The organism is Gordonia sp. NPDC003950, from assembly GCF_053605205.1.
In genome coordinates this window covers 1-57671 of the sequence record NZ_JBSGIT010000015.1, presented here as the reverse complement: position 1 = coordinate 57671, position 57671 = coordinate 1, and the positions used below count along the sequence as shown (strand labels likewise).

At 66.6% G+C, this 57671-nt stretch carries 48 protein-coding genes, 1 tRNA gene and 2 pseudogenes (1 of these 51 running past the window's edge); 22 read left to right on the top strand and 29 right to left on the bottom strand.

Translation table 11 applies throughout. The features are described 5' to 3' along the window. Positions 1–620: the 5' portion of a lytic transglycosylase domain-containing protein gene (locus ACWETB_RS14705; protein ID WP_449743509.1), read on the bottom strand. It extends 142 nt beyond the left edge of the window; 620 of the gene's 762 nt are visible here — the first part of the coding sequence; the start codon lies at positions 618–620; its stop codon lies beyond the left edge, outside the window. Between the two features lie 359 nt (positions 621–979). Between ACWETB_RS14705 and efeU the strand changes: the two genes are divergently transcribed. Genes efeU through efeB form a run of 3 tightly spaced genes read left to right on the top strand, consistent with a single transcriptional unit; the run spans position 980 to position 5123 of the window. After that, a complete protein-coding gene (gene efeU, locus ACWETB_RS14700) occupies positions 980–2623 on the top strand; it encodes an iron uptake transporter permease EfeU (RefSeq protein ID WP_452211882.1) in 1644 nt (547 codons plus the stop codon). After that, the gene (gene efeO, locus ACWETB_RS14695) at positions 2620–3807 is read left to right on the top strand and encodes an iron uptake system protein EfeO (RefSeq protein WP_452211880.1); all 1188 of its coding nucleotides are present in this window, start codon (positions 2620–2622) and stop codon (positions 3805–3807) included. The genes efeU and efeO overlap by 4 nt, the downstream gene beginning before the upstream one ends. After that, a complete protein-coding gene (gene efeB, locus ACWETB_RS14690; RefSeq protein WP_449743506.1) occupies positions 3807–5123 on the top strand; it encodes an iron uptake transporter deferrochelatase/peroxidase subunit in 1317 nt (438 codons plus the stop codon). The genes efeO and efeB overlap by 1 nt, the downstream gene beginning before the upstream one ends. A 118-nt stretch (positions 5124–5241) precedes the next feature. On the opposite strand, the gene ACWETB_RS14685 is transcribed toward efeB, so the two are convergent. The 8 genes from ACWETB_RS14685 to ACWETB_RS14650 all read right to left on the bottom strand — a co-directional run bounded on the left by ACWETB_RS14685 (position 5242) and on the right by ACWETB_RS14650 (position 16863). After that, the gene (locus ACWETB_RS14685) at positions 5242–6099 is read right to left on the bottom strand and encodes a formylglycine-generating enzyme family protein (protein ID WP_449743683.1); all 858 of its coding nucleotides are present in this window, start codon (positions 6097–6099) and stop codon (positions 5242–5244) included. A gap of 53 nt (positions 6100–6152) precedes the next feature. Continuing rightward, positions 6153–8057 (bottom strand): adenylyl-sulfate kinase, encoded by a 1905-nt coding sequence (cysC, locus tag ACWETB_RS14680; protein WP_452211878.1) that lies wholly within the window; start codon positions 8055–8057, stop codon positions 6153–6155. After that, complete coding sequence (gene cysD, locus ACWETB_RS14675; RefSeq protein ID WP_449743504.1) at positions 8057–9022, bottom strand: sulfate adenylyltransferase subunit CysD; 966 nt, start codon at positions 9020–9022, stop codon at positions 8057–8059. Before cysD ends, cysC begins: the two co-directional genes overlap by 1 nt. Then, on the bottom strand, positions 9019–9816 hold the full coding sequence (stf0, locus tag ACWETB_RS14670; RefSeq protein ID WP_452211875.1) for a trehalose 2-sulfotransferase: 798 nt from the start codon (positions 9814–9816) through the stop codon (positions 9019–9021). Before stf0 ends, cysD begins: the two co-directional genes overlap by 4 nt. A gap of 120 nt (positions 9817–9936) precedes the next feature. After that, complete coding sequence (locus ACWETB_RS14665; RefSeq protein ID WP_452211873.1) at positions 9937–11409, bottom strand: sulfatase family protein; 1473 nt, start codon at positions 11407–11409, stop codon at positions 9937–9939. A 202-nt stretch (positions 11410–11611) separates the two neighbouring features. Beyond that, on the bottom strand, positions 11612–12589 hold the full coding sequence (locus tag ACWETB_RS14660) for a MazG family protein (protein ID WP_452211871.1): 978 nt from the start codon (positions 12587–12589) through the stop codon (positions 11612–11614). Positions 12590–12688: 99 nt separating this feature from the next. After that, entirely contained in the window at positions 12689–16264 is a 3576-nt protein-coding gene (gene mfd, locus ACWETB_RS14655; protein WP_449743500.1) for a transcription-repair coupling factor, read from the bottom strand. A gap of 44 nt (positions 16265–16308) precedes the next feature. Beyond that, entirely contained in the window at positions 16309–16863 is a 555-nt protein-coding gene (locus tag ACWETB_RS14650) for a CGNR zinc finger domain-containing protein (protein WP_449743499.1), read from the bottom strand. Between the two features lie 39 nt (positions 16864–16902). Between ACWETB_RS14650 and ACWETB_RS14645 the strand changes: the two genes are divergently transcribed. Next, on the top strand, positions 16903–17943 hold the full coding sequence (locus ACWETB_RS14645; RefSeq protein ID WP_449743498.1) for an EamA family transporter: 1041 nt from the start codon (positions 16903–16905) through the stop codon (positions 17941–17943). Here ACWETB_RS14645 and ACWETB_RS14640 read toward each other — a convergent pair. Next, entirely contained in the window at positions 17865–18590 is a 726-nt protein-coding gene (locus ACWETB_RS14640; protein ID WP_449743497.1) for a TetR family transcriptional regulator, read from the bottom strand. The two genes, ACWETB_RS14645 and ACWETB_RS14640, sit on opposite strands and share 79 nt — an antisense overlap. A gap of 234 nt (positions 18591–18824) precedes the next feature. On the opposite strand from ACWETB_RS14640, the gene ACWETB_RS14635 reads away from it, so the two are divergent. From ACWETB_RS14635 to ACWETB_RS14620, 4 genes are read left to right on the top strand one after another with little or no spacing between them, the layout of a single operon-like run. Next, entirely contained in the window at positions 18825–19469 is a 645-nt protein-coding gene (locus ACWETB_RS14635) for an ABC transporter permease (RefSeq protein WP_452211868.1), read from the top strand. Beyond that, positions 19466–20749 (top strand): ATP-binding cassette domain-containing protein, encoded by a 1284-nt coding sequence (locus ACWETB_RS14630; protein WP_452211866.1) that lies wholly within the window; start codon positions 19466–19468, stop codon positions 20747–20749. Before ACWETB_RS14635 ends, ACWETB_RS14630 begins: the two co-directional genes overlap by 4 nt. After that, the gene (locus ACWETB_RS14625) at positions 20746–21492 is read left to right on the top strand and encodes an ABC transporter permease (RefSeq protein ID WP_452211864.1); all 747 of its coding nucleotides are present in this window, start codon (positions 20746–20748) and stop codon (positions 21490–21492) included. The genes ACWETB_RS14630 and ACWETB_RS14625 overlap by 4 nt, the downstream gene beginning before the upstream one ends. After that, positions 21492–22478 carry a glycine betaine ABC transporter substrate-binding protein gene (locus ACWETB_RS14620; RefSeq protein ID WP_452211861.1) on the top strand — a complete coding sequence of 329 codons (987 nt, stop codon included), beginning with the start codon at positions 21492–21494 and terminating at the stop codon, positions 22476–22478. The genes ACWETB_RS14625 and ACWETB_RS14620 overlap by 1 nt, the downstream gene beginning before the upstream one ends. Before the next feature lie 210 nt (positions 22479–22688). Here the strand turns inward: ACWETB_RS14620 and ACWETB_RS14615 are convergent, their stop codons facing one another. Next, positions 22689–23372, bottom strand: coding sequence for a TetR/AcrR family transcriptional regulator (locus ACWETB_RS14615; protein ID WP_452211859.1), 684 nt, complete (start codon positions 23370–23372; stop codon positions 22689–22691). A gap of 98 nt (positions 23373–23470) precedes the next feature. On the opposite strand from ACWETB_RS14615, the gene ACWETB_RS14610 reads away from it, so the two are divergent. Further along, a complete protein-coding gene (locus ACWETB_RS14610) occupies positions 23471–24985 on the top strand; it encodes a DHA2 family efflux MFS transporter permease subunit (protein WP_452211857.1) in 1515 nt (504 codons plus the stop codon). Between the two features lie 341 nt (positions 24986–25326). Next, positions 25327–26409, top strand: coding sequence for a serine/threonine-protein kinase (locus ACWETB_RS14605; protein ID WP_449743491.1), 1083 nt, complete (start codon positions 25327–25329; stop codon positions 26407–26409). Positions 26410–26539: 130 nt separating this feature from the next. Here ACWETB_RS14605 and ACWETB_RS14600 read toward each other — a convergent pair whose 3' ends face one another. The 6 genes from ACWETB_RS14600 to ACWETB_RS14575 form a co-directional block, all read right to left on the bottom strand. Continuing rightward, positions 26540–29167, bottom strand: coding sequence for a dipeptide ABC transporter ATP-binding protein (locus ACWETB_RS14600; RefSeq protein WP_452211855.1), 2628 nt, complete (start codon positions 29165–29167; stop codon positions 26540–26542). Further along, a complete protein-coding gene (locus tag ACWETB_RS14595) occupies positions 29164–30129 on the bottom strand; it encodes an ABC transporter permease (RefSeq protein WP_449743489.1) in 966 nt (321 codons plus the stop codon). The genes ACWETB_RS14600 and ACWETB_RS14595 overlap by 4 nt, the downstream gene beginning before the upstream one ends. Continuing rightward, positions 30126–31682, bottom strand: a complete 1557-nt coding sequence (locus ACWETB_RS14590; RefSeq protein WP_452211852.1) for an ABC transporter substrate-binding protein — start codon at positions 31680–31682, stop codon at positions 30126–30128. Before ACWETB_RS14590 ends, ACWETB_RS14595 begins: the two co-directional genes overlap by 4 nt. Positions 31683–31838: 156 nt before the next feature. Beyond that, positions 31839–32216: a LysR substrate-binding domain-containing protein gene (locus ACWETB_RS14585; RefSeq protein WP_449743487.1), complete on the bottom strand. Its 378-nt coding sequence runs from the start codon at positions 32214–32216 to the stop codon at positions 31839–31841. Next, on the bottom strand, positions 32162–32398 hold the full coding sequence (locus ACWETB_RS14580) for a hypothetical protein (RefSeq protein WP_449743695.1): 237 nt from the start codon (positions 32396–32398) through the stop codon (positions 32162–32164). Before ACWETB_RS14580 ends, ACWETB_RS14585 begins: the two co-directional genes overlap by 55 nt. Continuing rightward, positions 32395–32475: a hypothetical protein gene (locus ACWETB_RS14575; RefSeq protein WP_449743681.1), complete on the bottom strand. Its 81-nt coding sequence runs from the start codon at positions 32473–32475 to the stop codon at positions 32395–32397. The genes ACWETB_RS14580 and ACWETB_RS14575 overlap by 4 nt, the downstream gene beginning before the upstream one ends. Positions 32476–32539: 64 nt before the next feature. Between ACWETB_RS14575 and ACWETB_RS14570 the strand changes: the two are divergent. Further along, positions 32540–32710 (top strand): annotated as a pseudogene (locus ACWETB_RS14570) (malate:quinone oxidoreductase); the annotation flags it as partial. 242 nt (positions 32711–32952) lie between these two features. On the opposite strand, the gene msrA reads toward ACWETB_RS14570, so the two are convergent. The 4 genes from msrA to ACWETB_RS14550 form a co-directional block, all read right to left on the bottom strand. Continuing rightward, positions 32953–33513 (bottom strand): peptide-methionine (S)-S-oxide reductase MsrA, encoded by a 561-nt coding sequence (gene msrA, locus ACWETB_RS14565; RefSeq protein ID WP_449743486.1) that lies wholly within the window; start codon positions 33511–33513, stop codon positions 32953–32955. Next, complete coding sequence (gene msrB, locus ACWETB_RS14560) at positions 33510–33998, bottom strand: peptide-methionine (R)-S-oxide reductase MsrB (protein WP_449743485.1); 489 nt, start codon at positions 33996–33998, stop codon at positions 33510–33512. The genes msrA and msrB overlap by 4 nt, the downstream gene beginning before the upstream one ends. 766 nt (positions 33999–34764) lie before the next feature. Continuing rightward, positions 34765–34836, bottom strand: a tRNA-Gln gene (locus tag ACWETB_RS14555). A 127-nt stretch (positions 34837–34963) separates the two neighbouring features. After that, positions 34964–35719, bottom strand: coding sequence for an SDR family oxidoreductase (locus tag ACWETB_RS14550; RefSeq protein ID WP_348802903.1), 756 nt, complete (start codon positions 35717–35719; stop codon positions 34964–34966). Positions 35720–35917: 198 nt separating this feature from the next. Between ACWETB_RS14550 and glmU the strand changes: the two genes are divergently transcribed. The 5 genes and pseudogenes from glmU (at position 35918) to asnB (ending at position 42024) form a co-directional block, all read left to right on the top strand. Continuing rightward, complete coding sequence (gene glmU, locus ACWETB_RS14545; RefSeq protein ID WP_449743484.1) at positions 35918–37387, top strand: bifunctional UDP-N-acetylglucosamine diphosphorylase/glucosamine-1-phosphate N-acetyltransferase GlmU; 1470 nt, start codon at positions 35918–35920, stop codon at positions 37385–37387. Positions 37388–37430: 43 nt separating this feature from the next. Further along, on the top strand, positions 37431–38408 hold the full coding sequence (locus ACWETB_RS14540) for a ribose-phosphate diphosphokinase (RefSeq protein ID WP_449743483.1): 978 nt from the start codon (positions 37431–37433) through the stop codon (positions 38406–38408). 73 nt (positions 38409–38481) lie between these two features. Beyond that, positions 38482–39708 carry an MFS transporter gene (locus ACWETB_RS14535; protein WP_452211848.1) on the top strand — a complete coding sequence of 409 codons (1227 nt, stop codon included), beginning with the start codon at positions 38482–38484 and terminating at the stop codon, positions 39706–39708. A gap of 3 nt (positions 39709–39711) precedes the next feature. Beyond that, positions 39712–40053: an arsenate reductase (glutaredoxin) gene (arsC, locus tag ACWETB_RS14530; protein ID WP_452211846.1), complete on the top strand. Its 342-nt coding sequence runs from the start codon at positions 39712–39714 to the stop codon at positions 40051–40053. Positions 40054–40183: 130 nt separating this feature from the next. Then, positions 40184–42024, top strand: a pseudogene (gene asnB, locus ACWETB_RS14525) (asparagine synthase (glutamine-hydrolyzing)). 18 nt (positions 42025–42042) lie between these two features. Here the strand turns inward: asnB and ACWETB_RS14520 are convergent. Genes ACWETB_RS14520 through ACWETB_RS14510 form a run of 3 tightly spaced genes read right to left on the bottom strand, consistent with a single transcriptional unit; the run spans position 42043 to position 43367 of the window. Further along, the gene (locus tag ACWETB_RS14520) at positions 42043–42453 is read right to left on the bottom strand and encodes a DUF2752 domain-containing protein (protein ID WP_452211844.1); all 411 of its coding nucleotides are present in this window, start codon (positions 42451–42453) and stop codon (positions 42043–42045) included. A gap of 13 nt (positions 42454–42466) precedes the next feature. Continuing rightward, positions 42467–42883: a TM2 domain-containing protein gene (locus ACWETB_RS14515; RefSeq protein WP_449744322.1), complete on the bottom strand. Its 417-nt coding sequence runs from the start codon at positions 42881–42883 to the stop codon at positions 42467–42469. A 10-nt stretch (positions 42884–42893) separates the two neighbouring features. Further along, positions 42894–43367, bottom strand: a complete 474-nt coding sequence (locus ACWETB_RS14510) for a limonene-1,2-epoxide hydrolase family protein (protein WP_449744321.1) — start codon at positions 43365–43367, stop codon at positions 42894–42896. Positions 43368–43614: 247 nt separating this feature from the next. Here ACWETB_RS14510 and ACWETB_RS14505 point away from each other — a divergent pair, with 247 nt between their 5' ends. The 4 genes from ACWETB_RS14505 to ACWETB_RS14490 all read left to right on the top strand — a co-directional run bounded on the left by ACWETB_RS14505 (position 43615) and on the right by ACWETB_RS14490 (position 47905). Then, positions 43615–44238 carry a 50S ribosomal protein L25/general stress protein Ctc gene (locus tag ACWETB_RS14505; RefSeq protein WP_452211841.1) on the top strand — a complete coding sequence of 208 codons (624 nt, stop codon included), beginning with the start codon at positions 43615–43617 and terminating at the stop codon, positions 44236–44238. A gap of 33 nt (positions 44239–44271) precedes the next feature. Beyond that, complete coding sequence (gene pth, locus ACWETB_RS14500; protein ID WP_348809534.1) at positions 44272–44838, top strand: aminoacyl-tRNA hydrolase; 567 nt, start codon at positions 44272–44274, stop codon at positions 44836–44838. A 37-nt stretch (positions 44839–44875) separates the two neighbouring features. Then, a complete protein-coding gene (locus tag ACWETB_RS14495; protein ID WP_452211839.1) occupies positions 44876–46699 on the top strand; it encodes an SLC13 family permease in 1824 nt (607 codons plus the stop codon). 177 nt (positions 46700–46876) lie between these two features. Beyond that, complete coding sequence (locus tag ACWETB_RS14490; protein WP_452211985.1) at positions 46877–47905, top strand: beta-ketoacyl-ACP synthase 3; 1029 nt, start codon at positions 46877–46879, stop codon at positions 47903–47905. Between the two features lie 149 nt (positions 47906–48054). Here ACWETB_RS14490 and ACWETB_RS14485 read toward each other — a convergent pair whose 3' ends face one another. The 4 genes from ACWETB_RS14485 to ACWETB_RS14470 all read right to left on the bottom strand — a co-directional run bounded on the left by ACWETB_RS14485 (position 48055) and on the right by ACWETB_RS14470 (position 53098). Continuing rightward, positions 48055–48999, bottom strand: coding sequence for a hypothetical protein (locus tag ACWETB_RS14485; protein WP_449744318.1), 945 nt, complete (start codon positions 48997–48999; stop codon positions 48055–48057). Positions 49000–49142: 143 nt separating this feature from the next. Next, positions 49143–51158 carry a heavy metal translocating P-type ATPase gene (locus ACWETB_RS14480; RefSeq protein ID WP_452211983.1) on the bottom strand — a complete coding sequence of 672 codons (2016 nt, stop codon included), beginning with the start codon at positions 51156–51158 and terminating at the stop codon, positions 49143–49145. Between the two features lie 168 nt (positions 51159–51326). Continuing rightward, complete coding sequence (locus ACWETB_RS14475; protein WP_452211837.1) at positions 51327–52088, bottom strand: ABC transporter permease; 762 nt, start codon at positions 52086–52088, stop codon at positions 51327–51329. Further along, positions 52085–53098, bottom strand: a complete 1014-nt coding sequence (locus ACWETB_RS14470; RefSeq protein ID WP_452211835.1) for an ATP-binding cassette domain-containing protein — start codon at positions 53096–53098, stop codon at positions 52085–52087. The genes ACWETB_RS14475 and ACWETB_RS14470 overlap by 4 nt, the downstream gene beginning before the upstream one ends. A 182-nt stretch (positions 53099–53280) precedes the next feature. On the opposite strand from ACWETB_RS14470, the gene ACWETB_RS14465 reads away from it, so the two are divergent. Further along, positions 53281–54297 (top strand): beta-ketoacyl-ACP synthase III, encoded by a 1017-nt coding sequence (locus ACWETB_RS14465; protein WP_348809530.1) that lies wholly within the window; start codon positions 53281–53283, stop codon positions 54295–54297. 66 nt (positions 54298–54363) lie between these two features. Then, positions 54364–55974 (top strand): peptide chain release factor 3, encoded by a 1611-nt coding sequence (locus tag ACWETB_RS14460; protein WP_449744315.1) that lies wholly within the window; start codon positions 54364–54366, stop codon positions 55972–55974. A 191-nt stretch (positions 55975–56165) separates the two neighbouring features. Here ACWETB_RS14460 and ACWETB_RS14455 read toward each other — a convergent pair. Further along, the coding region (locus ACWETB_RS14455; RefSeq protein WP_452211832.1) for a DUF222 domain-containing protein at positions 56166–57671 on the bottom strand (1506 nt) is incomplete at its 5' end.

The following is a 57671-nucleotide window of genomic DNA, read 5'->3' as shown; positions in this document are numbered from 1 at the left end:
CGTGCCGCCGACAACGCCGCGTCGTCGATGTTGTCGGGGTCGACCTTCCCGTCGCCGTTGGCGTCGACGCCGTAACGGGTCCAGGTCTCGGGGATGAACTGGAACGGACCCATCGCCCGGTCATGCGTCGAGTCGCCGTCGAGTCGCCCCTGATCGGTGTCGGGGATCTCCAGGTTGCCGCGCGTACCGTCCAGCGGCACCCCACGGATGGGTGGTGAGGTGTCGCCATTGGCCGCGATGCGCGCGCCCCGGTAGGTGCCGTGTTTGCTCTCCACCCCACCGATGCCGGCCAGCGTCGTCCACCCGATGCCGCACTCGGGATGTTGCTGCCGTTGGATCTCGGCCGCGTTGCCGTAGGCCTCCAGCGACACCAGTGGGATACCGGTCGCCTCGGAGATCGGCGTCGCCCACTGCACCATCTCCGCCGCGGTGCGTCCGGGGGCGTCGATATCGATGTAGGGCTGCGGGGTGCCCATCGCCGGCGGGATGCCGTCGGGGATGTCGGGTCGGTTCAGCGACGGCAGATCCAGGCAACTGGTCAACGTCAGCGAACCGATGACCGCGAGCACCGCCGATGCCGCCACCTCGGTACGTCTGCGCACTCCCCTACCCCCGTACATCACTGCAACCTCACCGCTACTCACACCTGTGGACTTCACAGCCTGGACAAACAAACGAATCAGGGTGACACATCGGGCACCGGATCGCCACATCGCGGCGTCGCCGTGGGGCCGATGGTCCCGACTTAACTCTCAACTCCGACCACACCGTTCCGGTTCCCCATCCGAGGCGCTACTGTCATCGGTTAGCCTCACCAAACGACGGACCTCCGTCGCGGCCGAGCGATAACCGAAAGTCAGAACATGGAGCCGACGTCGGGCGCCACGCCCACATTGGTCACGGCCGTCACCCGTGATCCGGTATCCCGGCCAGGCTCCGGAAAATCCGGCATTTCCGGCCCGACCCGGATGGGGTGGCCGTGCTCGCAACACTGATCATCGGACTCCGCGAGGGCCTGGAGGCCGCCCTCATCGTCGGCATCATCGCGGCGTTCCTGCGCCGGCAGAACCGCACCGACGCCCTGCGCTGGATGTGGGTGGGCGTCGGCGTGGCCGTCACCATCTGCGTCGCCGTGGCCATCGGCCTCGAAGTCCTCTCCCGCGATCTCCCCCAACGCCAGCAGGAGGCACTGGAGACCGTCATCGGGGTGATCGCCGTCGCGATGGTCACCTACATGATCGTGTGGATGCGTGAGCATTCACGAGACCTCAAGGGAGACTTGGAGTCTGCCGCCTCCGACGCGATGGCCGATGGTTCGGCGACGGCGTTCGTGCTGATGGCGTTTCTCGCGGTGTTGCGGGAAGGGCTGGAAACCGCCGTCTTTTTGGTCGCCGCTTTCAACGCCAGCGGGAACGCGGTGCCCTCGGCGGCGGGCGCCATCATCGGCATCGGGATCGCCATCGCGCTCGGCTACGGCATCTACCGCGGTGGCGTCCGGATCAACCTGGCACGCTTCTTCAAGGTCACCGGCCTACTGCTCGTCCTGGTCGCGGCCGGCCTGGTGATGACGGCCCTGCACACCGCGCACGAGGCCGGCTGGCTCGACGCCGGCCAGCAGCAGGTCCTCGATCTGAGTTGGCTGGTACGGCCGGGTTCGGTGCAGTCGTCGCTGCTGACCGGTGTGCTCGGGTTGCAACCCAAGCCGGTGCTGATCGAGGTCGTCGGCTGGGTGCTCTACGTGGCGATCGTCGGTGCGATCGTGTTGTGGCCGGCCGGAAAACCGTTCCCTCATCGTCGGGTCGGCCTGGTATCGGCCGCTTTCGCTGCGCTTGCCGCCGTCGCGGCGCTGGTCGTGTTCCTGACCGCGCCCGCCACGCCGTCGTTGCCGTCGGCCACATTGGCCATGTCCGTCACCCAGGCGCCCACCACCAGCGGAATCCTCGCCGGCACCACGATGCGGACACCCGATGGTGTCTCGGTCGGCGTCGACGACGTCACCGCCGAGTCGGCCACCGGTTCCCTGCAGTCCGATGATGTGACCACGCCGATGCCCCGACTCACTGCGATCGCCCCGACGACATTCGGCACCGTGACCGCACCGGGCTACACCCAGGTGATCAGCCCCGACATCCCGATCGACACCCTGGTGACCGGTGCGCCCCCCACCGTGACCCTTGCCCAGGTCATCGCCGCCAACAACGGCCGCATCCCGGTCGGCCTCGACACGCAGAAATTCGGTACGTCCGCTCCGGTCGTGTACGCGGTGACCGCGAGCGTGACCGTCTCGGTGGACCCGTACTTCCATCGACCGCTGGCCGCCCAGGTGACCTATGCGATCACCGCCACGGCCACCCCGGAGCACGGCGCCGCAACGGTTTTGGGCAAGGTCGGGACCGTCACCGTGAGTCATGAGCCCACCGCCGTCGAACTCACCGCCCTCGGCAGCGCTCACGCGCAGCGCCTCGATCACCAATCGCAAGGCGTGCGAATCCCGTTGACACTCACCGTCATCGCCGCCGTCCTCGCGCTGGTGGCAGCCGCCCTACTGTTCGTCGGCAGACGAAGAACCCAAGACCCGGCCGCTACCGTGGCGCCGTTGGAGGAAAAGGAGCACACCCGATGAAGGCAATGCGACTCGTCGCCACAGGAGCGTCTGTGGTGGCCCTCGCCGGCGTCGCCGCCTGCAGCAGCAGCGACGACGATTCGTCGAGCGAGGCCAAGACCGTCACGGTCGAGATGACCAACGACGGCTGCACGGTGACTCCGGACAAGGTCGAGGCCGGCCCGATCACCTTCGAGATCAAGAACACCAACGCCGCCGCCGTCAGCGAGGTCGAACTCCTCCAGGACGGCAGGATCCTCGCCGAACGCGAGAACATCGCACCCGGAATGGCCGCAACGTCGTTCTCCCACAAGCTCGATGGCGGCACCTACGAGATCTACTGCCCCGGTGCGACCACGGAGAAGACCACCTTCACGGTGACCGGTCAGGCGGCGCAGGCATCCGGTACCGTCGCCGATCAGCTCAACGCTGCCGCCGCCGAATACAAGCAGTACGTCATCACCCAGGTGAACAGTCTGGTCACCGCCACCGAGGCACTCAACACCGCGGTGCAGGCCGGAGATGTCAACGCCGCCAAGGATGCCTACATCAAGGCGCGACCGTACTACGAACGCATCGAGCCGATCGCCGGCACCTTCTGCGCCAACGGTGCCGCCGACTGCTCCACCGACAACGCCGTCAACCTCGACGTGGCCATCGACGCACGTCCGGACGCCGTCGGTCCCGGAGACACGTGGGAGGGCTTCCACGTCATCGAGAAGCAGCTGTGGGAGGCCGGCAACCTCGACGGCATGGCGCCGGTGTCCCAGACGCTGCTGACCAACGTCAAGGATCTGCAGCGACTGGTCAACGAGCCGAGCTTCGAGGTCAAGCCCGCCGACATCATCAACGGTGCCGGCGATCTGCTCGACGAGGTGTCGACCACCAAGCTGACCGGCGAGGAAGAGGCGTACAGCCACATCGACTTCGTCGACATGCAGGCCAACATCGAGGGCAGTCAGCAGGCCTTCGCCATCGTCAAACCGGCTCTCAACCAGATCGATCCGCAGTTGACGACGACCATCCAGCAGGCCTTCGACAAGGTCGACGACCTCGTCGACTCCTTCCGTGACCCCAACGCGCCCGGCGGATTCAAGCCGTTCGACCAGGTGACCGAGGAGCAGAAGCGGGAAATGGCCGCGGCCATCATCGCCGTCAAGGATCCGCTGGCGCAGGCCGGTGGCAAGATCGCCGCTGCCAGCTGATGAGTACCGCCGACACGCCAGAGCCCACGCCCGCCGAACCACGCACCGGGGAGAGCCGTCGCGGTGTGAACCGTCGCGGCTTCCTCACCGGCGCGGGGATCGCGGGTGCGGGCCTGGCGGTCGGCGGGGCCGCCGGCGCCGGGATCACCTATGCGCTGACCGCCGACGATTCGGTGGACACCGCCGACCAGTCGGTACCGTTCTACGGTCCGCATCAGGCCGGAATCATCACCCGTCAACAGAATTCGTTGGTGTTCGCGGCTTTCGACCTGAAGGACACCGTCACCGTCGACACCCTCGAGGTGATGCTGGCGCGGTGGGCGGCGGCGGCCAGTCTGCTCGTCGAGGGCAAACCGGTCGGGCCGGTTGAATCCCGACCCCAGTCGCCGCCCGCCGACACCGGCGAGGCCTTCGACCTCGGACCGAACCTGCTGACGGTGACCGTCGGCTTCGGGCCGACCCTGTTCGATGACCGACTCGGCCTGCAATCGAAAATGCCGGCCGCCCTGAAACCGTTGGGGCAGTTGGCCGTCGACACCACCATCGACCCCACGATCAGCGGTGGTGACATCTGCATCCAGGCGTGCTCGGAGGATCCGCAGGTCGCCTTCCACGCCGTGCGCAATCTCGCGCGGATCGGCCGCAACGTGGTCACGCTGCGTTGGCTGCAGGAGGGTTTCGGCCGCGCGTCGGCCACCACCACATCCCAGGTCACACCCCGAAACCTGTTGGGATTCAAGGACGGTACCGCCAACATCAAGGCCGAGGAACCGGCCGTCGCCGACCAGTGGGTGTGGGTGGGCGACGAGACCGATCAGGCCTGGATGACCGGCGGCAGCTACCTCGTCACCCGCAAGATCCGGATGCACATCGAGGCGTGGGACTCCGATGACATCTCCGACCAGGAGCGGATCTTCGGTCGTATCAAGGATTCCGGTGCGCCACTGTCGGGCGGTGAGGAGTTCACCGACCTCAACTTCGCGGTCAAGGACAGTTCGGGCCAGACGAAGATCGACCGCTTCTCCCACGTTCGTCTCGCCCACCCGGACAGCAACGGCGGAGCCCAGATCCTGCGTCGCGGTTACAACTACACCGACGGCATCGACACGCGCACCGGAACACTCGCCGCGGGGTTGTTCTTCATGGCCTACCAGAAGAACGCACACGATCAGTTCGCGCGAATCCAGAACAACCTCGCCCAGGATGCGCTGAACGAGTACATCTCCCCGATCTCGAGTTCACTGTGGGCGGTGCCGCCTGGTCTGAAGGAGATCGGCGATTGGTATGGCAAGACGATGCTGGGGTACCGGGGCTGAGCGAATCGGATTCCCATTGCGGCACAGTCGAATACCGCGGCGCCCACTCGAGGGGAAAGTGCGCACACTCGACGTGGATGGGCGCACACTCGACGCGAAACGGCGCCCACTCGACGGGCTAGGTGAGGCCGACGGTACGGAAACCGATGTTGCCCGTGGATGTTTCGGGAGTGTTGTGTGAGCGTGCCGCCACCCGATAGCGGTAGCAGTAGGAGTCGTGGCAGAGGTGACTGCCGCCGCGCAGGACGCGGGACCGTCCGCGTTCGGAGCCGATCGGATCGTCGGCCGGCGCCGTTCGATAGGCCCGCGCACTGAACCGATCGGCGCACCATTCCCAGACGTTACCGGCCATCTGGTACAGGCCGAATCCGTTGGGCGCGAACGACGTGACGGGCATCGTCCCGACCGGGCCGACGGGATCGTCGGGGAACTCTCCCGGAAAGATGTTGCACTGCGGATCATCTGGCGTCGGGTGCTCGTCTCCCCACGGAAACCGGGCGCCATCGATCCCACCCCGCGCGGCGTACTCCCACTGCGACTCCGTGGGCAGTGCACGTCCGGCCCACGCGCAGTACGCGAGCGCATCCCGATGGGAGACATGCACCACCGGGTGATCGGCACGACCGGCGAGGTCGCTGCCGGGTCCGAACGGGTGATCCCAGGTGGCGCCGGGGACGTCGATCCACCAGGGGGTGCCGGCGATCCGGACACCGGCCTCCCCCGACACGTGCCCGGCGAACACCGCCGACGAGCCGAATCGTTGCGCGTCGGTGATGTGCCCGGTGTCGGCGACGAAGACGCCGAACGCCTCGTTGGTGACGGTGATGATGTCGATCTCGAACGCGCTCAGCGTCACTCGGTGAACCGGGGTCTCGCCGTCGGTGCGGTACCCCTCGTCGAACGCGTCACCCATGGCGAATTCGCCCGCCGCAATGGCCACGGACTCGATCGCATGTTTGCCGCCGGACGCGGGCACACCTACCGCGGAGTCCCCCTCGCGTCGGGCGTCACGTTCCGGCTGGCAACAATTCACTCCTCGATGATGCCCCGTTGCGCCAGCAGCGCCAGCACCCGACCGGCGAGTTCGTCGATGTCGGCTCCGGTGGTGTCGAATCGCAGGTCCGGATTCAGCGGCTTCTCGTACGGTGCGTCGATACCGGTGAGACCCTTGAGCTCACCACGCCGGGCTCGCGCGTACAACCCCTTCGGGTCGCGACGTTCACATTCGCCGACCGGTGTGGACACGTGCACCTCGATGAAGTCCAGGTCGGCGGCGTGGTGCAGTTCCCGCGCGATCTCCCGATCGGAATGCAAGGGCGAGACCATCGACGCGATCGCGATGACCCCGGCGTCGGCGAACAGGCGGGCGAGATGACCTACCCGGCGGATGTTCTCGGCCCGGTCCCCCGGCGAAAAGCCAAGGTCATCGGAAATACCGTGCCGGATGTTGTCACCGTCGACCAGATAGGCCACCCGCGCCCGGTTGACCAGTTCTCTTTCCAGCGCAACGGCCACCGTCGACTTCCCCGAGGCCGGCAGTCCGGTCAGCCACACCGTGGCGCCCCGCAGTCCGGTCTTGGCCCACCGTTCCGAGCGGTTGAGTGAACTGGGGTGCCACTTGATGTCGTTGCGGGTGGCCTTGCCGGGGATGACCTCTCGCGGTTCGAGAATGGTGCCGGCACCGACGGTGTCGTTGGAGGATTCATCGATCAGGATGAAGGCGCCGGTGTCCCGGTTCTCGATGTAGCGGTCGGCCACCACGATCGACGAGGTACGCAGCGTGACGGTGCCGATGTCGTTGAGGCCCAGCTCCGTTGGTCCGACGACCTCGAGGAGCGACTCCGGGTCGAGGCGGCGTTCGAGCGACCCTACGGTGGCGCGGATCGTGTGTGCGCCCTGCTTGAGCGCAACCCGATCGCCAGCATGCAGCGGCGCCTCCGACAGCCAGCACAGCGTGGCGGACAACTCGCGCGCCGGCACCGGCCGATGCGCATCCTCGGCGCCGCTGATGAGGACATCACCGCGGCCGATGTCGATCTCGTCGGCGAGTTGCACCGACACCGACAGCCCCGCCACCGCGACGTCGCGCAGCGGATCGAGGGTGTCCAGTGCGGTGACGACGCTGTGCGAACCGGACGGCAACACCGTCACCGGATCGCCGACGGCGAGGGTGCCGGCGGCCACGCGCCCGGTGTAGTTACGTTTACCGTCGGGACCGGGTCGCGACACCCACTGCACCGGCAGGCGGAGTTCACGCGGTTGCGGCGACGGTGCCTGCAGCTCCACCGATTCCAGGTACTCCAGCAGGGTCGGACCGGCGTACCACGGGGTGTGGGACGAGCGGTGCACGACGTTGTCGCCGATCTTGGCGGCCACCGGGATCGCGAGAATCTCACCGATCCCGAGCTGGACGGCGAGTTCGGTGAGGTCTGCCTGCAACTCGTCGAATCGTTCCTGGGAGAAGTCGACCAGGTCGATCTTGTTGACAGCGGCGATCACGTGCGGGACGCCGACGAGGGTGGCGATCCGCGCGTGGCGACGGGTCTGACGCTGCAATCCTTTTCGGGCGTCGACGAGCAGGACCGCGACGTGCGCATTGGAGGCACCGGTGAAGGTGTTGCGGGTGTAGCGCTCGTGACCGGGTGTGTCGGCGAGGACGTAACTGCGTGTGTCGCTGGAGAAGAAGCGGTAGGCGACATCGATGGTGATGCCCTGCTCCCGCTCGGCGCGCAGTCCGTCTGACAGTGCCGCCAGGTCGACGTCACCGTCGTCGGAGGTCACGCCGGCGAGGTGATCGGTGGGCAGGCTTCCGGTGTCGTGGAGTAGTCGGCCGATCAGTGTCGACTTGCCGTCGTCGACGCTGCCGGCCGTTGCCAGGCGCAGGATCTGCCGGTTGGTGGTCGGCCGATGGGGCGGTGCGACTGCGGTGCTCATCAGAAGTAGCCCTCTCGTTTACGGTCTTCCATGGCGGCCGATGATGTTCGGTCGTCGGCGCGGGTCTCGCCGCGTTCGGAGACGGTCGCCTCGCTGATCTCGGCGATGATGTCGGGAATACTGGTGGCGCGTGACCGCACCGCCCCGGTGATCGTCAGATCACCGACGGTGCGGTAACGCACCCATTCGGTGCTCACCTCGTCGGTCGCGCCCGGCTGCGAGAACTCGGACACCGCAAGGAGAATGCCGTCCCGGTCGAATACCTCACGCTCGGCGGCGTAATAGATGGACGGCAGGTCGAGTTGCTCGAGTTCGATGTAACGCCAGATATCGGTCTCGGTCCAGTTCGACAGCGGGAAGACGCGGACCGACTCCCCTTTCCGGATGCGGCCGTTGTACAGCGACCACGGTTCCGGGCGTTGCGCCCGCGGATCCCACTGACCGAATTCGTCACGGAAGCTGAACACCCGTTCCTTGGCGCGGGCGCGGTCCTCGTCACGACGCGCACCGCCGAAGGCGGCGTCGAATCCTCCTTCCTCCAACGCATCGAGCAGCACCCGGGTCTGCAGCCGGTTGCGTGATCCGGACGGATCGGTCGATTCGGCGATCCGGCCGGCGGCGATCGCATCGGGAACCGATGCCACGATCAGTTTGATGCCGGCGGGATTCTCCTCGGTCGGCGCCACCCGTCGGTCCCGGAACTCGATCACCTCGTCGAAGTTGTGGCCGGTGTCCACATGCAGAATCGGGAACGGCAGCGGGCTCGGCCGAAATGCCTTCTCCGCCAATCGCAACAGGACGATGGAGTCCTTGCCGCCGGAGAACAGCAACACCGGACGCTCGAGTTCGGCGGCCACCTCACGGATGATGTGAACGGATTCCGACTCCAGGATGCGCAGTGCGGCAACATGATCGAATTCCGACGCGGCTAGCGGTGTCGGCTGGTCGGTGAGTTCGGCGGTCATAGTGGATATCCGTTCTGTTCCGCGTCGGCACGATAGCGCGTAACCCATTCCCTGGATCGCGCATTGGACTGGGGTTTGAGAGGTGGTGGTGGCGCGAGTCCGGGATCGAGGTGCAGGGCTTCGAGTACCGTGGCCGTGGTGCCCTGAGGATCCTTGACCAACTCCCCGAACTCGATGTCGATGGCCTTGATTTGTTCCTCGGCGAACCAGCGTCGCCACTGCCGCTCCTGATCGGACAGGATGGCCGCCAGGTGCGCTATGCCCTCGGCGTCGTATTGCGCCCTCTCGTCACGGCCGGCCTCGAAATGCGGGCCGTGGCCGTCACGCCACACCCGGGTCTGTACCGCACGCCACATCGAAACTGCCTGCGGCACAATATCGTCACGGTACACATGGACGAAAAGCGGATCGTCGCCGAGCAGTTCACGGATGGCTGTGCGCAGGGACCCGGATGCGACGCGGGTCCGCGCGATCAGAAGTGGCGTCTGATTCCACATCAGTTTGCCGCCCCAGACGCCGTTCGGAGTTCGGCCGGCCTCGAGCACATCGGTGCGCCACCGATCGAAGTCGCGGGTGTCGACCTCACCCGGGTCCACCTCGTCGAGCAGATCCAGGATCGTCGAATCCGTCACTCCGGCAAACCATTCGCGTGGCTGCGGGGACAGTGAGGACGACGAGAGGTACTGGAAGAACTCCTCGGGGGTCCCGGCCACACCGGTGGCGGCGAGAGACTCGACGAGCAGCGTGCTCCCACTGCGCTGACTGGCGCAGACGAGGTAGTTCTGGCTGGACACCGGCTCAGTGTAGCCACCACGAAACCGCCCGCAACCTGGGATTTTACGGCCAACGCGCGGCAAAGTATTGACAGGACGGGCCAGTCGTGCGGGCCCGACCGCACGCCGCCGGTCCGTCGGTCAGTGCGTGGCGCCCGCCGATCGTGATGTGCGAACCACGTCGCCCTCACCGGAGGTGAGATCGCCACTGAGCTCGCGGCGTTCGCCGAGCGGCCGCCGCGACGGAAGTGCCTCCTCGGCAGGGTCTCCGGCCTCGGTCTTCGCGTTGAAGACCGCCATGAACGCTTCGGCGACCGCGGTTCCCTCCGCCTCCGGGGGCAGTGCGTCGCCGGTGGTACTGCGCCACCGGGCAAGACGCGCCTCGAGGTCGGCGCGGATCTCGGCGTACTCGGGGTCGTCGGCGACGTTCTTTTGCTCATACGGATCGGAAACCAGATCGTAGAGTTCGATATGCGCGCGGTCCCGGACAGTGATAGCCGGCTCGAGGGATCGTGCGGAGAGACTGTCGGCGATGTCGAGTGGCAGCAACAACTCGGGACGGTGCGCGTAATTCTCTATGTAGCTGTGCGTCTTGGTCCGCACGGCCCGGATCGGGTCGTAGGCGTCGTGATAGGTCTTCTCGGTGAAGACCTCCTCACGCACCGCACCGTCGGAAGCGTCCGTCAACTCCGCGGCGTGGGAGTCACCGTCGACCGTGTCGGGCAGGTCCATCCCGAGCAGGTCGAGAATGGTCGGCGTGAGATCGACCCCGGAGAACAGGTCGTCATAGATCCGCGGGGCGATACCGCGGGCCCGCGGCGGCCGGACGATCAGGGCGACGCCGGTCCCCTCGGCGTAGAGCGTGGACTTGGCACGCGGAAACGCCAGACCGTGGTCGGTCACGAAGACGATCCAGGTATTCTCGGCCAAGCCGAGGTCATCGACGGTGGCGAGCAGTCGCCCCACCGCGGCGTCGGCCTTGGTGATGCTGCCGTGCAGACCGGCGAGGTCGTCGCGGACGTCGTCGGTGTCGGGAAGGAACCCGGGCACCTCGATGTCGGTGGTGTCGGCGGGTGCGTACTCGTCGTCGAGGTAGGGACGGTGCGTCTCAAAGAACCCGGCCGTCAACAGGAACGGCCGGTTTCCGCCGGCCTCGACGTGACGGCGCAGCCACCACTGCGATTCGCCGACGACGTAGTCACACCGTGAGTCGGAGACGTCCACCGAGTCGAAGCCGATGCTGGTGGGATCGGCGCTCTCGTGCTGCATGCCGAAGAGCACCGTGCGGTACCCGTGACCACCCAGCAGAGCCGGGAGTGTCTGCACGCCGTCGCGATAGGCGAACCCGTGATGGGCCAGACCGACGAGCCCGTTGTGGTGCGGATATTCGCCGGTGAACAGCGAACCGCGGGCCGGCGAGCACAGCGGGGCGGTGGCATGTGCGTCGGTGAACCGGATGCCCTCGGCGGCCAGCGCGTCGAGATGGGGGCTCTCGACGCCGTCGGCGCCGTAGCACCTCAGGTGGCGTCCCAGATCGTGCCAGTGCACCAGGATCACGTTCTCGCGGGTGCTCCGGGTGCCTCCATCGGGGTCGCCTGCGGTGTCGAAAGGCATTCCTCCATGATGCACGGCCGCATTTTCCCATGTCGTAGGGGTATCGCGGGGCGGGTGCCGGAGGCCGCCTCCGGCCACGGCCACCACGTTGAAATCACCGTGATCCGAACGTGCACCGTGCCGGCGGTGCGCGCGCAACTCCCACCTACACGTCATGCATTCCGCGCGGCTGGGAGTTGAGCATGCAGATGGCGTGCTGCCACTACTCGGCCGGAGGTTCGCCCTCCGACTCGCCGACCGGGGCCGGATCCTCGAATTGTGGTTCCGGTTCCGGTTCCGGTACGGCCGTACCGTCGAGGATCGACAGCCAGGCCTCGCGGGTGTCGAGGACGACCTCGTCGGCCCGAGCCTGTTCCTCGACCGCGCGCACCTGGGTCATCAGGTCCAGGGTGCGTGCCCGCGCGGCGGCCTCGACGCTGTCATCTCCGGCGGACACGGTCACCGTCAGCACTGCAGGATCGATGCGTTCGACGGGATAGCAAGCGGCGGTGAGCCTTTCGAGGACCTTCTGGGTCAGCGCCAGCGCCGGCGCGGTGGTGGCGATCCCGTCGAGTACCGATCCCCGATTCTTCTCGGCGGCCTTACGTTCTTCCCACTCGCGGATCTGTGTCTCGAGATCGCTATGCGCCCCGGACAGCACCCCGGGAGTACGACGGGTCACCTTATCAGTGAAACTTCTTGCGACAGCATCGATGTCGAACGGATCGGTCGGATGGTCGGCCGCGATACGCGCATGGAACAACACCTGGAGCAGCAGGTCGCCGAGCTCTTCGCGCAGGTGTGCCTGATCGCCGGAGTCGAAGGCGTCGAGGAGCTCGTAGACCTCCTCGAGCAGGTAGCGCCGCAGCGAGGCGTGGGTCTGCTGCGACTCCCACGGACCGTTGCGTCGCAGGGTGTCCATCAACGCGACAGCGGCCAGCAGGTCACCACCGGCCAGCGGGGTCGCCTCGATGACGGTGTCACCGAGTGCTCTCCGCGCGGCGACCAACCGATGATGCGGATCGGTCGACAGCAGCGTGGTACCCAGCGGAGTCTCGTCGAAGACCGGCTCGAAGTGATCGAGCTCCCACAGGATCGTGGTGGGGACATCCTCGGTCACATACACCGTTCCGGACAGCTCCGAACGCGCGCGGATCGGGATCATGTCCGGCCGCAGCGGATCGAGCAGGACCACCGTCATCGCGGGCACCTTTCACGGAGAGTATGTGACAACACGACAACCGTAAACGGTGCGCACCCGACAACGTGGGATCTCGATGCGGTTTCTCCCGAGGATCGGCTACGGCGCCGGCGTGGGTTTGAGTTGCGTCAGGAAGGTGACGAGGTAGTCGATCAGCTCGTCGTCGCGCAGTCGCGCCGATCCGACCCCACCGGTCCGTGGGATCGGCAGCGTGATGACGCCGGTCGTCGCACGATAGGACGCCGCGGAGTACAGCCGCTTGAGGCGTATCTGCTCACTGTCGAGCAGATGCAGCGGCGACACCTTGACGTTGGTTCCCACCACCCCGAGTTCGGCAACACCGCGTTCGCGGCAACGCAATCGCAGCTTGGCGATGGAGGCGAGGCGGCGGGTCTCCTCCGGCGGTTCACCGTAGCGGTCGAGCAGTTCGCTCATCACCGCGTCCACCTCGGAATCGGCCGATGCCGAGGCGAGTTTGCGGTACGCCTCGAGGCGCAGGCGGTCGGAGTCGACGTACTCGACCGGGATGTGGGCATCGACGGGGAGATCGACACGCACCTCGGTGACCTCTTCGCTGGTCACCGGTTTACCGTCGGCGGCGGCACGATAGGCCTCAACCGCCTCGCCGACGAGCCGCACATACAGGTCGAATCCCACTCCGGCGACGTGACCGGATTGTTCGGCGCCGAGCACGTTTCCGGCTCCGCGCAGTTCGAGGTCCTTGAGCGCCACCGCCATTCCCGCGCCGAGTTCGTTGTTCTGGGCGATGGTGGCCAGGCGGTCGTAGGCGGTCTCGGTCAACGGCTTCTCGGAACTGTAGAGCAGGTAGGCATATCCGCGTTCCCGGCTGCGTCCCACCCGGCCGCGTAGCTGATGCAGTTGCGACAGACCGAGATTCTCGGCGCGGTCGACGATGAGTGTGTTCGCGTTGGAGATGTCGAGTCCGGTCTCGATGATGGTGGTGCACACCAGCACGTCGTACTCCCGGTTCCAGAATCCGGAGACGGTGCGTTCGAGCTGATCCTCGTTCATCTGGCCATGTGCCACAACGACTCTGGCCTCAGGGACCATGTCGGCTATCTCCTTGGCCGTCTTGTCGATGGTGGAGACACGGTTGTGGACGTAGAAGACCTGCCCGTCACGCAGGAGTTCGCGGCGAATGGCCGCGGCCACCTGCTTGGCCGCATACCCTCCCACGTAGGTGAGCACCGGATGCCGCTCCTCGGGCGGGGTGAGGATCGTCGACATCTCCCGGATGCCGGCCATCGACATCTCCAGGGTGCGCGGGATCGGGGTCGCCGACATGGTCAGGACGTCGACGTGGGTGCGCAGCGACTTGATGTGCTCCTTGTGTTCCACACCGAAACGCTGTTCCTCGTCGACGATGACGAGGCCGAGATCCTTCCAGGTGACCCCGGTCTGCAGGAGCCGGTGGGTACCGATGACGATGTCGACCGAACCGTCGGCCATCGCCTCGATGATCTCCTTGGATTCCTTGGCGTCGGTGAACCGTGACAGTCCGCGCACCCGCACCGGGAAACCCGACATCCGCTCGGTAAAGGTCTGCAGATGTTGTTGCGCCAGAATGGTTGTCGGCACGAGGACGGCCACCTGCTTGCCGTCCTGGACGGCCTTGAAGGCCGCGCGCACTGCGATCTCGGTCTTGCCGTAGCCCACGTCGCCGACGATCACCCGGTCCATCGGAACGGGCTTTTCCATGTCGTCCTTGACCTCACCGATCACGGTCATCTGATCGACGGTCTCGGTGAAGTCGAAGGCGTCCTCCATCTCCCGCTGCCACGGGGTGTCCGGACTGAAGGCGTACCCGGGGGCGGCGTGACGGGCGGCGTAGAGTTGCACGAGCTCACCGGCGATCTCCCGAACGGCCTTGCGCGCTTTGCGTTTGGTGTTCTGCCAATCGGAACCACCGAGCTTCGACAGCGACGGCTGCTCGCCGCCGACGTACCGGGACAGCTGGTCGAGGGCATCCATCGGGACGTAGAGCCGATCGCCGGGCTGACCGCGTTTGCCCGCGGCGTATTCCAGCACCAGGTATTCGCGCCGTGCCCCGGAGACCGTGCGTTCGATCATCTCCACGAACTTGCCGATGCCGTGCTGGTCGTGCACCACCAGGTCACCCGCGGTCAGGGCCAACGGATCGACCTGGTTGCGTCGTTTGGCGGGCAGTCGTCGTCCGTCGCGCACGGCCGCCACCCGCGAACCGGTCAGGTCGGTTTCGGTGACGATCACCAATCCCGCTGAGGCAGAGATGATTCCGTGGCGCAGGGTGCCGCCGTAGACGGTGACCTCGCCGTCGGCGGGCCGGTCCCCCGGCTCGGCGATCGAGTGCGGCACCTCGGCGTCGGCGAGGCGTTCGCCGATGCGGGTGGCGGTTCCCTTGCCGGCCACCACGATTGCGGCGGGTTTACCGGTGGCGACGTGTGCGCGGAGCATCGCGAAGGTCTCCGCGATCTCTTTCTCGCCGCCGTGTGGCGTCGGACCGGCCACCAGGTCCAGTTCGAACTCGTCACCGAAGCCAGCCGACAGCGGGCTCATCGTCCACCAGGAGCGACCTGCGGTGACGGTCACCTCCATCACCTCGTCGAGCGGACGGTAGGCACTGGCCTGCAGGTCGACTCCGGTTGCGCCGCCGACGTTGTCGACGGGCGCAGAGGCGCCTAAGGCGGCCGCGTTCCAGGACGCCTCGAGGAATTCGGCTCCGGTGGCCGCGAGGTCGCCCGCGCGGGTGCGGACCTTCTCCGGATCGAGGATGAGTACCCGTGAGCCGTCCGGGATCACCTCGGTGAGCAATTGCATCTGCCCCTCGACGAGCGCCGGGATGAGCGCTTCCATGCCCTCCACCGGAATGCCCTCGGCGAGTTTGGCCAGCATGTCGGCCAGTGCCTCGTCGCCGGTGTTCGCCGCGGCGAGGTCGGCGGCGCGGTGGCGGACCCGTTCGGTGAGCACCAGTTCGCGGCAGGGATGGATCTGCACCTCGGCGGTGTCGATCTCGGGCTGGCTGCGCTGATCGGCGACCGAGAAGGCGCGCATCTCGGTGATCTCGTCACCCCAGAACTCCACGCGCACCGGATAGTCGGTGGTCGTCGGAAAGACGTCGAGGATGCCGCCGCGGACCGCGAACTCGCCTCGCCGGCCCACCATGTCGACGCGCTCGTAGGCCATCTCCACCAGATCGGCCAGAAGGGTGTCGAAGTCGATCTCGATACCCTCGCGCAGGGTGATGGTGCGGACCGCACCCAGGCCCGGTGCCATCGGCTGCACCAGCGAACGCACCGTGGTCACCACCACACGCAGCGGATGCTCGCCCGGCTGCGCGAGACGGTGCAGCACCGCCAGTCGTGCGCCGACGGTGTCGGCGCTGGGCGAGAGCCGTTCGTGCGGAAGCGTCTCCCAGGACGGGAACTGCGCGACCGAGTCCGGGTCGTCGAGCATTTCGCGCAGCTCGGCGGTCAGATCGTCGGCCTCCCGCCCGTTGGCGGAGACGACGAGCAGCGGTGCCGACGACCCTGCGAGACAGGCGACGACGAAGGGGCGCGCGGCGTCCGGTCCGGTGATGTCGAGGCGGTCGGTGTCGCAACGTTCACGGAGCGCGGCGAGCGAGGCATCCGAACAGGTGAGAGCGGCAAGTCCGGAGAGGGCGGGTGAAGACGACACTCGTGCGATTGTAAGACCTGGCGTCAGCGGTCAGCGTCCGGTGGTCATGCCCGCCGCGCTCCGTCGGGATCGCCCTGCCGGGCGCGGTAGGCGGCGACCGCATTGCGGTTGGTACACGCCGTGGAGCAGTACCGCCGCGATCGGTTGCGGGACAGGTCGAGGACGACGGCGTCACAGCCCTCGTCGGCGCAGATCGCGAGGCGCGACAGGTCATCGGCACGGATCACGTCGATCAGCGCCATCGCGGTTTCGACCATGATCCTCTCGGCCAACGGCGCGTCGTCGTCGATGGCATGCAGATGCCAGTCGGTCTGCCCGTGCCGGACCAGCTGAGGCAGCGCCCGGTGCCGGCGTAGGACCGTGTTGACCAGGTCGACGGCGTCGTCGCGGTCGGCCAGCAGCAGCGCCCGCAGACGCGGTCGGATGGCCCTAACGCTGTCGAGTTCGGCGCGATCGCCGACGCGTCGGCCGGTGTAACCGAAGCGCTCCCAGTACGCGTCGAGGTCGGCGATCGTCTCGAAGGTGTCCGGCGGCGACGCCGAGTTGGCCAGGGTGACCGCCGCCTGCAGCGCCAGATCCACGTCATCACCGAAAATCATGTTGACACATTACCGAATCGGACCCTAGCGTCATTCGTCATGAGCTCATTGACCAATGACCCCACGTTCGACACCCGGGTCAGATCGGGGTTGGTGCTGGCGGTCATCTCCGCGGTCAGCTTCGGCATCTCCGGCGCACTGGCGACGCCGTTGCTGGCGGCCGGGTGGAGTCCCGGCGCCGTGGTCGGCATCCGTATCGGACTCGGCGGACTGGCGCTCATCCCCTTCGCGGTGCGCGATCTTGGCGGCTGGTCGCAGCTGCGTCCGGCCCGGCTCGTCTCCATCCTGGGCGCGCACGGCAAGACCATCGCACTGTATGGATTGCTCGGCATCGCCGCCGCCCAGTTCTGCTATTTCTCGGCGATCCAGACGATGGACGTCGGTCCCGCGTTGCTGATCGAGTACACCGCGCCGGTCGTCGTGGTCGGGTGGATGTGGGCCGTCCACCGGCAGCGGCCGACCCGGTGGGCGGTCGCCGGAATCGCAATCTGCGCGGTCGGTCTCGTCCTCGTCCTCGATCTCCTCGGCGCGGCATCGATCGATCCGGTCGGCGCACTCTGGGCCGTGGGAGCCATGATCGGCGCGGCCGGCTACTTCCTGATCTCGGCCCACCAGCACGACGACCTGCCGCCCGCCGTGCTGGCAACCGGCGGAATGATCTTCGCCGCACTGCTTTTGGGCATGCTCGGGGTGGTGGGAGTGCTACCGATGACCGCCGGTCAGGCCACCGCACATTTCGCCGGATTCGCCGCGCCGGCCTGGTCGGTGCTGGTCGGACTCGCCCTCATCTCCGCGGCCACCGCATATCTCACCGGCATCGGCGCGGCCCGGCGCCTGGGTGCGCGACTCGCCTCGCTGATCGCGTTGCTGGAGGTGCTCGCCGCCGTGGTGTGGGCGGCGGCACTGCTCGGCCAGATTCCCGCGCCGGCCCAGATCCTCGGTGGAGTGCTGATCATCTGCGGTGTGGTCGCGGCCAAGATGGGCGAACCGCGTGCGGTCGCTCAGTCGTCGGGGCCCTCGGCCGTGCTGGGCTCGGTGGGTTCGCCCCGGTCTGGTCCAGCCCGTTCGGGTTCAACGTAATCGGGTCCCACCAACTCCGGATCGGGGTCAAGGCGGGTCAGTCCGTTCCAGCACAGATTCACCAGGTGTGCGGCGACAACCTCTTTGGAGGGTTCCCGGACATCGAGCCACCACTGCGCGGTCACCGACACCATGCCGACGAGCGCCTGGGCATAGAGCGGCGCCAGTTTCGGATCGAATCCACGTCGCTCGAAGTCGCCCGCCAGGATGTGCTCGACCTGGCTGATCGCATCGTTGAGCAGGCTCGAATAGGTGCCGGCGCTGGTGCTCTCGCCACGGACGAGGATGCGGAAGCCGTCGGTGCGTTCCTCCATGTAAGTGAGTAGCGCGAGCGCCACCTGCTGGATGCGGTACAGCGAGCGGTTGCGCGACAGCGACGACGTCACCATCTCCAGCAACGTCTCCATCTCGCGGTCCACCACCACCGCGTAGAGACCCTCCTTGCCGCCGAAATGTTCGTAGACGATCGGCTTGGACACACCGGCCCGCTGCGCGATCTCCTCGATGGAGGTGGCCTCGAATCCGCGTTCGGCGAACAATCCCCGCGCGACCTCGATGAGCTGCAGGCGACGCTGCGCACCGGTCATCCGCGCGCGTGGTGCGCGCCGGACCTCGTCGGTCTTGTCGGTGGGGCGACTGACTGCCATGGCGTCCACGATAACGATGGCAAGTCGGACATATCGGTTCACGCCGAATCAAATTGCGCCGATCGTGATCACTTCGATATCTGCGCAGGTCACCAAGGGTTCCACGACCGGCAAAGGTGATGGCAGCCGGCCGGGTTCGCGGTTTTCGCCGGTGCCGACCGACCCCAATGGATAGGGTCGAAGTCCTGTCACTTATCGAAAACTCGCAAATCGTCTGATCCAGAAGGGATGTCCGTGAACCTCTGGGACTACATCAGCGAGCACGCGAGCACACTGACGTTTCTCACCTACCAGCACGCCTCACTGGCGTTTCAGACCGTTCTGGTCGGAACCGTGATTGCGATCGTCATTGCGGTGATCGTGTACCGACTGCCGCTGGCGTCGGCGCTCACGCTGACCTCGAGCCGTGTCGCTCTCACCATTCCGTCCCTGGCGCTGTTGGCGCTGCTGATCGTGCCGTTCGGTCTCGGTGTCGTCCCGTCGTTCGTCATGTTGGCGTTCTTTGCGACGATGCCGGTGATCGGCAACGCCATCGTCGGCCTGCGGTCGGTGCCACCGTCGGTGATCGAGGCCGCCCGCGGGATCGGGCTGTCCCGCTGGCGAATCCTGGTCAGCGTCGAACTCCCGATCGCGTGGCCGGTCATCCTCACCGGGATTCGGGTGTCGACGCAGATGATCGTCGGCATCGCCGCGATCGTCGCCTACGTCCTCGGTCCCGGGCTGGGATCGCTGATCTTCAGCGGGCTTTCGCGCCTCGGCGGCGCCAACGCCCTGGAGATGGCGCTGACCGGCACCATCCTGATCGTCATCGTGGCCCTAGTATTCGACGCTCTGCTCGTACTACTCGGCCGGTTCACCATCTCGAGGGGACTGAAATGACCCAGCCAACCTCCGAACGCACCGTCACCGGGGCGTCCATCGCCCTCGACGGCGTCATGAAACAGTATCGGGGACAAAGCGTTCCGGCGGTCGAACGTCTCGACCTGGACATCGAGGCCGGTCACATCGTGGCGTTTGTCGGCCCGTCGGGCTGCGGCAAGACGACGACCCTGAAGATGATCAACCGGCTGATCGAGCCCAGCGCCGGCCGCATCCTCATCGACGGCCGTGACGTCACCAAGGAGAACCCGGACAAGCTGCGCCAATCCATCGGCTATGTCATCCAGTCCGGTGGGCTGTTCCCGCACTGGGACGTCACCAAGAACATCGGGGCGATCCCCCGGGTCCTCGGCTGGGACAAGAAGCGCATCACCGAACGCACCGAGTATCTTCTCGACCTCGTCGGACTCGACGCCGCGGACTTCGCCCACCGCCTGCCCAAGGACATGTCCGGCGGTCAGCAGCAGCGCGTCGGGGTGGCCCGCGCGCTGGCCGCCGATCCGCCGGTGCTGCTGATGGACGAGCCGTTCGGTGCGGTGGACCCGATCACACGAGTCCGCTTGCAGGACAGTCTGATCGGCATCCAGAAAGAGTTGGGTAAGACCATCGTGGTGGTCACCCACGACTTCGAGGAGGCCACGAAGCTCGGCGACAAGGTGCTCATCTTCTCCCAGGGCGGTCACATCGAGCAGTACGCACCACCTGAGGAGATCCTCGCCAACCCCGCGACCCCGTTCGTCGAGGAGTTCATCGGATCCGGAGCCACGCTCGCGCAACTCACCCTGTCGCGGGTGCGTGACGTCCCGCACGACGAGGTCGTCACCGCGGTCGTCGGATCGCCGGCGCACGAGGCACTCTCCCGGGCGAGAGCGGCCGGACACAAGTGGCTGGTGGTCGTCGACCGGCATGGCCGACCACGTGCCTGGCCGTCGGTGGAGGAAGTGTCCGCGCGCAAGGAGATCTCCGACTACCTCGACCCGCGCCTACCGGTGGTCGCCTCGTCGTCGACCCTCAACGACGCCCTCGACTCGATGCTGGCCGCCAGTCAGGGCGGCACCCTGGTCACCGACTCCCGCGGCAGCGTGATCGGGGCATTGGGTATCACATCGGTGATGGAGATCATCCAGGGACAATTGGCGCACGCGCGTGAGGAAGAGGATCACCTCTCCTACGCCGACCACAAGCCGGGCACCGGCCCGATCGAGACACCGATCGTCGCCGCCATCGACGACGATGATGACCAGACCACCACCGAACCGAACACGGCCTCACCGTCATGAAGTCGACGGTGACGCGGTTCCGGCAACTGCCGATGGATGTGTGGTTTGAACCATTGCTCATCGTGGTCATCGGCGTCGGTTATGTGACCTGGTATCAGACAACCACATTCACCGAAACCGAGAGCGCGGCGCTGTCCTGGTCGACCCTGCAGAACACCATTCTCGATCACATCCGGTTGACCGTGGTGGCGACGGTCATCGTGGTCGTCATCGCTATTCCGCTCGGAATCCTGTTGACCCGGCCGTCGATGCGCTGGCTCAACCCGATCGCGGTGAACATCGCCAACATCGGTCAGGCCGCACCGGCGGTGGGCCTGCTGGTGTTGTTCACCTTCTGGCTCGGTACCGGATTCCGCACAGCGGTGGTCGGTCTCGTCGTCTACGCAATCCTGCCGATCCTACAGAACACGATCGTCGGTCTGCGGCAGGTGGATCAACGCACCGTCGAGGCGTCGCGGGGCATCGGCATGTCGGCGGCCCGAACGTTGATCCTGGTGGAGCTGCCCCTCGCGGTCCCGGTGATACTCAACGGCGTTCGCACCGCGTTGGTGATCCTGGTCGGTACCGCCACGCTATCCACCTTCATCGGCGCCACCAGCCTGGGCACCCTGATCACCACCGGCGTCACCCTGTTCCTGCCCAAACTGTTGATCTCCGGCGCCATCCTGGTGGGCCTGCTCGCCCTGATCATCGACTGGCTCGGCCGGTTGGTGGAACTCGTCGCCACACCCCGGGGGATCTGATGACGACTCGACGCCGAGGGCGCCACCTCCTACTACTGGCGCTGGCGATCTGTGCGACGGTGCTGGCCGGTTGCGGGCTCGTCAGCTCGTCGGGCACGTTCAAGAAGGCATCGCTGCCCGATGGCGCGAGCCCTCTCAAGGGCGCCGAGATCACGGTCACGTCAAAAAATTTCACCGAGAGCATCCTGCTCGGCAAGATCGCGGCCACCTACCTGGCCGCGGCCGGGGCCGACGTCACCGACCTCACCAACGCACCGGGATCGGCGTCGAGTCGGCAGGCGATGCTCAACGGTGCCGCCGATCTCGCCTGGGAATACACCGGAACCGCCTGGGTCACCTATCTTCACGAGACCGACGTCATCGCCGACCCGCAGCAACTGTGGCAACAGGTCCACGATGTCGAACTCGAACAGAACAATCTGGTGTGGCTGCCACCCGCCAATTTCAATGACACGTACGCCTTTGCGGTGTCGGGTCCGACCGCACAGCGACTCGGCGTCACGACGATGTCGGATATCGCCAAACTCCCGGTCAACGAGCGCACCTTCTGCGTGAATGACGAATTCTTCTCGCGCCCCGACGGTTTCCTGCCGATGCTGCAGACCTACGGCATGCCGTACAACACGCCCGACGGCGTCCCGTCCGGCAATGTGACCCAGATGGATTCCGGCGTCGTCTACACCTCGACGGCCAAGAGCCAACCCTGCAACTTCGGCATGGTCTACACCACCGACGGCCGCATCAAGAACCTCTCCCTCACCGTGCTGGTCGACGACAAGCATTACTTCCTCCCCTACAGCGGCACCGTCGTCGTCCGCAAGGAGACCTTGGATGCGAACCCGGACATCGCCCCGTTGATGGCCACCATCTCCGAACGGCTCACCGATCAACTGATGCAGGAACTCAACGGCCGGGTCGATATCGACGGTGAAGACCCGTCCGACGTGGCCTACGACTGGCTCAAGAGTGAGGGCTTGATAGTTTGACGTCCCTCGAGTCGCCGGCACCCGAGGACGTCAGTCCGCAAGTCATCAGTCCGCAAGTCGTCAGTCCGCACGTCGCGAGGCGCAGGGGAATCATCACTGTAACCGGCCCCACCGACCATTCCGGCGAGGTGCTGGGTGATTACTCCTCGAACGCCTGCTGGGTCGCGGCGGCATGGGCGAGGTCTGGGACCCGAGCCACCCGACGGCGCGTCAGCCGCCCTGTTCCGACGCCCGGCGCTTCGCGTCGTGTTTGGCCCGCTGCATGGCTATCACCTGCTCGAACGTCATCGGCGGGACGTCGAGGGTGTTGCGCTGCGGGTCGGCCTTGATGGCGTCGAGGATCAGCCCGAGGTAGCGGCGCCAGACACCCGGTGCGGTCTCCTGGGTGGCGTCGGCCACCGCCGAGAGCATGGTGAAGATGGCGTAGAAGTCGGTGGAGGCCAGATCCGGCCGGACCACTCCGGCGTCGCGGGCCCGGGTGAACATCTGCTCCACCCGTTCCGACATCTGCGTCTTGACCGCGGTGATGTCGGGGTGCGAGTGATCGACCCGCATGATGATGGCGGCCAGCCCGCGGTCCTCGGCCATCGACTGGGCGAGCCAGGTGACCAGATCGACCACCGCCGCCCAGGGATCGTCGTTCTCCAGCGCCGCGGCGGTCTTGGCGTTCACGGTATTCAGGTGCTCGATGAGGACGCCGGCGATGAGTTCGTCGCGATTGGCGAATCGGCGGTAGACGGTACCCACGCCCACGTCGGCGGCCTCGGCGACCTCGTCGAGGGAGACGTCGAGCCCGCGCTGGGCGAAGAGCTCTCGAGCCGCGGCGATGATGCGCAGCCGGTTGCGTTCCGCGTCGGCGCGTAGGGGTCGGGTGGCCTCCGCGTCAGTGGTCATGGTCACAGTTTAGCAAACGGAGGAATCATCTCCGGTTGGGTGCCGTTGGCTGAGGGGTAACCGGAGGAAGCTCCTCCACCTAGCTTCAGGAGGCCGGAATGACAACCGTCTATTCGAAGAACGAGGAGACTTCGTCTCTTCCCGAAACCCCGGAGGCCCGACATCACCGGCTCCGGTGGGTGGTGCTCGGTGTACTCGCACTGGCCCAGCTGATGGTCGTGCTCGACGCCACCATCGTCAACATCGCACTCCCCCACGCACAATCGTCGCTCGGCTTCGACAACGCCGACCGGCAGTGGATCGTCACCGCCTATGCCCTCGCCTTCGGCAGCCTCCTACTCCTCGGCGGCCGCCTGTCGGACCTGTGGGGACGCAAGAACACGTTCATCATCGGGCTCATCGGCTTCGCGGTGATGTCGGCGGTCGGCGGAGCCTCGGTGAATTTCACCATGCTGGTGGCCGCACGCGCCGGTCAAGGCGTGTTCGGTGCACTTCTGGCCCCGGCCGCACTGTCCTTGCTGACCACCACGTTCGTCGACCCGGATGAACGCGGCAAGGCCTTCGGCATCTTCGGCGCCATCGCCGGTGGTGGCGGCGCACTGGGCCTGCTGCTCGGCGGCGTACTCACCGAGTGGGCCGATTGGCGCTGGTGCCTGTATGTGAACCTGGTGATCGCCGCGATCGCCCTGGTCGGAGCCGTCCTGTTCCTCGCCCCCCACAAGGCCGAACACCGCCCCAAGCTCGACATCCCCGGCGTCCTGACCGTCTCGGTGGCACTGTTCTCCATCGTCTACGGCTTCTCCCACGCCGAGACCCACGGCTGGTCCGACTGGGCCACCCTCACCTGGCTGGTGGTCGGTGCGGTACTCCTCGGCGTCTTCGTCTGGCTGCAATCGCGCACCGAGCATGCCCTGCTGCCGATGCGGGTCATCACCGACCGGACGCGCGCCGGCTCCTACCTCGCGGTCTTCATAGTCGGTATCGGAATGTTCGGGATCTTCCTGTTCCTGACCTACTACCTGCAGCAGAACCTCGCGTTCAGCCCGATCCGGACCGGACTGGCGTTCCTGCCGATGATCGCCGCCCTCATCCTCACCGCCACCACCTCGACCGCGGTCCTGCTGCCGCGGTTCGGGCCGCGCTGGCTGATGACCGCGGGCATGCTCATCGCCGCAGGTGGCATGGTGTATCTGACCCGGCTGAGCGACTCGAGTTCGTACACCACCGACATCCTTCCGGCACTGATCGTCATGGGCCTGGGCCTCGGTGCGTCGATGGCTCCGGCGATGCAGGGCGCCATCTCCGGTGTGCAACCCCAGGACGCGGGCGTGGCATCGGCGACGGTCAACACGATGCAGCAGGTCGGCGGATCCGTCGGCACCGCATTGCTGTCCACCATCGCCTCCAGCGCGGCGGCGGGCTACGTCACCGATCACGCCGCACACACGGCGAACCTGCAGCAGCTGTCACTGATGGCCGCGGTGCACTCCTACACGGTGGCGTTCTGGGTCGCCGCAGCAGTCTTCGCGGCCGGCGGCGTCATGTCCGCCGTGGTGATCCGCAGCGGTAAGCTGCCCGCCACCCAGGGGGACGAGATGGTCGTCGCACACTGACATGAGACATCGGCAATCCTGAGCCACGTCGTGCCCGGCATGAGACGACGGCCCGGCCATCATCACGATGGCCGGGCCGTCTGTCTGATCGACACGCTTCGTCGTCGGAGCACCTCGCCGCACCATGCGCGAGCATGCGGTGCACAGTGGCGCAATGCCTGGCGCACAGAATGATTGGAGCGATGTGTCGGGTTCGGCTCGTCGCCGGGCCGGGCCGGTGGCCATCCATACCCGCGCGTCGATGTCCACGACCTCGACGTGGAGCGGGTAGCGTACCGCGGAAAGCGATCCGTTGCCGCGGACCCGCCCGAGGCCCGGTGGGCAGGAGGATGACGCACGCCATGGGAAGCCCCGCCGACCGCAGCGGTTCCGTTCTGGGTGACTACACCCTGCAACGGCTCCTGGGTCGCGGCGCGATGGGCGAGGTCTACCAGGCCCGGGACGAACGTCGTGGACGCACCGTCGCCCTGAAACTCCTGGCCCAGCAGTACGCGGGCGACGCGATGTTCCGCGAACGGTTCCTGCGTGAATCCCGGATGGCCGCCCAACTCAACGATCCGCACGTCATCCCCATCCACGATTGGGGCGAGATCGACGGGCTGCTGTTCCTGGACATGCGGATCGTCTCCGGTGGCACGGATCTGCGGCATCTGCTCGCCGGCGGGCCGCTGGCACCCGAGCGTGCGGTGTCCATCGTCGAACAGGTCGCTCAGGCACTCGACGCGGCGCACGCCGCCGGGCTGGTCCACCGGGACGTCAAACCGGACAACGTCCTCATCGACAGCGGTGACTTCGCCTACCTCGTCGACTTCGGCCTCGCCCAGACCACCACCGATCCGCGGTTGACCGAAACCGGTGCCGCGGTCGGATCGTTCGCCTACATGGCCCCCGAACGTTTCGGCGCCGGCAACATCGCCACCCCGGCCACCGACATCTACGCGTTGACCTGTGTGCTCGTCGAATGCCTCACGGCCGCCGCGCCGTTCGGGGCGGGAGATCTCCAGGTACTCGTCGCGGCCCACCTCAACCAGCCACCGCCCGTGCTGGGCAGCCCGTTCGACTACGTCATCGCCCGCGGGATGGCCAAGAATCCGGCCGATCGTTTCGTCACCGCCGGGCAGATGGCGCAGGCGGCCCGCGAGGCGCTCGAGGGCCGCGTGTCGGTGCCACCGCCGGTGGCCGTCCCACCCCCGCCCATGCCGCGGTCCGCCCCGGCGGGGGTACTGCCACCGATCACCCATATTCCGCCGGTGACACCGGGCGCGATGAACCCCGGCCCGGTCAACCCCACACCGGCCGGCTACCAGCCGCCGCGCCGACCCACCGATCCGGCGACGACCCGCGCCGCCATCATCGGCGGCGCGGTCATCTTCCTGGTGTTCATCGTGTTGATCGTCGGGGTGCTGGTGGCCACCTTGTCGTGACCGGCTCCCTCGATCAGAGTCGGCAGCTCAGTTCGACGGCGGACGGGTTCGGAGTGCGGTGCCGACGCCACGGCACCACGACAGGTTCGGTAACCGTGAGCCGGCTGTCAGCGCCCGGGACCCGGCCACCTCAGGCCCGCTGCGGCGTCTCGGGCGGGATCGCGGCGAGCAGCCTGCGGGTGTAGTCGGTCGCCGGGTCGTGCAGAATCCCTGTGGCCGGACCACTTTCGACGACCCTGCCGTTCTGCATGACCGCCACGGTGTCGCTGATCTGCTCGACGACGGCGAGGTCATGCGCGATGAACAGGTAGGTCAGACCTTTCTCGGCCTGAAGACGTGCAAGCAACTCGAGGACCTCGGACTGCACCGACACGTCCAGCGACGCGGTCGACTCGTCGAGGATGAGAACCTCCGGGTCGGAGGCGAGAGCCCTTGCCAGACAGACTCGTTGACGTTGCCCGCCGGACATCTCGTGCGGGTAGCGACGCAGATACGAGGCGTCGAGGCTGACGTCGCCGAGCAGTTCCTCCGCACGCTCGCGCAGTGCGCCCTTGCCGGAGACCTGGCCGTGGGTCCGCAGCGGTTCGGCGATCGAGGCCGCCACCGTCATCCGCGGATCGAGCGAGGCACCCGGGTCCTGGAAGACCATCGACACCCGTCGACGCAGCACCGCGGCATCGTGACCGCGCACGCCGACCGCGTCGATGGTTCGGCCGTCGACCCGCACATCGATGCTTCCGCGCACCGTCGTCCCGCCGCCGGAGGTGATCAGCCCGGTGAACACGCCGGCGATGGTCGACTTCCCCGATCCGGATTCGCCGACGATACCCAGGGTGGTGCCTTGTGCCACATCGAGATCCACGTCGCGCACCGCATGCAGGGTGTCGCGACCCGTGGTGCGCCGCACGGTGAAATCGACGCCGAGGCCGCGCACACTGACCAGTGCGGGCGACGCGTCTCCGGTCTCGGATTCGGGTTCGGCGCGATCGCCGACCTTGCTCAGCAACGGCCGGGATTCGAGCAGTGTTCGCGTGTACTCAGCACGCGGGTTCGCGAAAACCTCGTCGACCGAGCCTGTTTCGACGACGGAACCCGAGCGCATGACGAGGACGCGGTCGGCGATGCGTCCGATGACGCCGAGATCGTGGCTGATCCACACCACCGCCATCCCGCGTTCCCGCTGGAGTTCGGCGACCAGGTCGATGATCTGGGCCTGGGTGGTCACGTCGAGTGCGGTGGTCGCCTCGTCGGCGATGAGGATCTCCGGGTCACAGGCGAGTGCAATGGCGATCATCACCCGCTGGCGTTGCCCACCGGACAGCTGGTGCGGGTAGGCGTGCAGTTTGCTCTCCGGATCAGGCAGATTCACATCGCGCAGGAGTTGCAGCGCCCGTTCTCGCGCTTGCGATTTGGTGAGTTTCAGGTGCCGACGCAGCCCCTCGGTCAGCTGCGATTCGACGGTGAGCAGCGGATTGAGACTCGACGACGGGTCCTGGAAGACGAATCCGACGCGGGATCCGTGTACCGCGCGCAGCGTCGCGTCGGAGGCGCCGATGACCTCGGTGTCGCCGATGCGCGCCGACCCCGAGACATGCGCGCTCGGCGCGTCGAAGAGTCCAGTGGCCGCCAGCACCGACAGGGACTTACCCGATCCACTCTCGCCGACGATGCCGAGGGTCTCCCCCTTGGCGACACCGAAGCTGTTGCCGTGCACGATCTCCCGTGGCCCCACGCCGACGACGAGGTCGGTGACGGTCAGGACCGTCTCGGCCGAGTCGTCGGTGCCGTCCTCGGGGACCGGGGTAACCCTCGCGCGGGCCACCGTGGGGCGGCGCCGCTTTCCGCGGTTGCGGAGCAGGGTGCGTTGGCGCGGGTCGAGGACGTCGCGGACACCGTCGCCGATGAGGTTGAACGCGAAGACAGTGAGCAAGATGGCCAGGCCGGGGAACACTCCCATCCACCAGGCGCTGGTGATGAATCCCTGTGCGTCGTAGAGCATCCGGCCCCATGACGGCTCCGGTGGCTGCACTCCGAGGCCGAGGAACGACAACGCCGCCTCGCTGAGGATCGCGAACGCCAGCGAGATGGAGGTCTGCACGACCACCGGACCCGAGATGTTGGGCAGCACATGGCCGAACACGATGCGTGGCGTTCCGACACCCATCGTGGTGGCGGCCTGCACGAACTGCGTCTGACGCACCCGCAGGGTGTCGGCGCGGGCCACCCGGGCGAAGATCGGGATGTAGACGATGCCGATCGCGATCATCGCCGAGGTGACACCGGGACCCAGGATCGCCACGATCGCCAAGGCCAGCAACATGACCGGGAAGGAGAAGACGACGTCGACGATGCGCATCAACACCGTGTCGACCACACCACCGACGAAGCCGGAGAACATCCCGAGGATCACACCGACGATCAGCGAGATCGCCACCGCCACGACGGCCACCCGCAGACTCACCGACGCGGCGAGCACGACGCGTGAGAACACGTCACGGCCGAGGTCGTCGGTACCGAACAGGTGCGACCAACTCGGTGCCGCGAGCGCGTCGGGCACGTCGATGTCGTTGGCGCCGTAGGGCGCGATCCACTGCCCGAAGAGCGCGCAGATGATCACGACGAGGATCACGATGAGCCCGGCGACCGACGCCCGGTTGCGCAGGAACAGTCGCCAGGCCGAGTCGGTGGGTTCCGTCGCTGCGGCGGTGGGCTCGTCGGGGGTGGGCTCGTCGGTGGCGGGCGGGTTGGTGGCGGTCATGACAGTCGAATCCTGGGATCGATGACGGCGTAGAGGATGTCGACGACGAGGTTGATGATCAGGAAGATCGCGGCAATCAGCAGGATGGCGCCCTGCAGGACCGGGTAGTCGCGGGCGGCGACCGAGTCGTAGACCAGGCGCCCGAGTCCAGGCCAGGCGAAGACCACCTCGACGACGATCACACCACCGAGCAGGGTGGCCAGTTGGATGCCGGAGATGGTGAGCACCGGGACCAGTGCGTTGCGTCCGATGTGGGAGACGAGGATTCGCCTGCGGCTGAGCCCCTTCGATTCGGCGGTCATGACGAACGGCGAGTTCGCGGCGTCGAGGATGGCGGTACGTACGTAGCGGGTCATGATGGCGCCGGTGACCATGCCGACGGTGATCGCCGGGAGCACCAGGTGTTCGATCCACGGTACGAACCCGGCCGAGATTGGCCGGTATCCCGCCGACGGTAGCCATCCCAGCGCGGTCGAGAAGACCGCGATGAGCAGGATGCCCATCCAGAAATCGGGCACCGAGATACCGAACTGGGACACCACGCGAATACTGTTGTCCGCCAACCGGCCTTCGCGCAGCGCCGCCCAGGTGCCCAGTGGGATGGCGATCACCAGGGCGACGACGATGGCGGCCAGGGCGAGGGCGATGGTCGCCGGCAGTCGCGAGAGCAGCAGGTCGGTGACCGATTCGCCGTCGCGGAAGCTGACGCCGAGGTCGCCGGTGAAGACATTGCCGATGTAGTGGACGAGCTGGGTCAGGGGTGGCTGATCGAGTCCGGATGCCTGACGTAGCGAGTCGTAGGCCTCCGGCGTGTACCGGGTACCCAGGGCGATGCGGACCGGATCACCGGGCACCACCTGGATCAGCAGGAACACCACCACGATCACGCCCAGCAGGACGATGGCGGTGTAGAGCAATCGCAGCAGGATGAAACGCACCAGCGGCCAACCAAATCCGTTCATACGGCCTGACTCCGATCCAGGTGTGCGCCACGGAAGCGGATCGCCTTGTCGGATCGGACGGTGTAGTCGCGCAGGGCGCTGCTGTAGGCCTGATTCGCCGACGGGTTGTACAGGTAGAGGTAACTGACGTCGTCGGCGATGTGGGCGGCGGCGTCGGTATAGATCTGTTTGCGCCGGGCCATGTCGAGTTCGACGCGGCCGGCGTCGAGGAGGCGGTCGACGTCGGGGTTGGCGTACTTCTGTGAGTTCGACGTTCCCTGCGAATGATGTTGGGCGTAGTAGTAATCGTCCGGATCGAGATTGCCGAGCCAGCCGAGCAGGAGTGCGTCGAAGGCACCCTGCGATTGGCGGTCGAGCCACACACCGAAGTCGAGTTGCTCGATGGTGACGTCGATGCCGACGTCGGACAGGTTGGAGGCGATCACCTGCGCGGCGGTCACCGTTTCTGGGTATTCGGTGGTCACCATCAATCCCATCGGCAGGGAGCCCACCCCGGCCTGCTTCAGCAGGTCGCGCGCCTTGTCGGTGGCGCCGTCCCGATCCAATCCGTCGGTGTAGCGGCCATATTCGGCGAACCACGGACTGGTCTTCGGTATGGCCAGCTGGTTGGGGGTGGCTGTGCCGTAACCGACGACCTGCGCGATGGACTTGCGGTCGATGGCGTACGCGACGGCCTGACGAACCCGCGTGTCATCGAAGGGCTTCTTGGCGAAGTTCATTGCCACGTACCAGTAGTCGTTGGCGACCACACTGCCGACGACGACGCCGTCGGTACTCTCCAGAATCCGGAGTTGTTGAGCGGGAATGGAATCGGTCCAGTCGATCTCACCGGAACGCAGCGCCGAGACGGCCGTGGTCTGCTGGGAGATGAAACTGTAGGCGACGCCGTCGACCCTCGGCGCACCACCCCAGTAGCCGGGGTTGGCCTTGAGGACGATCGAGGTCCCCGGTGAGCCCGAGTCGTAGGAGAACGGGCCGGTGCCGATCGGGTGGGTGGCGATTTGTCCGGATTCGACGTTGCGGCGGTTGACGATTGCCACTCCCTTGAAGCTGCCGATGGTGGACAAGAGATTCGGGCTCGGTGCCGTGGTCGTGATGACCACGTGCTGGTCATCGGGTGCGGCGATGGTGGCGATGTTCTCCAATCGCCATGCGCTGGACAGATCTTGATCGATGATGCGGCGATAGGAATACACCACGTCCTGGGCGGTCAGCGAATCACCGTTGTGGAAACGGACATTCGGCCGAAGAGTGAATGTCCAGATGGTGGCGTCCGGGCTGACCTGCCAGGACTGCGCCAGCGCCGGTTGCATCTCGAGTTTCTCGTCGGGTTCGACGAGAGTGTCGAAGACGTTCTCCAGCACCTCGAATGAGAAGTACGAGCTGGTCTTGTGCGGATCGAGTTGATCCGGCTCCCCGGCGATCGCCGCCCGAATCGTGTTGTCCGAGCTCGCCACACCGGACCCGGACGGCGCACAGGCGCCGAGTACCGTCGCGCCGGCCACGCCGACACCCGCGGCCGCCGCCACGGAAAAGAAGCGGCGACGACTCATCCCGGCAGTGAGGAAGTGGGCGGAATCGACTGATGACCTGCACGTTCGGTGCTCCGAGGTCATTGCGACAGCGATCCCTTCCGCGCCGAAGCACTTGTGGACGTTGCCTTTCACTCTGCCCGCGGATGGATCGCTGTGCAACCTCGGCGTGTCACATCATGGGATCGGCGAGCACGGCCGACCCCAGGAAAGCCGTGAACGAATCGACGAGCACTCCACCCTCGGCCGGCCCACGACAAGTGCGACATCCCGAGTCACCCGCTCGGTCAACGACTTCTCCGCGACTCCGTCGCCCGCCATGCCCCGCGGCAACAACGCCACCCCAAGACCGCGGCCGACGAGCCCGACGATGGAACCGAACTCGGTGATCTCAATGGCGATGGCCGGTTCGAAACCCGCCCGGCGACAAAGATCTTCGGTGAGGCGGCGCAGATGATAGCTGGGTGGGTTCGCAATGAAGGTCTCATCGTGCAACTGCGTCAACGACAGACGCGGCGCACTACACAGCCGGTGATCATCCGGCAGCACCGCCACAATCTCCTCTCACCCGAGGTGAGGTCGACGACGAGCTGTTGTCCGTGAGCTTGCTTGTGGTGCAACGTCACCCCGCGATGACGATGCCGGTAGGCGGCGAGGATCTCCGGGATCTCGCCGGCCCCCATGGTGAGCGGGAACCCGAAGCCCACGGTTGCGTGGTCGGGGTCGACGTCGGTCACGGCACCGCGGCCAACGCCCGAGCGCGCGGCGTCAGCGCGACCGATCGTCCTTGGGTGACCAGCAATGGGAACCCCAGAAGCCGTTCGAGCGCGTGTAAACGGCGACTCGTCGACGACTACGGAACTCCGAGTGCGCGCTGCGCCGGCGGGCTGGCAGTGAGTCTGCTGCAACGAGCCCGGGTGGACGAGGTTCGCGGTTATGGTGTGTTGCCGGTCGGCGCCACCTTCCTGCGAACGTCGAAACCCCCGATGGTCGGACGTCACGCGAGCAAGGTGTACGGCCAGGCCCCCATCGGCGCCCCACCGATGTCGGCCGATGAGGACCGGACGATCGCCGGTCTCCTGGGGCGCCTCCCCTGGAGCATCGACGGCCGTACCCATCATGTTCGACCCGTACGCCGGGCGTTCGGCGGCGAGTGGGAACTTCCGTGGCGCAACGTGATCGACGATGCGGCCCCCGCCTTTGAGTATCCCCCGACCACTGCGGCAGGGGTCGCCGAAGCGATCGCAGTGACAGCGATCGCTCCGGCTCACCTGACGGTTCGTCGCGGATATCAGACGTTCGCGGCGTCTGCGTCCCGACGAGGCAGCACCCATCCCGGCCGTGGGAAGTGGCAGGTATACCCGTTGGGGTAGCGCACCAGGTAGTCCTGATGCTCGGGCTCGGCCTCCCAGAACGGGGCCGCCGGCTCGATCGTCGTGACCGCCTTGCCCGGCCACAGTCCGGACGCGTCGACGTCGGCGATCGTCTCCCGTGCGATGCGCTCCTGCTCGGGTGTCACCGGAAAGATTGCCGACCGGTAGCTGCTGCCGATGTCATTGCCTTGGCGGTTCGTCGTGGACGGGTCGTGGATCTGGAAGAAGAACGCCAAGATGTCGCGGTAGGTCGTGCGTGCCGGATCGAAGACGATCTCGACGGCTTCCGCATGTCCGGGGTGATTGCGGTAGGTCGGATGATCATTGCTGCCACCGGTATAGCCGACGCGGGTCGCCAGAACCCCGGGTTGCCGACGGATGAGGTCCTCGACGCCCCAGAAGCATCCGCCGGCAAGGACGGCGGTCTCGGTTCCGGGAGTGGCGGTGATGTGTCCGGTGTCGTTGGGGCCACTGGTCATGATGGATCCTCCTCGGTGGTGGTTGCTGTTTCGGTCATCATCGGGTCGTCGAGCAGACGCCGGAACTGCCCGTACCCCTGCTCCTCGAGTTCGGCGACCGGGATGAAGCGCAGCGCCGCCGAGTTCATGCAGTAGCGCAGGCCGCCGTCGGTGCGCGGGCCGTCGGTGAAGACGTGACCGAGGTGGCTGTCGGCGTGGGCCGAACGCACCTCGGTGCGGGACATGAACAACGTGCGGTCGGTGCGGGTGGTCACCGCGTCGTCGCTGATGGGGCGGGTGAAACTCGGCCAGCCGGTGCCACTGTCGTACTTGTCGGTCGAGGCGAACAACGGCTCGCCGGAGACGACGTCGACGTAGATGCCGGGCTCGTGGTTGTCCCAGTAGGCGTTGCGGAACGCCGGCTCGGTGCCGTCGCGCTGGGTGACGCGGTATTGGTCGGCGGTGAGACGGCTCACGGCCTCGGGGGTACTGCGGTAGTCGGACACTTCTCTCCTCTCCGGTGCGCCGCTGGCTGCGGCGTCATCGAGAAGAACAGCGGGGCGTCCCGATTTGGTCCCGGGGTCTGTTGATCGAAGGAGACACCGTCCCACGCGGAGTTTTCGCAACCAAGCCCGGTCAGGTCGTGAAGGTCGGCGGGTGACCCATTTGCCTTACCCCGTCCACCGCCTCGTTGTCTTGTGAACCGCGGCGCGTCACGCGACGCTCGTCGCCGCGGTGGGAACGAGTGAGGCTGCGGACCTCCTCGGCATCTCGACTCAAGCTGTGCTCGATCGTCTTCGCGTGGCCCGATACTGATCGGGCTGAAAGATGGTCGGCAGTGCGGTTGCCGGTGTGGCGGTTCCGGTCAGACACGGCGCGCGGACATCTCGACGGCAGCACTCCGAACACCACGGACGCCATGTCGAACCCTGTTGAACCGAGTACCGCCGCGGCGGGCACGCACTGAGGCGACCACGGGCCGGTCCGATTCCGGGCCACCAGTGTCGGCAGACCCGCAGCGCGGCGAGTAACGCCAGAACCACGATGACTGTGAATACGGTTGTCTGCTGGGCGATTTGAGTGGTCACCTCGAAAACCCTGTTCGCCCGCGCTGTACCCCCACGCCCACGCGGTCATTGCAAAGCGAGCGTGACCACGCAGCAACCGCGTCAACGAGAACCGGACGCGTGAACCGCATCGGGGTGCACGGAGGGCGCACGGACCACATCGAGAGTTCGTCTGCACCCGCATCTACCTGCGGATACGTTGTTGCTCCCCCACCAGGACTCGAACCTGGAATGCCTGAACCAAAATCAGAAGTGTTGCCGATTACACCATGGGGGAATACTGCGGACACGATTGTGCCACAGGCACCGCGCGTGCTCCGCATCGATTCCCGCTCGCTCGTTTGCTACCCACGCACCTCGTATCGGTGCGCGGGAAGCAAACGGTTGCGCGGGAGCCGCCGAGCTCAGTCCTTCGGGCCGCCGGCGACGTAGATCACCTGGCCGGACACGAAGCCCGCACCCTCGCTGATGAAGAACGACGCGGTGTGCGCGATGTCCTCTGGGACGCCGGTGCGGTTGACCGGAATCTGGCTGGCGGCAGCCTTCTTGAAGTCCTCGAAGGGCACGCCGACGCGGGCGGCGGTGGCCGCGGTCATCTCGGTTTCGATGAAGCCGGGGGCGATCGCGTTGGCGGTCACACCGAACTTGCCCAGTTCGATGGCGAGGGTCTTGGTGAAGCCCTGCATGCCGGCCTTGGCGGCGGAGTAGTTGGCCTGACCGCGGTTTCCGAGCGCCGAGGTGCTCGACAGGTTGACGATGCGGCCCCAGCCGGCGTCGACCATGTGCTTCTGCGCGGCCTTGGTCACGTTGAACGCACCGCGCAGGTGGACGGCCATGACGGCGTCCCAGTCGTCGACGGTCATCTTGAACAGCAGATTGTCGCGCAGAATGCCGGCGTTGTTGACGACGACGGTCGGCGGGCCGAGCTTCTCCACGATGGTGTCGACGGCCGCCTTCACCGACTCCTCGTCGGCGACGTTGGCGCCCACACCGATCGCGGTGCCACCGGCGTCGGTGATGGCCTTGACGGTGTCGGCGGTGGCCGCCTCGTCGAGGTCGAGCACGGCCACGGCGAGGCCGTCGGCGGCGAGTCGCTTGGCGACGGCCGCTCCGATGCCGCGGGCCGATCCGGTGACTATTGCTGTCTTCTGTGCGCTCATCGACTTCCCTTCATTGGTCTTCGTCGAGTGTGATGTGAGTCCCTTTGGTTCTATCAGGCACGATGCGCGGCGGGGTACGGGGTCCGACCCGACCACAGATGTCGCTACTATCGGGCCGTTGCCGCGCTGCAAGGCAGCACCTGGCCGCCGCACACACCGTGCGCCGGGCCGGGCCGCCGAGAGGACCGGAGGCCTCCTTTGACATCGACGTCACCCACGACCGCCGTCATCGTTCTCGCGGCCGGTGCGGGCACCCGCATGCGGTCCAAGACACCCAAAATCCTGCACACCCTGGCCGGACGGACCCTGCTCGGGCACAGTCTCGATGCCGCCGCCGGAATCTCCCCGGCGTATCTCGTCACCGTGGTCGGACATGAACGTGAACTCGTCACCGACGAGGTCACCCGTGTCGGTGAACGCCTCGGGCAGACGATCCTCACCGCCGTCCAGGACGAACCGCACGGCACCGGACACGCCGCGCAGGTCGGACTGAGTGCGGTGCCCGACGACTTCGACGGCACCGTCGTCATCACCGCCGCCGACGTCCCACTGCTCGATCCCGACACCCTCGCGACGCTGGTGGACGCGCACACCGCCGACGGTGGCGCAGCGGTCACGCTGACGACGTTCGTCGCCGACGATCCCACCGGCTACGGACGCATCGTCCGCGACCGGGACGAATCGGTCCAGGCCATCGTCGAACACAAGGACGCAACCCCCGAACAGCTGGCGATCACCGAGGTCAACGCGGGTGTCTACGCCGCCGACGCCGCCACCCTGCGGGCCGCACTCGGCGAACTGTCCAATCACAACTCCCAGGGCGAGTACTACCTCACCGACGTCGCGGAGATCGCCCGCACGAGGGGCGAGGTGGTCCGCGCGTTCACCGTCGACGACCCGATGCTGGTCGCCGGCTGCAATGACCGCGCCCAGTTGTCCGAACTCGCCACCGAACTCAACCGTCGCATCGTGCGGCGCCACCAGCTCGCCGGTGTGACCGTCATCGACCCGGCCACCACCTGGATCGACGTCGACGTCACCATCTCCGCCGATGTGACCATCGACCCGGGAACCCAGCTACACGGGCGCACCACGATCGCCGAAGATGCCGTCGTCGGCCCGGACACCACTCTCACCGACGTGGTGATCGGTGCCGGCGCCCACGTCATCCGCACCCACGGCAGCGACGCGGTCATCCACGACGGCGCCTCCGTCGGCCCCTTCGCCTACCTGCGGCCGGGCACCGAACTCGGTCCGCACGGCAAGATCGGCACCTTCGTGGAGACCAAAAACGCCGTCATCGGCGCGGGCTCGAAGGTGCCGCACCTGACCTACGTCGGCGACGCCCGCATCGGTGACGAGTCGAACATCGGCGCATCGAGCGTGTTCGTCAATTACGACGGGGTGAACAAACACCAAACGGTGATCGGTTCGAATTGCCGCACCGGGTCTGACAACATGTTCGTCGCACCCGTGCAGGTCGGTGACGGCGCGTACACCGGTGCGGGTACCGTCGTGCGGGAAAACATCCCGGCCGGCGCACTCGCGGTGTCGGCGGGCGCACAACGCACGATCGAGGACTGGGTGATCCGGAAGCGGCCCGGAACCGCGGCGGCCACGGCCGCCGAAGCGGCCGGCGAGCAACCTTCACCCCCGACCACCGACTGACCGAGCACGACCCACCAGCCCCACCTCGAGTAGAAGAGTTTTCATGACCTGGACCACCGACAACCAGAAGAACCTGATGCTGTTTGCGGGGCGTGCGCACCCGGATCTCGCGCAAGCCGTCGCCGACGAGCTGGGCATCAAGGTGACGCCGCAGACGGCGCGCAACTTCGCCAACGGCGAGCTGTTCGTGCGTTTCGAGGAGTCGGTGCGCGGTTCGGATGCCTTCGTGCTGCAGAGCTGCCCGGCACCGCTCAACGAGTGGGTGATGGAGTCGCTGATCATGATCGACGCCCTCAAGCGCGGCTCGGCCAAACGCATCAGCGTGATCCTGCCCTTCTACCCCTACGCCCGCCAGGACAAGAAGCACCGCGGTCGTGAGCCCATCTCCGCTCGCCTCATCGCGGACCTGATGAAGACCGCCGGCGCCGACCGCATCATCACCGTCGACCTGCATACCGACCAGATCCAGGGTTTCTTCGACGGCCCGGTCGATCACATGCACGCCCTCGGGCAGCTCTCGGATTACGTGCGCGGCAAGTACGGCACCGACAACATCGCCATCGTCTCCCCCGACTCCGGCCGCGTGCGAGTCGCCGAGAAGTGGGCCGACGCCCTCGGCGGCGCCCCGGTGGCGTTCATCCACAAGACCCGTGACCCGATGGTCGCCAATCAGGTTGTCGCACACCGCGTCGTCGGCGAGGTCGAGGGCCGCACCTGTGTGCTCATCGACGACATGATCGACACCGGCGGCACCATTGCCGGTGCGGTGAGCAAGCTCAAGGACGCCGGCGCCGGTGACGTCATCATCGCCACCACTCACGCGGTGTTCTCCGACCCGGCCGCCGAGCGGCTGGCCAACTGCGGTGCAACCGAGGTCATCGCCACCGACACCCTGCCGATCCCGGAGGAAAAGCGGTTCGAGCAGCTCACCGTTCTCTCCATCGCCCCACTGCTCGCCCAGACCATCCGTGAGGTCTTCGAGAACGGGTCGGTGACAAGTCTTTTCGACGGCATCGCCTGACGCCGAGCTCATCTGAGCTCATCGGGACCGACGGGCCGTCGTCGACGATAATCGTCGATGACGGCCCGTTGTCGTGTCGCCGCCGACGTCCACCCTCGACGAGGAGACACATCACCCCGTGCCCGAGGAAACCCGCACCGATTCGGTGGTGACCGCGCGCGACTGGGCCGCGGTGACCGCATTGGGGTTGGCCGTCTTCACGATCACCACCACCGAGATCATGCCCATCGGCCTGCTGCAGCCGATGGCCGCCGATCTGGGCGTGTCCGAAGGTCTCATCGGTCTCACCGTGACGGTGTTCGCCTTCGTCGCAGCGGTGGCCGCACCAACGTTGTCGTCGCTGACCCGCCGCATCGACCGCCGCAGGATCGCGCTGGCGGTGATGGCGGTGTTCGTGGTCGGCAACACCCTCACCGCACTCGCCCCGAACTACGCGACGCTGGTGCTCGTCCGGGTGGTGATAGGCGTGGCCCTGGGCCAGATGTGGACCATCGTCGCACCGACCGCGGTGGCATTGGTCTCCACCCGTCATGCGGTGCGCGCCACCACCATCGCCTTCTCCGGCGTGTCCATCGCCTCGGTTGCCGGGATGCCGTTGGGCACCTTCATCGGCCAGTTCGCCGGTTGGCGGAGCGCCTACTGGGCGTTGTCCGGATTGTCGGCGATGACGCTGGTGGCACTCGCCGTGTTCATGACGCCGGTCGCACCGGCCGGAAGCCTGTCCCTGCGTCGACTGCCGTCGATGCTGCGCGAGCGCAACCTGCGCGTCACGATCATCGTCACCGCACTCGTCATCACCGGCGCCTACGCCGCCTACACCTATGTGACGCCGCTGATCGTGGACACCATCGGCATCGACGCCGACCTGGTGAGCGCGGTGCTGCTGGCGATGGGTGTGGCCGGGGTCGCGGGCAACTTCGCGGCCGGTGCCTTCCTCACCCGGACCCGCTCGATCCGCGGATCCCTCGGCGTCCTCGTGGGCCTGCTCGCCGTCGCCCTGGTCCTGGTGGTCGCCACGTCGTCGCTCACCCCGCTCGTCCTGGTGGTGCTGATGGTGTGGTCGGCGGGCTACGCCGCGATCCCCATCGGCCTGCAGACCACGGTCTTGCGTGTGGCGCCGACGCATCGGGAGGCGGCCACCACCATCTACTCGACCGCGTTCAATCTGTCGATCGGTCTGGGTGCCCTCGTCGGCGCCGTGGCGATCGACCGCGCGGGCTCCCTCGCACCGACGCTGATCGGCGCGATCTGCGCGGTCGCGGCCCTCGCGGTGACGTTGCGGCTGCCGACTAGGGTGTAGTGCGTGGACGCGACGATCTATCACAACCCGCGATGCTCGACCTCCCGCAAGACGCTGCAGAAACTGCGCGACGCCGGGATCGAACCGAGGATCGTGAAGTATCTCGACGAGCCGTTCACCCGGGAACAACTCGACACCCTGCTCGCCGATGCCGGGCTCACCGCAGCTCAGGCGGTACGCAAGCGGGAGTCGCTCTACTCCGAACTCGGTCTCGCCGACGCCGACGAGGAGACGTTGCGTGAGCAGATGGTCGCTCATCCGATCCTCGTCGAACGTCCCTTCGTGGTGACGGACAAGGGCACTCGATTGGCCCGCCCCATCGAGACCGTCGACGAGATCCTCTGACGGTCATTCGCTGACACTCGTACACACGACAATCCGGGCATAGCTCTCGGATTTCTCGACGCCTGTCATCCCCTGTGTTAGAACAGCATAGTCCAACTATTTAGCAACGCTAACTAGATAGGGGTGTGTCATGTGCGGTATCACCGGATGGCTCGGTTTCATCACGACCTACGCGACGAACGTCACGTCATCGACGCGATGACGGCGACGATGACCAAGCGAGGTCCCGACGACCGTGGGGTCTTCATCGACACCCACATCGGCCTCGGCCATCGCCGGCTGGCGATCATCGACCTGCCGCTCGGTCATCAACCGATGACCGTCGAGACCCCCGACGGCGTGGTGGCCATCGTCTACAGCGGCGAAACGTACAACTATCGGGAACTGCGCACGGAATTGCGTTCGCGGGGGCATCATTTCATCACCGACTCCGACACCGAGGTGGTGTTGCACGGCTATCTGGAGTGGGGTGCACACCTCCCCCATCACCTCAACGGCATGTTCGCCTTCGCGGCCTGGGACGGCCGTACCGACGAGTTGACGATGGTCCGAGATCGACTGGGAATCAAGCCGTTCTACTTCTCGGAGACCACCGACGGGGTGGTCTTCGGCTCCGAACCCAAAGCGCTGCTGGCCAATCCGCTCATCGGTCGCGACGTCGACCTCGACGGGCTGCGCGAACTGTTCGCGATGACCAAACAACCGGGCTGGGCGCTGTGGCGCGATATCCGCGAACTCGAGCCCGGTGCGATGGTGACCGTCAACCGCAACGGATGGCAGCAGCGCACCTACTGGACGCTGCCCGCTCGCCGGCACCGCGACTCCCTGGATCTGACCATCGACACGGTGCGCGATCTGCTCACCGACACCGTCGATCGCCAGCTGATCGCCGACGTCCCGCGGTGCGTCCTGCTCTCCGGCGGGCTCGACTCCAGTGCGCTGACCGGCCTGGCCGCCAAGCGTCTGGGTACCGAAGGGCAACGGGTGCACAGCTATTCGGTCGACTTCGCCGACCAGGAGGCCAACTTCATCCCCGACGAGATGCGCGACACCCCCGATGCCCCGTTTGTCCGGGACGTCGCCGCGCACGTGGGATCGATGCACCGCGACGTCGTCCTCAATCTCGCCGATCTCAGTGATCCCGACGTGCGCCGGGCCGTCATCGCCGCGCGGGACGTCCCCGCGGGCTTGGGCGACATGGACACCTCGCTGTACCTGCTGTTCCGCGCGATCCGGGAGGAATCGACGGTCGCCTTGTCGGGCGAGTCGGCCGACGAGGTGTTCGGCGGCTACCGCTGGTTCTTCGACGAGGCCGCCCGCACCGCACATACGTTCCCGTGGTTGGCATTTCAATCGTCGATGACCACCGGGCGCGACGCACTGCTCACCCCGGACCTGCGCCGCGAACTCGACCTCGACGCCTACGTCGCCGACCAGTACTCTGCCGCGCTCGAGGCGGTCCCCGTCGTCGACGGCGAGACCGGCGACGAGCGCCGGATGCGCGAGATCTGCCACCTGCATCTGACCCGAATGGTGCGGATGCTGCTCGATCGCAAGGATCGCGCCTCCATGGCGGTCGGACTCGAGGTGCGCGTACCGTTCTGCGATCACCGACTCGTCGAGTACGTGTACAACACGCCGTGGGCGTTCAAGACCTTCGACGGCCGGGAGAAGAGCCTGCTCCGCGAGGCCACTCGACATGTATTGCCGCAGTCGGTGATCGATCGCACCAAGAGCCCGTACCCGTCGACACAGGATGTGAAGTACGCGGAGTCGCTTCAGCAGCAACTCGCCGATGTGGCGGCCGACCGCGGTGATCCGGTGTTCTCGCTCGTCGATCACGACTGGGTCGGCTCCGCCGTCGACGCCGATGCCGCGACGCTGACCGGGGCGACCCGGACTCAACTTGATCGCACACTGGACCTGTTTCACTGGATCGACATGTACTCGCCGACCCTGCACCTCGCCTGAGGCGGGCACTCCGTCGGCTCAGATGGCCAGCACGAGCCTGACCACACCAAAGATCACCCACCCGGCGAGCACAAACTTGGCCACCGGATTCCAGATCAACCGATCGAGTCTCGGCGGCTCCCGGTGCCGCACGCGCTGAGCGATCGCCGCTGCGGCCAGCAGCAGCAACCCCATCAGCAGCGGCAGCCCGAACGGGTGTGCCGCAAAGGATTGCGCCCAATCACCGTGCGCGCCATACACCCATGACCGGGTCAGGCCGCAGCCCGGACAGGGAAGACCGGTCGCCAGCCGGAAGGGACACAGGATCGGGCCGTCGTCGATGTGGGCGGGACTCAGCGCGAGAGCGACTCCGAACCCGGCGACGCCGATCGCACCGGCCACCTCGCTGGGCGCGAGCCGGTGGGTTCGAGTGGGAACGGTTACGCTCATCGACCGGTTCTGCTCAGTCGCGCAATGGCCGGTTGTTGACGTCGGGCACCTTGCCGACGAGCATCAGGATGCCGTCGATCAGGGGCCAGATCGCGCCGACACCGCAGGTCAGCCACGTGACGGCGATCTGTGCGATGCCGATGCCGGTGTATCCGAGGTAGAAGCGGCCGACGCCGAAGCTGCCGAGGAACAGTTGCAGCAATCCGGCGGTGAGTTTGCTCTTGTCGGAGAACAGGCCGGGCACCTGGACGGCCGGAAACGGGTACGGAGCGTCCGCCGACCGGACCGGTGTGCTCGCCTGCAACTGGCCCGACACCGCCATGTACTGCAGTTCGGGAAGGCTCAGCGGCCCCTGTTCCTGACCGAGGATGTTGACGTAGAAACTGCCGGTCGGCTGAGGCCCGTAAGGTCCGGGTTGCTGGTAAGCCATGGCGTCGATGCTAGGCCAGCGGTCCCGTGGTGCGCAGAACCCGTGTCGTGTGTTCGTCGGGCAACGGCCGCACCACCGCGGGCACGACCACGCCTAGCAGACCCTTCAGCAGGGCCTTGGTCATGTCGAAGTAATCGAAGTAGTCGCGCCACACGGTGATCTGCGCGTCGGCGATCTCGAAACGCCCGCACACCCAGAACTGCAGGATGAACCGCCCGAGCCGGATCTCGTCGACACGTTCGGTGAGGACCACACCGGCCTCTTCGTCGGCGCTCACGTTCACCATCCGGTAGTTGAACGAGGCGGGTGAGGCGTCGAACTGTTTGAAGATCCTCTTGACCTTCGCCCGTCCGCGAATGGTGGGCGTCGAGACGTTGGTGTAGGCGATCTGATCGGCGACGTCGATCATTCCCGCGGCGCTGTCCCCGCGGGCGAGTGCGTCCAGAAAGCCGGTGACGATGTCGATGGGGGTCCGTGAGGTCATGGCCGCCAGTATGCCGCCCGTCACCCCCACCCCGCGCGGATATGACATCCGCGCCGTTCATCGGCTATTCTGTTCGGGTTGTCTCGGCGAGGGTGAGTGATCACCGTGATCGGCGCGGCCACGCTACGTCTCCTCTGGCGCCTCTGTGCGAGTGCGCCGCGACGGTCGTGATGTGGGTGTCGGCGCAGGTCCGCATCCGAGAAGCACCGACCGGCCGCCCCGCGGCCCCGCACGAAGGAGAAGCCCCATGGCAAACCAGACCGCCACCCTGGCCGTCACCACCCGTACCGAGAAGGGCAAGGGCGCCGCACGCCGCGCCCGCCGCGAGGGCCTCGTCCCCGCCGTCCTCTACGGCCACGGCACCGGCCCGCAGCACCTGAGCCTGCCGGCCCGTGACCTCGCCACGATCCTGCGTAACAACGGCACCAACGCCGTCATCGACCTCGACATCGAGGGCACCAGCCAGCTCGCGCTGACCAAGCAGGTCGACGTCCACCCGATCCGCAACTACATCGAGCATGTCGACCTGCTCGTCATCAAGCGCGGCGAGAAGGTGACCGTCGAGGTCAACATCGTCGTCGAGGGTGACGCCGCCCCGGGCTCCCTGGTCGTCCAGGACGCCAACACCGTCGAGATCGAGGCCGACGCGCTGTCGATCCCCGAGCAGATCACCGTCGACGTCGAGGGCAAGGAAGTCGGTGTGTCGATCCTGGCCTCCGACCTCGATCTCCCCGAGGGCGTCACCCTGGTGACCGACGCCGACACCCTGATCGTCGCCGTCAACGAGGCCCCGACCGCTTCCGACCTCGAGGAAGAGGCCGTCGAGGCCGGCGCCGAGGTCCCGACCGAGGGCGAGTCGGAGTCGGAGTAATCTCCGACCGACGACTCTCTGGAGTCACAAAACGTGAAACTCATTGTCGGGCTGGGTAATCCAGGTCCGAAATACGAGAAGACACGACACAACATCGGCGCGATGGTCGCCGATCGTCTGGTCACCTCCGCCGGTGGGCGGTACTCGGTGCACAAGCGCTCCGGCGCTGAAGTGGCATCGGTACCGTTCGCCGGCGGTTCGGTGCTGGTGGCCAAGGCCCGTACCTTCATGAACACCACCGGCCGTCAGATCGGTCCGCTGGCGAAGTTCTACTCGGTGTCACCCGAGGATCTGATCGTTCTGCACGACGAACTCGACATCGATTTCGGGCTGGTCCGGCTCAAGCGGGGCGGCGGCGAAGGCGGACACAACGGCCTGCGTTCGATCAGCCAGACCATCGGCACCCGCGACTACCTGCGGGTCCGGCTCGGCATCGGACGCCCGCCGGGACGCCAGGATCCGGCCGACTACGTCCTCAAACCCTTCCCGTCGGCGGCCCGCGCCGACACCGACCTGCTCATCGAGCACGGCGCCGACGCCGTCGACCTGTTGCTGCGATACGGTCTGGAGTCCGCCCAGAACACCGTGCACGCGTGGTGACGCCTGCGGCCGGGGGGCCGCGATGTCACGATGAGGTATGTCGGATGCGACGCTGAGCCTGATCGTGCTCGCTGTCACGGTGGTGCTGTTCATCTGGAATCGGCTGCCGGTGACGATGGTCGCCATCTCCTCCGCGCTGGTCCTCTACGCCTTGGGCCTCATCGACCTGTCCACCATGACCTCCGGCCTCGGGCAGAGCGTCATCGCCTTCATCGCCGCTCTCTTCGTGGTCAGCGAGGGCCTCGAGGCGTCCGGGATCACCGCATGGGCCGGTCGCCTGCTCAGCAACCTGGCGGGCACCGGCCGGTTCCGGGTGATCGCGGCCATCATGATTCTCGCCGCCCTCCTCAGCGCACTCATCACCGTCAACGGTGCGGCCGCCGCCCTGGTGCCGGTGACGGTGTCGGTGGCACGTCACGCCGGGCTGCGGCCGTCCAAGGCGCTCATCCCCCTCGCGTACGCCGCGAGCGCCGGATCGATGCTGACGTTGTCGGGCAGCCCGGTGAACGTGATCGTCGACGAGGCCGCCGTCGAGCAGACCGGCTCGGGATTCGGCTATTTCGAGTTCGGCCTCATCGGTGTCCCGTTGGTGCTGGTCACCATCGCGATCACCGCGACCATCGGCCATCGTCTGCTGCCGATCCGCGAATCCCTCTCGCTACCTGCCGATTTCAGCAGCTACGTGTCGACCGTCGTCGAGCACTACGAACTCGACGCCTCCGGTGCGGGTGATCAGACCTTCCGTCTGCGCGTGGGTACGGAGTCTCCGGTGATCGGGTCGAGTCGACGGCGATTGGAGTTGGCCGACGGGTTGCGTGCCGTGGGCGTGCAGGGCCAGTCCGGCAAGGTGCTCTCGTCGGGCCACGAACTCGCGCCCGACGACGTGCTGGTCGTGTACGGCCGACGTGACGTGGCCGAGAGTTTCGCTCATGCAAATGATCTCACCGTCGAGGACGTGATCGGTCGGCGACGCAACAGGGGCCGATTGGTCGATCGGGACCTCGGCGTCAGCGAGGTGGTCATCCCACCACGCTCGGAGTGGATCGGGCGCAAGGCTTTTCCCGGGATGGTCCGTGCCGAGGACGGACTGCTGGTGTTGTCGGTGCGGCGTTTCAGCTCCGACGTGGGACCGAAGTCGGTCGAACTCGCCGAGGGTGACGCACTGCTCGTCCACGGTCCGTGGCGGGTGATCGACGCACTCGTCGACGACCAGAACCTGATGGTGGTGGCGTCCTCCGAACAACTTCGCCGCCAGACCATTCCACTCGGACGCAGCGCCCCGCGCGCCGGTCTCATCCTGGTCGCGATGATCGTGTTGCTGGCAACCGGGGCGGTCCCACCGGTGGTGGCCGGCCTCCTCGCCGCCGTCGCGATGGTGCTGACCCGGGTCATCGCCAGCGAGCAGGCGTACCGCGCGATCCCGTGGCAGACCCTGGTGTTGATCGCCGCGCTGATCCCGATGTCGGAGGCCATCACCGACAGTGGTGGCGCCGAACAACTCGCGAAGCCCATCGTCGACCTCGTCTCCGGACACAGTGCCTACGTCCTGCTGGTCGCGCTATTCGTGCTCACCGCGGCGCTCGGCCAGTTCATCAGCAACGCCGCGACGGTGCTGATCGTGATCCCCGTGGCGCTGGCCGCGGCCCGCGATCTCGGTGTCGACCCCCGAGGCATCTTGATGCTGACGTGTGTTGCCGCGGCCGCCGCGGTACTGACCCCGATCGCCACGCCGGCCAACATGATCGTGATGAATCCCGGCGGCTACCGGTTCGGCGATTACTGGCGCCTCGGCATCGTCATCATGGCCGCCTGGCTGGTGACCAGCGTGCTCCTGGTGCCGGTGTTCTGGCCGCTGAGCTGAAACGCGCGGCCGAACTGATGAACCGGCGAGTTGAACCGCCGCGTGTGACGCGCCGAACGCCGGGACCATCGGCTCACGTGTGGCGCCCGCCGAGGCGCATACACTCTCCCACGGCGCAACCCGAAGGAGAGACACGTGGGACAACTCGCGGTGAACACCGGACATCAGAATGTGGCGATGCTGGGCATCGGTGCCTACCGTCCCCGACGGCTGGTCAGCAACGACGAGGTGTGCGAGGTCCTCGACAGCACCGACGAGTGGATCTTCGAGCGCAGCGGCATCCGCAATCGACGCTGGATCAGCGGTGACGAGTCCGCGCGGTCGATGGCCGCGGCCGCGGCCGAACGCGCCATCGCGAACTCGGGGGTCGACAAGGAGAAGATCGGCGCGCTGATCCTCGCCACCAACAGCTGGAAGACGAAGATCCCGCACGGCGGCCCGATCGTCGCCTTCGACATCGGAATCAACGGCATTCCCGCCTACGACGTCGCCGCCGGGTGCGGTGGGTTCGGGTACGCGCTCGGCGTCGCCGCCGACACCGTACGCGCCGGATCCGCCGAGTTCGTGCTGGTGGTCGGCGTGGAGACGATGTCGGTGGTGATGGATCCGACCGATCGCAACACCGCCTTCATCTTCGGCGACGGCGCCGGCGCGGTGGTCGTCGGACCGAGTGAGGAGAACGGGATCTCGCCGACCGTCTGGGGTTCCGATGGTGAGAACGCCGAGGCCATCGGCCAGAACTACGACATCCCCGAATACATGGACCGCGCGCAGGAGTTCCAGCACAAGGACCCGGAGACCGATCCGGTCGGCCGGATGGTCGTGACGATGCAGGGCCCGCGGGTGTTCCGCTGGGCCGCCATCACCCTGCCCAAGGCCCTGGCCGCGGTCATCGACACCTCGGGGGTGTCGGTGGACGACATCGAGGTGTTCATCCCGCATCAGGCCAACGCACGCATCAACGAACTGATGAAAAAGAACCTCGGCTTCCCGGAGGATCTCCCGATGGCCAACGACATCGAGAACACCGGCAACACGTCGGCGGCGTCGATCCCGCTCGCGATGGAGGAGATGCTGGCCACCGGCAAGGCCAAGGGCGGACAGACCGCCATGCTCCTGGGATTCGGCGCCGGCCTGTCGTATGCGGGTGCCATCGTCACGCTGCCGCCGGCGCCTGCGGTGAGCAGCTTCGACGGGCTCGACTGACCGCCGATCCTGTTTCCGCACAACCGGTTTACTTCCCGCGCAACCGTTTTGATTCCCGCGTAACCGTTCTCTTCCCGCGCAACGATATGAGTGCGCGGGAAGAGATCGAGTGCGCGGGAGGCCGGGCCGCAAACTCGTGCGGCGAAGGGTCACCGCGGGATCAGCCCGAGGTGACGCAGCCGCTCCTCGAGCATGGGGATGACGGCATTTCGCTCCAGATCCGCCCAGATCCAGCGCGCCACCATCGGTCCGGTACCGCGGATCTCGTCCTCGCGACGCTTCTCCCGCATCACCGCGTCGGCGATGGATTCGCCTGCACGGCGAAATCTCCCGTACTTGCTCAGCCCGTCGAACTCACCGACGAGGAGCCAATCCCAGTCGAAGTCGGTGTAGTAGGTGCGGCCCGAGGGCACCACGATCTTGTGTTGCAGTCGCGGAACGGTGAATCCGGCGACGATGATCTCGGCGCGGCTCCACGATTCCCCGACGCTGCCCGACAACGGGTTCGCCGACAGGAGCGCCTGCTCCGCCATCACACCGTTGCGGCGACGTCGGGTCACGATCATCTCGTGCATCAGCGCGCGGTCGGCATCGCACCGGAGTGCGTGGTCGAAAACCGTCAGCGCCTGGGCGAAGGTGCCCGAGGTGGCGACGTCGACCGCCGTACGTTCGAGTGAGGTGACCGCGACGCCGTCGATCGTCACGATCTCCGTGGGCTCGATCGGTGCCACGTGCACGTGCCGATGGGTGCCGATCGATCCGCCCGACGACGCGCCTCTCGTGACGTGGACGCGTTCCAGATCGGGTTTCAGCAGAGGTAGGCCGTGCATTGTCGCCGCAGATGAGTGGCTGAGCGGGAGTGCGGGTCCGGTAGCCAGCTTCGACGTGGCCACCGCAATCGACCTGAGCCGGTGCAATTTCTGCGCACCGTCATGTCCGTCGAACTCGGCGCTCGGTTCCACGTCGACGCCGGGGATGAGTGTGATGAGTTGGCCGTCTCTGACGTCGTTGGCGCGACGGGCGTCGGTGATGCCCTGCCGAAGCGCCGCGTCACGGCGAATCAGACCGTATCGATCATGGGGATATGTGGTCACGGGAGTTGGACGCAACGCGATGGTGTTCGGTTCCATCGGATTCCGTGCCGTTCTTCCGCGCGGCCGTGCATTCCCGCGCACTCGTCTACTCCCCGCGCAACGATATGAGTGCGCGGGAAGAGATCGGATACGCGGGAGCGAGGTCAGCGCCGCACGCTGTTCTCCGGCGACAGATCCACCCGCCGCAGGAACTGCGCGTTGAGTGCGACGACGACCGTCGACACCGACATCAGGATGGCGCCGACGCTCATCGGCAGCAGGAAGCCGATGGGGGCGAGAACACCGGCGGCCAACGGCACCGCGATGAGGTTGTATCCGGCTGCCCACCACAGGTTCTGCTTCATCTTGCGGTAGGTGGCGCGGGACAGTTCGATGACCGACAGCACCGACCGCGGGTCCGACGAGGCGAGGATGACCCCGGCCGAGCCGATGGCGACGTCGGTACCCGCGCCGATCGCGAGGCCCACGTCCGCCTGCGCCAGCGCGGGCGCATCGTTGACGCCGTCGCCGACCATGGCGACCCGGCGGCCCTCGTGCTGGAGTTCGGCGACGGTGTGCGCCTTGTCTTCTGGTCGCACCCCGGCGTAGACGCGGTCGATGCCGAGGTCCGATGCGACCGTCTCGGCGACGGCCGTCGCATCGCCGGTGACCATCACGACGTCGACGCCGCGGCGCCTCAGCGCGTCGACGGTCTGGCGGGACTCCGGGCGGATCTCGTCGGCCAGCGCTACGGCGCCGATCACCTCATCGTCGGCGAGGACGTGCAGGATGATCGCTCCCTCCTCGCGCCAACTCTGGGCGATGGGCAGCTCGTTGGCGCCCGCATCGTCGAGGAGTGCCGGACCGCCCACGCGGATCGTGCGGCCGTCCACCGTGGCGCCGACCCCGACCGCCGGCGACGAGGAGAAGTCCGACGCCGCCGGAACGTCGAGACCGCGGTTGGCGGCGGCCCGGGTGATGGCCCGGGCCAACGGGTGCTCACTGTCGGTCTCGGCGGCCGCGGCCAGGGCGAGTACCTCGTCGTCCGCGGACCCGGAAGCCGATTCGATGCCGGTGACCTGCGGTTCCCCGCGCGTCAGGGTGCCGGTCTTGTCGAAGAGGACGGTGTCGACGGTGCGCATCGATTCCAGCGCCAGGCGATCCTTGATGAGCACTCCCCCGCGTGCGGCACGTTCGGTGGCGATGGAGACGACCAGCGGGATGGCCAGGCCCAGGGCGTGCGGGCAGGCGATGACGAGCACGGTGATGGCCCGTACGATCGCCGAATCGGGCATGCCGATGGCGGTCCAGATGATGGCGGTGAGTACGGCGGCGCCGAGGGCGTACCAGAACAGCCAACGGGCGGCGATGTCGGCGAGGCGTTGGGCCCGCGACGTCGAGTTCTGGGCGTCGGACACGAGTTTCTGAATCCCGGCGAGGGCGGTGTCGTCGCCGACCGCGTCGACCTCGACACGCAGCCCGGAATCGGTGGCGACGGTCCCGGCGACGACGTGATCGCCGACGTCCCTTCGGACCGTTGCCGATTCACCGGTGACCATGGATTCGTCGACCGATGCCGAGCCATCGACGATGGTGCCGTCGGCGGGGATGGACGCGCCGGGACGGACCACCACGACGTCGCCGACGCGCAGGTCGCCCGGCGCGACGGTGACGATGTCGTCGCCGTCGACGCGTTCGGCCGTATCGGGCAGTAACGCCGACAGCGAATCCAGCGCGGACGTCGTCTGCGCGAGCGAACGCATCTCGATCCAGTGCCCGAGGAGCATGATCACGACGAGAAGTGCCAGCTCCCACCAGAAGTCGAGCTCGTGGTCGAGCAGGTGCAGCGTCGAACCCCACGACGACAGGAACGCGACGGTGATGGCAAGTGCGATCAGGAGCATCATTCCCGGTGCGCGGAAACGTATTTCACTGACCGCTCCGGTCAGGAACGGTCGACCACCCCAGAGATAGATGACGGTACCGAGGATCGGCGACACCCAGCGCAGCCACGCGGCGTCGGGCAGCGTGTAGCCGAGGAGGTCGGCGAACATCGGACTCAGTGCCACGGTGGGGATCGCCAGGACCAGGGTGATCCAGAACATTCGCCGGAATTGGGCGACGTGGTCGTGGTGGCCACTGTGTCCCATGCTCGCGTGGTCCATGCCGCTGTGGTCCATGCCGCCGTGGTCCGAGCCGCTGTGGCCCATCGAGCCATGGCCCATGGACTCGTGATTCACGGACCCGTCATTCATGACGTCATGTGCCGCCTGGGAGCGGTCGTGTTGCGGGGTGGACATACCATCCACATATACCCCTATAGGGTATATGTGGCAACCGTCTCCGCCTCAGGCATTCTCCTTCCGGAAAACCGATGTGCCCCACCAGGTTCCCAGTGTGGCCAGCACGACCGCGGCCAGCACCGACCACAGCACGGCCATCGTGGCGATGTCCCCGCCGAAGCTGTCGCGGACACCGTCGACGATCCAGCGGAACGGCATGAAGTCACTGAGACTCTGCAACCACTGCGGCCCCAGGGTCATCGGCAGCAGGATGCCCGACAGCAGCAGCACCGGCATCATCACCATGTTGATCACCGGGGCCATCACGTCCTCGCTCTTGGTGGTGAGGGCCAGCGCATTCGACGCCGCGGCACACGCGCCACCGATCAGCAGGGTGATGACGATGCCGACGATCACGCCGAGCACCGATCCGCGCATCCCCATGATCCAGCCCAACAGCACCAGGATCAGCGCCTGCACGAACAACTGCAGGACATCACGCATGAGCCGCCCGGTGAGCAGCGCGGTGCGACTGGCCGGCGTCACCCGTTCGGCCTCGATGACGCCTTCGCGCCACTCCCCGATCAGGCTGAAGCCGGCGAACAACGCGCCGAACAGGCCGAGCTGGACGAGGAGCCCCGGCACCAGGAAGGTGTACGGGTTGTCCGCGCCGCCGGGGAACTGTGCGACCAGGGGTTTCAGCAGCGGCCCGAACAGCACCAGGTAGAGGATCGGTTGCAGCACACCGATGAGCACCCAGGCGGGATTGCGCAGGTTCATCCGGATCTGGCGGCGGAAGACGATGTGGGATTCGCGCAGAAAGGTCATCGCAGGGCTCCTTCGTTCTCGAGCTCGGTGGCGGCGGGGTTGTCGGTGGCGGCCTCCGCGTCGCGCAGGGAACGGCCGGTCATGGTGAGGAAGACGTCGTCGAGGGTCGGCCGGATGATCTCGATCGACTCCAGGTCGATGGATTGCGTCGTCAGGTCGCGCATCAGGCCGGGCATCTCGCGTCCGGCGCGCAGCACCCGACCGCGGACGTGACAGCCGTCGGTCTCCACCGGCCCGGCGATGGTGGCGAGCCGGGCGGCGGCCGCGGTCACGTCGCCGGCGTGGGCGACCTGCAGGTCGACGAGGTCACCGGACACCCTGGCCTTGAGGTTGTCGGCGGTGTCGGCGGCGACGATCGTGCCGTTGTCGATGATCAGGATGCGGTCGGAGAGTTCATCGGCCTCGTCGAGGTAGTGGGTGGTGAGGAACACCGTGGCACCACGGTCGGCGCGCAATGCGCGGATGTGCTCCCACAGATTGGCCCGCGCCTGCGGATCGAGGCCGGTGGTCGGCTCGTCCAGGAACACCAGGCTCGGGTCATGGACGAGCCCCATGGCGATATCGAGCCGGCGCTTCTGTCCGCCGGACATGTTCTTGGGCATGCGATCCCACAGGCCGTCGAGCTGCAACCGCTCGAACAGTGCTCTGCCCCGATTCGTGGCGTCGGCGCGCGAGAGCCCGTAGAGCATGCCGTGGTCGACGACCTCGTCGCCGGCCTGCGCCTGACTGAACGTCCCGCCGGCCTGGGAGACGTAGCCGATGCTGCGCCGCACCATGACCGGATCGTCGACGATGTCGTAACCGTTGACGGTCGCGGTGCCGGCGGTCGGACGCAGCAGCGTGGTGAGCATGCGCAGGGTGGTGGTCTTGCCCGCGCCGTTCGGGCCGAGAAAGCCGACGACCTCGCCTTCGGCGATGTCGAGATCCACTCCGTCGACGGCTCTGACCTCGCGTTTGTTCTTCCCTCGTCCGGCCTGGAAGGTCTGCACCAGGCCTCGTGCGTGGATCATGGGTCTCCTCGTCTCGCTGGGTGGATGGCGGTCGCGATGGTGTTATGACCACTGTGCGACCCAGCATTCATCGGATTGCGGACAATGAGTGTCCGCGTACACCGTCTGCTCACGCCTACTTCCAAGTAGTGGGGGTTGTGTGAGACGGTCTATGGCGGATCGCATAGCGGAAGGAACTCACGATGACCGTGATCGCAGAAACCACCGGCGTGAACAACATCGGCATGCTCGGGATCGGCGCCTACCGCCCCGAACGCGTCGTGACCAATGACGAGATCTGCGAGAACATTGATTCCTCCGACGAGTGGATCTACACCCGCACCGGCATCAAGACGCGACGCTTCGCGCGGCGCGACGAGACCGTCGTCGACATGGCCGTCGACGCCGGGCGTAAGGCCATCGCGAACGCCCTGCTGTCCGGCTCCGACATCGACGCGGTCATCCTCGCCACCAACACGCACCTGCTGCTGACCCCGGCGGGCGCGGTCAAGGTGGCCACCGAACTCGGCGCCAACGGTGTCCCGGCCTTCGACGTCACGGTCGGCTGCGCCGGATTCGGGTACGCGATGGCCATCGCGACCGACATGGTGCGCGGCGGCAGCGCCACCCACGTTCTCGTCATCGGCGCCGAGCAGTTGTCGGTGGCCATGGACATGACCGACCGCACCAACTGCTTCATCTTCGGTGACGGCGCCGGTGCCGTGGTCGTCGGACCGACCGAGGACCAGCAACTCGGTCCGGTCATCTGGGGTAGCGACGGCACCCAGTACACCGCGATCGCCCAGGACATCGACTGGGTCACCTTCCTCGACAGCGACCGCGTGCAGCGCCCCTACCTGCGTATGGAGGGCACCGCGGTGTTCCGGTGGGCGGCGTTCGAAATGGGCAAGGTCGCCCAACGTGCCCTCGAGGCGGCCAAGATCGGCGCGGAAAACCTCGACGTGTTCGTCCCGCATCAGGCCAATTCTCGGATCAACGACCTGCTCGCCAAGAACCTGCACCTGCCCGAGGGCACTGTCGTCGCCAACGACATCGAGCACACCGGCAACACGTCGGCGGCGTCGATCCCGCTCGCCATGGAGGATCTGCTGTCCACCGGCAAGGCCAAGCCCGGCGATACCGCGCTGTTGCTGGGCTACGGCGCCGGTCTCAGCTACGCCGCCCAGGTGGTCAAGTTGCCGCCGGTGCCGTTCGAGTGATGCCGCATCCGACGCCTCGCGTCTGACGTTTTGGTGGGCTCCGACCTCGCCCGATAGCCTCGTCAGGTGAGTTCTGATGTTGCCACCGAGGTGAAGCGTCGCCGTACCTTCGCGATCATCTCCCATCCCGACGCCGGTAAGTCGACGATGACCGAGGCCCTGGCGTTGCACGCCCGCATGATCAGCGAGGCGGGCGCCATCCACGGCAAGGCTGGACGCAAGTCCACCGTCTCGGACTGGATGGAGATGGAGAAGGCTCGCGGCATCTCGGTGTCGTCGACGGCATTGCAGTTCAACTACTCCCCTCGAGGTGCCGGCGCCGACGACGAGCCCGCCGTCATCAATCTCGTCGACACCCCCGGTCACGCGGATTTCTCCGAGGACACCTACCGCGTGCTCACCGCGGTCGACGCCGCGGTGATGTTGATCGACGCCGCCAAGGGACTCGAACCGCAGACGCTCAAGCTGTTCCAGGTGTGTCGCCATCGCGGCATCCCGGTGATCACCGTGATCAACAAGTGGGACCGGCCGGGCCAGGCACCGTTGGAACTCATCGACGAGATCAACGAACGGATCGGCCTGCTGCCGACCCCGCTGTATGTTCCGGTCGGCATCGCCGGTGACTTCCGTGGTCTGCTGGATCGGCGCACCGGTCGTTACATCCATTTCACCCGTACCGCGGGCGGCGCGACGATCGCCCCCGAGGAGATCCTGGATGCCGACGCCGCGTCGGCCCGCGAGGGCGACGCATGGAACGACGCTCTCGAGGAGAGCGACCTGCTCTCGGAGATGGGGCAGGATCACGACCAGGAACTGTTCCTCGGCGGACAGACGTCGCCGATGATCTTCGCCTCGGCGATGCTGAATTTCGGTGTGCGACAACTGTTGGAGACGTTGGTCGAGTTGGCCCCGGCGCCGGGATCGCGCACCGGCATCGACGGTACCGTCCGTGAGCCCACCGATCCGTTCAGCGCCGTCGTGTTCAAGGTGCAGGCCGGAATGGATGCCAGCCACCGAGATCGGTTGGCGTTCATGCGGATCGTGTCGGGCGAGTTCGAACGCGGCATGGTCGTCACACATGCGCAGACCGGAAAGCCGTTCGCCACCAAGTACGCCCAGGCCGTCTTCGGTCGTGATCGCTCGACCGTCGACACCGCCTATCCCGGCGACGTCGTGGGTCTGGTCAACGCGACCGCCCTGGCCCCTGGCGACACTCTCTACGACGATCCGAAGATCCAGTTCCCGCCGATTCCTTCCTTTGCGCCGGAACACTTCTCGTCACTGCGTGCCACCACCGCCGACAAGTACAAGCAATTTCGCAAAGGCATGGAGCAACTCGACAGCGAGGGTGTCGTCCAGGTACTGCGCAACGACATCCGCGGCGACACGTCCCCGGTGCTTGCGGCCGTCGGACCGATGCAGTTCGAGGTGGTCACCGCACGCATGAAGTCAGAATTCAACGTGGACACGGTGATCGAGCCCCTCGGCTACACCTTGGCCCGTAAGACCGATGCCGAGAGCGCCGATGAACTCAACCGTCAGCGCGGTGTCGAGGTGTTCACCCGCACCAGCGACGGCGTGCTCCTCGCCCTTTTCAGCGACAAGTGGCGGCTGCAGTACATCGAGAAGGAACTCCCCGACCTGACGCTGGAACCGCTTGTGGCCGCGGCGGATTGACGCACACCGCAAACCCGGTTTCCGCCGGTCGAGCTGCTCTTCCACCCGCCCGTCGAGTGCGCCGCGCGAGCGAAGCGAGCCCCGTGGCGTGTCCGCCGGGCCGAGGTTGTCGAGGTCGAGACCACCTTCGCAATCTGATGCCGGAAACCGGTTGCAGCGCCACCACCCGGGAGCAGGCCGACGTCAGCCGCCTACCGCGGATAGGTGGTGATGGTTTCCCCGGTGACCGGATCGCGCCAGATGACCGCCCGATCGGCGAGCATGGTGGGGATCAGCAGCCCCATGTGTTTTCGTTGGTGGTCCGGGGTGCACAGCGGCATCAGGTTGAACTCCACCGTCCAGCCACCGGTGATCGGATCCTGGTGCACGAATTTCACCAGGTGATCGATCTGGCAGTCACTGGCCGGCCGACCGCACTGCGGATATCGGCACGTGCCATCCAACTCGATGATCTTCTCCCGCAACCAGGCCGGTATCCGATACGTCAACGCACCCGGTGGTGGGAGGAGATATCCGCCGTGCCCGGACGGGTCGATCGGTGCTGCGGGGAACGGATCGTCGAGACGACGCCACGCCGCCGGTATCCGATCCAGCGAGGTGGTGGTGCTGATGCCGGGTATGTCCAGGGTGGGAAACTCGGTGACGGTGACCAACTGTCCCGAATTGATCAACGATCGGGCGTGAGCTTCGTCCACCACGCCGAAGTACTCCAGTCGGGCTTCCCGCTGCCCGGACGGATCGGTGATCAACGACAGCGACAACTGCAAATCGCTTTCGGGTTCGGTGTCGATGTTGGGGTGCGCCTCGGCGGTATCCGTTGCCGCACAATCAGCATCGCCCTCGGTGATCGTCTCGGGAGCGTCGGTCGTCTCGGGTTCGGTGATCTCATCAGGCTCACCATGATCGACGTCCGCGTCGACATCGTCAGACAGATCAGTCGCGTCGCCGTCGACATCGATGTCGAGGTCGGTCAGACCACAGGGCTCATCCGGCAACGGGACCGCCCGCGAGCAGTCACCCCGACCGCACTCACACGACAGGTACGCACCGGGTAGTCCCTGGATTTCGGCGAATGCCGCGACCTGCACCTCGCCCCGACGACGCCGATCACGCGGGCAGATCCGCTCACTGATCATCGTCGCGATCCGCGCCGCCAGATGCGCACCCACCTCACCCGGTGCGTACACCGAGATGCTGCAATGCCCGTTGGTGTCCCGACGGACCCGCACATTCTGGACACGCGCGGCGGCCTCCTCCCGGCGGTCGGCGGCACCGTCGGGATCCAGGGCGATCACCATTTCGGCGACCTGATCCCGCAGGGTCGTATCCGCCTGATTACGTCCGGCGAGTTGCAGTGCACGGGTTTCGGCGAACGCGCGCACATCGTCATCGGACAGGACGACGATCTCGTCGGCAATGATGCGGATACGTTCCAACGACTGGTCACCGGCCAGGAACGCCGCGGTCACCGTCGGGAGCGTCGACAGCAGGAAGCTCAACGTCATCCACGCGGTGGCGTGCGGTACCGACACACCCAGCGCGGTGGACACCTTGCCGGTGGCGGCTTTGTCGACCGCACCGGTGGTGTGCGCGTTGGTCATGTGGCCCGAGAGCAGCATCTCGTCGTATACGGTGTGCCCGATCCGGGCTGCGGAGAGCACCTTCCGGGCGATCAGTTGTCGTTCTTGGCGTTGCAA

Bases quoted from the DNA above. Each gene is read 5' to 3' on its own strand.
- ACWETB_RS14480 (WP_452211983.1), bottom strand. From the start codon at position 51,158: ATGGACCACAGCGGCATGGACCACGCGAGCATGGGACACAGTGGCCAC.
- ACWETB_RS14660 (WP_452211871.1), bottom strand. From the start codon at position 12,589: ATGACGGTGGTCCTGCTCGATCCGCTGCGGCCGGACATGATCCCGATC.
- ACWETB_RS14640 (WP_449743497.1), bottom strand. From the start codon at position 18,590: ATGGCAGTCAGTCGCCCCACCGACAAGACCGACGAGGTCCGGCGCGCA.
- ACWETB_RS14515 (WP_449744322.1), bottom strand. From the start codon at position 42,883: ATGGCTTACCAGCAACCCGGACCTTACGGGCCTCAGCCGACCGGCAGT.
- ACWETB_RS14605 (WP_449743491.1), top strand. From the start codon at position 25,327: ATGGGAAGCCCCGCCGACCGCAGCGGTTCCGTTCTGGGTGACTACACC.
- cysC (WP_452211878.1), bottom strand. From the start codon at position 8,057: ATGAGCACCGCAGTCGCACCGCCCCATCGGCCGACCACCAACCGGCAG.
- ACWETB_RS14520 (WP_452211844.1), bottom strand. From the start codon at position 42,453: ATGAGCGTAACCGTTCCCACTCGAACCCACCGGCTCGCGCCCAGCGAG.
- ACWETB_RS14595 (WP_449743489.1), bottom strand. From the start codon at position 30,129: ATGAACGGATTTGGTTGGCCGCTGGTGCGTTTCATCCTGCTGCGATTG.
- ACWETB_RS14620 (WP_452211861.1), top strand. From the start codon at position 21,492: ATGACGACTCGACGCCGAGGGCGCCACCTCCTACTACTGGCGCTGGCG.
- ACWETB_RS14610 (WP_452211857.1), top strand. From the start codon at position 23,471: ATGACAACCGTCTATTCGAAGAACGAGGAGACTTCGTCTCTTCCCGAA.
- ACWETB_RS14650 (WP_449743499.1), bottom strand. From the start codon at position 16,863: ATGATTTTCGGTGATGACGTGGATCTGGCGCTGCAGGCGGCGGTCACC.
- ACWETB_RS14465 (WP_348809530.1), top strand. From the start codon at position 53,281: ATGACCGTGATCGCAGAAACCACCGGCGTGAACAACATCGGCATGCTC.
- ACWETB_RS14630 (WP_452211866.1), top strand. From the start codon at position 19,466: ATGACCCAGCCAACCTCCGAACGCACCGTCACCGGGGCGTCCATCGCC.
- ACWETB_RS14600 (WP_452211855.1), bottom strand. From the start codon at position 29,167: ATGACCGCCACCAACCCGCCCGCCACCGACGAGCCCACCCCCGACGAG.
- ACWETB_RS14510 (WP_449744321.1), bottom strand. From the start codon at position 43,367: ATGACCTCACGGACCCCCATCGACATCGTCACCGGCTTTCTGGACGCA.
- ACWETB_RS14590 (WP_452211852.1), bottom strand. From the start codon at position 31,682: ATGAGTCGTCGCCGCTTCTTTTCCGTGGCGGCGGCCGCGGGTGTCGGC.
- ACWETB_RS14665 (WP_452211873.1), bottom strand. From the start codon at position 11,409: ATGCCTTTCGACACCGCAGGCGACCCCGATGGAGGCACCCGGAGCACC.
- cysD (WP_449743504.1), bottom strand. From the start codon at position 9,022: ATGACCGCCGAACTCACCGACCAGCCGACACCGCTAGCCGCGTCGGAA.
- efeO (WP_452211880.1), top strand. From the start codon at position 2,620: ATGAAGGCAATGCGACTCGTCGCCACAGGAGCGTCTGTGGTGGCCCTC.
- ACWETB_RS14490 (WP_452211985.1), top strand. From the start codon at position 46,877: ATGCTGGGCATCGGTGCCTACCGTCCCCGACGGCTGGTCAGCAACGAC.
- msrA (WP_449743486.1), bottom strand. From the start codon at position 33,513: ATGACCAGTGGCCCCAACGACACCGGACACATCACCGCCACTCCCGGA.
- efeB (WP_449743506.1), top strand. From the start codon at position 3,807: ATGAGTACCGCCGACACGCCAGAGCCCACGCCCGCCGAACCACGCACC.
- ACWETB_RS14615 (WP_452211859.1), bottom strand. From the start codon at position 23,372: ATGACCACTGACGCGGAGGCCACCCGACCCCTACGCGCCGACGCGGAA.
- ACWETB_RS14645 (WP_449743498.1), top strand. From the start codon at position 16,903: ATGAGCTCATTGACCAATGACCCCACGTTCGACACCCGGGTCAGATCG.
- ACWETB_RS14470 (WP_452211835.1), bottom strand. From the start codon at position 53,098: ATGATCCACGCACGAGGCCTGGTGCAGACCTTCCAGGCCGGACGAGGG.
- ACWETB_RS14505 (WP_452211841.1), top strand. From the start codon at position 43,615: ATGGCAAACCAGACCGCCACCCTGGCCGTCACCACCCGTACCGAGAAG.
- ACWETB_RS14550 (WP_348802903.1), bottom strand. From the start codon at position 35,719: ATGAGCGCACAGAAGACAGCAATAGTCACCGGATCGGCCCGCGGCATC.
- ACWETB_RS14475 (WP_452211837.1), bottom strand. From the start codon at position 52,088: ATGACCTTTCTGCGCGAATCCCACATCGTCTTCCGCCGCCAGATCCGG.
- ACWETB_RS14540 (WP_449743483.1), top strand. From the start codon at position 37,431: ATGACCTGGACCACCGACAACCAGAAGAACCTGATGCTGTTTGCGGGG.
- ACWETB_RS14625 (WP_452211864.1), top strand. From the start codon at position 20,746: ATGAAGTCGACGGTGACGCGGTTCCGGCAACTGCCGATGGATGTGTGG.
- ACWETB_RS14495 (WP_452211839.1), top strand. From the start codon at position 44,876: ATGTCGGATGCGACGCTGAGCCTGATCGTGCTCGCTGTCACGGTGGTG.